Source organism: Massiliimalia timonensis (assembly GCF_900186585.1).
Classification (GTDB): Bacteria; Bacillota; Clostridia; order Oscillospirales; family Ruminococcaceae; genus Massiliimalia; species Massiliimalia timonensis.
This window is the reverse complement of record NZ_FYDD01000003.1, coordinates 921659-978553: the sequence shown is the minus strand read 5'-3', so window position 1 is coordinate 978553 and position 56895 is coordinate 921659. Positions and strand designations below refer to the sequence as shown.

63 protein-coding genes, 4 tRNA genes and 1 riboswitch (2 of these 68 only partly in view) are annotated in these 56895 nt (G+C 46.2%); of the genes, 51 read left to right on the top strand and 16 right to left on the bottom strand.

Going from position 1 to position 56895, the window contains the following annotated elements; all coding sequences use genetic code 11:
* From CIB36_RS06820 to CIB36_RS06795, 6 genes are all read right to left on the bottom strand, one after another.
* Positions 1–41 carry the beginning of a sensor histidine kinase gene (locus tag CIB36_RS06820; protein ID WP_093988763.1) on the bottom strand. The gene continues 979 nt to the left of window position 1, outside the view, so only the first 41 of its 1020 coding nucleotides appear in the window; the start codon lies at positions 39–41; its stop codon lies off the left edge, out of view.
* A complete protein-coding gene (locus CIB36_RS06815; RefSeq protein ID WP_187536533.1) occupies positions 38–700 on the bottom strand; it encodes a response regulator transcription factor in 663 nt (220 codons plus the stop codon). The genes CIB36_RS06820 and CIB36_RS06815 overlap by 4 nt, the downstream gene beginning before the upstream one ends.
* Before the next feature lie 194 nt (positions 701–894).
* Complete coding sequence (locus CIB36_RS06810; RefSeq protein WP_093988761.1) at positions 895–1395, bottom strand: NAD-dependent epimerase/dehydratase family protein; 501 nt, start codon at positions 1393–1395, stop codon at positions 895–897.
* 57 nt (positions 1396–1452) lie between these two features.
* The gene (locus tag CIB36_RS06805; RefSeq protein WP_267872660.1) at positions 1453–1806 is read right to left on the bottom strand and encodes a MerR family transcriptional regulator; all 354 of its coding nucleotides are present in this window, start codon (positions 1804–1806) and stop codon (positions 1453–1455) included.
* A 223-nt stretch (positions 1807–2029) separates the two neighbouring features.
* Positions 2030–2299: a DUF4097 family beta strand repeat-containing protein gene (locus CIB36_RS06800; protein ID WP_093988760.1), complete on the bottom strand. Its 270-nt coding sequence runs from the start codon at positions 2297–2299 to the stop codon at positions 2030–2032.
* 38 nt (positions 2300–2337) lie between these two features.
* Positions 2338–2685, bottom strand: a complete 348-nt coding sequence (locus CIB36_RS06795; RefSeq protein WP_093988759.1) for a hypothetical protein — start codon at positions 2683–2685, stop codon at positions 2338–2340.
* A gap of 99 nt (positions 2686–2784) precedes the next feature.
* Here CIB36_RS06795 and CIB36_RS13730 point away from each other — a divergent pair, with 99 nt between their 5' ends.
* The 3 genes from CIB36_RS13730 to CIB36_RS06785 are packed head-to-tail and all read left to right on the top strand — an operon-like array spanning position 2785 to position 3413.
* Complete coding sequence (locus CIB36_RS13730) at positions 2785–2907, top strand: MerR family transcriptional regulator (RefSeq protein WP_158662612.1); 123 nt, start codon at positions 2785–2787, stop codon at positions 2905–2907.
* On the top strand, positions 2879–3088 hold the full coding sequence (locus CIB36_RS13725; protein WP_093988758.1) for a MerR family transcriptional regulator: 210 nt from the start codon (positions 2879–2881) through the stop codon (positions 3086–3088). Before CIB36_RS13730 ends, CIB36_RS13725 begins: the two co-directional genes overlap by 29 nt.
* On the top strand, positions 3030–3413 hold the full coding sequence (locus tag CIB36_RS06785; protein WP_158662611.1) for a hypothetical protein: 384 nt from the start codon (positions 3030–3032) through the stop codon (positions 3411–3413). Before CIB36_RS13725 ends, CIB36_RS06785 begins: the two co-directional genes overlap by 59 nt.
* A 103-nt stretch (positions 3414–3516) precedes the next feature.
* On the opposite strand, the gene CIB36_RS06780 is transcribed toward CIB36_RS06785, so the two are convergent.
* Positions 3517–4275, bottom strand: a complete 759-nt coding sequence (locus tag CIB36_RS06780; RefSeq protein WP_158662610.1) for a helix-turn-helix transcriptional regulator — start codon at positions 4273–4275, stop codon at positions 3517–3519.
* Positions 4276–4422: 147 nt separating this feature from the next.
* Here CIB36_RS06780 and CIB36_RS06775 point away from each other — a divergent pair, with 147 nt between their 5' ends.
* The 24 genes from CIB36_RS06775 to CIB36_RS06665 all read left to right on the top strand — a co-directional run bounded on the left by CIB36_RS06775 (position 4423) and on the right by CIB36_RS06665 (position 25291).
* The gene (locus CIB36_RS06775) at positions 4423–5412 is read left to right on the top strand and encodes an alcohol dehydrogenase catalytic domain-containing protein (protein WP_093988755.1); all 990 of its coding nucleotides are present in this window, start codon (positions 4423–4425) and stop codon (positions 5410–5412) included.
* Between the two features lie 377 nt (positions 5413–5789).
* A complete protein-coding gene (gene putP, locus CIB36_RS06770; RefSeq protein WP_093988754.1) occupies positions 5790–7325 on the top strand; it encodes a sodium/proline symporter PutP in 1536 nt (511 codons plus the stop codon).
* A 147-nt stretch (positions 7326–7472) separates the two neighbouring features.
* The gene (locus CIB36_RS06765) at positions 7473–8156 is read left to right on the top strand and encodes a lysoplasmalogenase family protein (RefSeq protein WP_093988753.1); all 684 of its coding nucleotides are present in this window, start codon (positions 7473–7475) and stop codon (positions 8154–8156) included.
* Positions 8157–8169: 13 nt separating this feature from the next.
* Positions 8170–9528: an aldehyde dehydrogenase gene (locus CIB36_RS06760; protein ID WP_324612363.1), complete on the top strand. Its 1359-nt coding sequence runs from the start codon at positions 8170–8172 to the stop codon at positions 9526–9528.
* Between the two features lie 14 nt (positions 9529–9542).
* A complete protein-coding gene (locus CIB36_RS13260) occupies positions 9543–9710 on the top strand; it encodes a hypothetical protein (RefSeq protein WP_158662609.1) in 168 nt (55 codons plus the stop codon).
* Positions 9711–9995 (top strand): hypothetical protein, encoded by a 285-nt coding sequence (locus tag CIB36_RS06755; protein WP_093988752.1) that lies wholly within the window; start codon positions 9711–9713, stop codon positions 9993–9995.
* 15 nt (positions 9996–10010) lie between these two features.
* Positions 10011–10691 (top strand): HD domain-containing protein, encoded by a 681-nt coding sequence (locus tag CIB36_RS06750; protein ID WP_093988751.1) that lies wholly within the window; start codon positions 10011–10013, stop codon positions 10689–10691.
* A gap of 259 nt (positions 10692–10950) precedes the next feature.
* Positions 10951–11280 (top strand): hypothetical protein, encoded by a 330-nt coding sequence (locus tag CIB36_RS06745; RefSeq protein WP_093988750.1) that lies wholly within the window; start codon positions 10951–10953, stop codon positions 11278–11280.
* Between the two features lie 15 nt (positions 11281–11295).
* Positions 11296–12339, top strand: a complete 1044-nt coding sequence (locus tag CIB36_RS06740) for a V-type ATPase subunit (RefSeq protein ID WP_093988749.1) — start codon at positions 11296–11298, stop codon at positions 12337–12339.
* Between the two features lie 25 nt (positions 12340–12364).
* Complete coding sequence (locus CIB36_RS06735; protein WP_093988748.1) at positions 12365–14311, top strand: V-type ATP synthase subunit I; 1947 nt, start codon at positions 12365–12367, stop codon at positions 14309–14311.
* Positions 14312–14373: 62 nt separating this feature from the next.
* Complete coding sequence (locus CIB36_RS06730) at positions 14374–14802, top strand: ATP synthase subunit C (protein WP_093988747.1); 429 nt, start codon at positions 14374–14376, stop codon at positions 14800–14802.
* Between the two features lie 46 nt (positions 14803–14848).
* Positions 14849–15157, top strand: coding sequence for a V-type ATP synthase subunit F (locus CIB36_RS06725; RefSeq protein ID WP_093988746.1), 309 nt, complete (start codon positions 14849–14851; stop codon positions 15155–15157).
* A gap of 27 nt (positions 15158–15184) precedes the next feature.
* Positions 15185–15784: a V-type ATP synthase subunit E gene (locus CIB36_RS06720; protein ID WP_093988745.1), complete on the top strand. Its 600-nt coding sequence runs from the start codon at positions 15185–15187 to the stop codon at positions 15782–15784.
* 87 nt (positions 15785–15871) lie between these two features.
* Positions 15872–17581: a V-type ATP synthase subunit A gene (locus CIB36_RS06715; RefSeq protein WP_229408217.1), complete on the top strand. Its 1710-nt coding sequence runs from the start codon at positions 15872–15874 to the stop codon at positions 17579–17581.
* 20 nt (positions 17582–17601) lie between these two features.
* Positions 17602–19011, top strand: a complete 1410-nt coding sequence (locus CIB36_RS06710) for a V-type ATP synthase subunit B (RefSeq protein WP_093989019.1) — start codon at positions 17602–17604, stop codon at positions 19009–19011.
* Positions 19012–19033: 22 nt separating this feature from the next.
* On the top strand, positions 19034–19648 hold the full coding sequence (locus CIB36_RS06705; protein ID WP_093988743.1) for a V-type ATP synthase subunit D: 615 nt from the start codon (positions 19034–19036) through the stop codon (positions 19646–19648).
* Positions 19649–19827: 179 nt separating this feature from the next.
* Positions 19828–20148, top strand: coding sequence for a cell division protein SepF (locus CIB36_RS06700; protein WP_093988742.1), 321 nt, complete (start codon positions 19828–19830; stop codon positions 20146–20148).
* 151 nt (positions 20149–20299) lie between these two features.
* On the top strand, positions 20300–21781 hold the full coding sequence (locus tag CIB36_RS06695) for a polysaccharide deacetylase family protein (protein ID WP_158662608.1): 1482 nt from the start codon (positions 20300–20302) through the stop codon (positions 21779–21781).
* Positions 21782–22110: 329 nt separating this feature from the next.
* Positions 22111–23121 (top strand): SDR family oxidoreductase, encoded by a 1011-nt coding sequence (locus CIB36_RS06690; protein WP_093988740.1) that lies wholly within the window; start codon positions 22111–22113, stop codon positions 23119–23121.
* A gap of 15 nt (positions 23122–23136) precedes the next feature.
* Positions 23137–23373 (top strand): hypothetical protein, encoded by a 237-nt coding sequence (locus CIB36_RS06685; protein WP_093988739.1) that lies wholly within the window; start codon positions 23137–23139, stop codon positions 23371–23373.
* A gap of 154 nt (positions 23374–23527) precedes the next feature.
* Complete coding sequence (locus tag CIB36_RS06680; RefSeq protein WP_093988738.1) at positions 23528–23704, top strand: spore coat associated protein CotJA; 177 nt, start codon at positions 23528–23530, stop codon at positions 23702–23704.
* Positions 23697–23951, top strand: a complete 255-nt coding sequence (locus CIB36_RS06675; protein ID WP_158662607.1) for a spore coat protein CotJB — start codon at positions 23697–23699, stop codon at positions 23949–23951. Before CIB36_RS06680 ends, CIB36_RS06675 begins: the two co-directional genes overlap by 8 nt.
* A gap of 3 nt (positions 23952–23954) precedes the next feature.
* A complete protein-coding gene (locus tag CIB36_RS06670; RefSeq protein WP_093988736.1) occupies positions 23955–24572 on the top strand; it encodes a manganese catalase family protein in 618 nt (205 codons plus the stop codon).
* Between the two features lie 92 nt (positions 24573–24664).
* On the top strand, positions 24665–25291 hold the full coding sequence (locus CIB36_RS06665; RefSeq protein ID WP_093988735.1) for a lactate utilization protein: 627 nt from the start codon (positions 24665–24667) through the stop codon (positions 25289–25291).
* 159 nt (positions 25292–25450) lie between these two features.
* On the opposite strand, the gene CIB36_RS06660 is transcribed toward CIB36_RS06665, so the two are convergent.
* Both CIB36_RS06660 and CIB36_RS13435 read right to left on the bottom strand, forming a co-directional pair.
* Complete coding sequence (locus CIB36_RS06660) at positions 25451–25777, bottom strand: helix-turn-helix domain-containing protein (protein ID WP_093988734.1); 327 nt, start codon at positions 25775–25777, stop codon at positions 25451–25453.
* 393 nt (positions 25778–26170) lie between these two features.
* Positions 26171–26323: a hypothetical protein gene (locus tag CIB36_RS13435; RefSeq protein WP_178085808.1), complete on the bottom strand. Its 153-nt coding sequence runs from the start codon at positions 26321–26323 to the stop codon at positions 26171–26173.
* 440 nt (positions 26324–26763) lie between these two features.
* Between CIB36_RS13435 and CIB36_RS06655 the strand changes: the two genes are divergently transcribed.
* Both CIB36_RS06655 and spoIVA read left to right on the top strand, forming a co-directional pair.
* Positions 26764–28299, top strand: coding sequence for a DUF3794 and LysM peptidoglycan-binding domain-containing protein (locus CIB36_RS06655; RefSeq protein ID WP_093988733.1), 1536 nt, complete (start codon positions 26764–26766; stop codon positions 28297–28299).
* Between the two features lie 44 nt (positions 28300–28343).
* Positions 28344–29819, top strand: a complete 1476-nt coding sequence (gene spoIVA / locus CIB36_RS06650) for a stage IV sporulation protein A (RefSeq protein ID WP_093989018.1) — start codon at positions 28344–28346, stop codon at positions 29817–29819.
* Positions 29820–30026: 207 nt separating this feature from the next.
* Here spoIVA and CIB36_RS13505 read toward each other — a convergent pair whose 3' ends face one another.
* Complete coding sequence (locus CIB36_RS13505) at positions 30027–30344, bottom strand: sugar O-acetyltransferase (protein ID WP_229408208.1); 318 nt, start codon at positions 30342–30344, stop codon at positions 30027–30029.
* A 607-nt stretch (positions 30345–30951) separates the two neighbouring features.
* Here CIB36_RS13505 and CIB36_RS06640 point away from each other — a divergent pair.
* Both CIB36_RS06640 and CIB36_RS06635 read left to right on the top strand, forming a co-directional pair.
* Complete coding sequence (locus CIB36_RS06640; RefSeq protein WP_093988732.1) at positions 30952–34707, top strand: nSTAND3 domain-containing NTPase; 3756 nt, start codon at positions 30952–30954, stop codon at positions 34705–34707.
* Between the two features lie 217 nt (positions 34708–34924).
* Positions 34925–36070: an IS3 family transposase gene (locus CIB36_RS06635; protein WP_093988731.1), complete on the top strand. Its 1146-nt coding sequence runs from the start codon at positions 34925–34927 to the stop codon at positions 36068–36070.
* 193 nt (positions 36071–36263) lie between these two features.
* On the opposite strand, the gene CIB36_RS06630 is transcribed toward CIB36_RS06635, so the two are convergent.
* Together CIB36_RS06630 and CIB36_RS13605 are read right to left on the bottom strand one after the other, a co-directional pair.
* A tRNA-Leu gene (locus CIB36_RS06630) sits at positions 36264–36350 on the bottom strand.
* A 198-nt stretch (positions 36351–36548) separates the two neighbouring features.
* Positions 36549–36680, bottom strand: a complete 132-nt coding sequence (locus CIB36_RS13605) for a hypothetical protein (protein WP_267872656.1) — start codon at positions 36678–36680, stop codon at positions 36549–36551.
* Positions 36681–36890: 210 nt separating this feature from the next.
* On the opposite strand from CIB36_RS13605, the gene CIB36_RS06625 reads away from it, so the two are divergent.
* On the top strand, positions 36891–37760 hold the full coding sequence (locus tag CIB36_RS06625) for a CAP domain-containing protein (RefSeq protein ID WP_229408207.1): 870 nt from the start codon (positions 36891–36893) through the stop codon (positions 37758–37760).
* Between the two features lie 54 nt (positions 37761–37814).
* Here the strand turns inward: CIB36_RS06625 and CIB36_RS06620 are convergent, their stop codons facing one another.
* A complete protein-coding gene (locus CIB36_RS06620; protein WP_093988730.1) occupies positions 37815–38747 on the bottom strand; it encodes a S1 RNA-binding domain-containing protein in 933 nt (310 codons plus the stop codon).
* A gap of 103 nt (positions 38748–38850) precedes the next feature.
* Complete coding sequence (locus CIB36_RS06615) at positions 38851–39249, bottom strand: hypothetical protein (RefSeq protein WP_154825706.1); 399 nt, start codon at positions 39247–39249, stop codon at positions 38851–38853.
* Between the two features lie 216 nt (positions 39250–39465).
* On the opposite strand from CIB36_RS06615, the gene CIB36_RS06610 reads away from it, so the two are divergent.
* The 8 genes from CIB36_RS06610 (at position 39466) to CIB36_RS06575 (ending at position 48669) form a co-directional block, all read left to right on the top strand.
* Positions 39466–39663: a DUF951 domain-containing protein gene (locus tag CIB36_RS06610; RefSeq protein ID WP_093988728.1), complete on the top strand. Its 198-nt coding sequence runs from the start codon at positions 39466–39468 to the stop codon at positions 39661–39663.
* Between the two features lie 68 nt (positions 39664–39731).
* On the top strand, positions 39732–40805 hold the full coding sequence (gene prfA / locus CIB36_RS06605) for a peptide chain release factor 1 (RefSeq protein ID WP_093988727.1): 1074 nt from the start codon (positions 39732–39734) through the stop codon (positions 40803–40805).
* 31 nt (positions 40806–40836) lie between these two features.
* Positions 40837–42471, top strand: a complete 1635-nt coding sequence (locus CIB36_RS06600; RefSeq protein ID WP_093988726.1) for an L-threonylcarbamoyladenylate synthase — start codon at positions 40837–40839, stop codon at positions 42469–42471.
* Positions 42461–43021, top strand: coding sequence for a lytic transglycosylase domain-containing protein (locus CIB36_RS06595; RefSeq protein ID WP_093988725.1), 561 nt, complete (start codon positions 42461–42463; stop codon positions 43019–43021). The genes CIB36_RS06600 and CIB36_RS06595 overlap by 11 nt, the downstream gene beginning before the upstream one ends.
* A gap of 21 nt (positions 43022–43042) precedes the next feature.
* Positions 43043–44443 (top strand): aminopeptidase, encoded by a 1401-nt coding sequence (locus CIB36_RS06590; protein WP_093988724.1) that lies wholly within the window; start codon positions 43043–43045, stop codon positions 44441–44443.
* A gap of 112 nt (positions 44444–44555) precedes the next feature.
* Positions 44556–45668, top strand: coding sequence for a peptide chain release factor 2 (gene prfB, locus CIB36_RS06585; protein ID WP_093988723.1), 1113 nt, complete (start codon positions 44556–44558; stop codon positions 45666–45668).
* A gap of 132 nt (positions 45669–45800) precedes the next feature.
* The gene (locus CIB36_RS06580) at positions 45801–46505 is read left to right on the top strand and encodes a response regulator transcription factor (protein ID WP_093988722.1); all 705 of its coding nucleotides are present in this window, start codon (positions 45801–45803) and stop codon (positions 46503–46505) included.
* The gene (locus tag CIB36_RS06575) at positions 46480–48669 is read left to right on the top strand and encodes a sensor histidine kinase (protein ID WP_093988721.1); all 2190 of its coding nucleotides are present in this window, start codon (positions 46480–46482) and stop codon (positions 48667–48669) included. The genes CIB36_RS06580 and CIB36_RS06575 overlap by 26 nt, the downstream gene beginning before the upstream one ends.
* Before the next feature lie 46 nt (positions 48670–48715).
* Here CIB36_RS06575 and thiW read toward each other — a convergent pair whose 3' ends face one another.
* Positions 48716–49264 carry an energy coupling factor transporter S component ThiW gene (gene thiW / locus CIB36_RS06570; protein WP_093988720.1) on the bottom strand — a complete coding sequence of 183 codons (549 nt, stop codon included), beginning with the start codon at positions 49262–49264 and terminating at the stop codon, positions 48716–48718.
* Between the two features lie 24 nt (positions 49265–49288).
* Complete coding sequence (locus CIB36_RS06565) at positions 49289–49903, bottom strand: energy-coupled thiamine transporter ThiT (protein ID WP_158662606.1); 615 nt, start codon at positions 49901–49903, stop codon at positions 49289–49291.
* 139 nt (positions 49904–50042) lie between these two features.
* Positions 50043–50146: riboswitch (TPP riboswitch) on the bottom strand.
* A gap of 73 nt (positions 50147–50219) precedes the next feature.
* Here CIB36_RS06565 and CIB36_RS13255 point away from each other — a divergent pair.
* From CIB36_RS13255 to pstB, 11 genes are all read left to right on the top strand, one after another.
* A complete protein-coding gene (locus tag CIB36_RS13255) occupies positions 50220–50396 on the top strand; it encodes a hypothetical protein (protein WP_158662605.1) in 177 nt (58 codons plus the stop codon).
* Positions 50397–50562: 166 nt separating this feature from the next.
* The gene (nth, locus tag CIB36_RS06560; protein WP_093988718.1) at positions 50563–51213 is read left to right on the top strand and encodes an endonuclease III; all 651 of its coding nucleotides are present in this window, start codon (positions 50563–50565) and stop codon (positions 51211–51213) included.
* Positions 51214–51271: 58 nt separating this feature from the next.
* Positions 51272–51348 (top strand) — tRNA-Pro (locus CIB36_RS06555).
* A gap of 51 nt (positions 51349–51399) precedes the next feature.
* Positions 51400–51476, top strand: a tRNA-Val gene (locus CIB36_RS06550).
* An 11-nt stretch (positions 51477–51487) separates the two neighbouring features.
* Positions 51488–51564, top strand: a tRNA-Val gene (locus CIB36_RS06545).
* Positions 51565–51640: 76 nt separating this feature from the next.
* Positions 51641–52387, top strand: a complete 747-nt coding sequence (locus CIB36_RS06540; RefSeq protein ID WP_093988717.1) for a TraX family protein — start codon at positions 51641–51643, stop codon at positions 52385–52387.
* Positions 52388–52613: 226 nt separating this feature from the next.
* The gene (locus CIB36_RS06535; protein WP_093988716.1) at positions 52614–53528 is read left to right on the top strand and encodes a hypothetical protein; all 915 of its coding nucleotides are present in this window, start codon (positions 52614–52616) and stop codon (positions 53526–53528) included.
* A gap of 393 nt (positions 53529–53921) precedes the next feature.
* Entirely contained in the window at positions 53922–54806 is an 885-nt protein-coding gene (locus CIB36_RS06530) for a phosphate ABC transporter substrate-binding protein (RefSeq protein WP_093988715.1), read from the top strand.
* A 129-nt stretch (positions 54807–54935) separates the two neighbouring features.
* Positions 54936–55889, top strand: coding sequence for a phosphate ABC transporter permease subunit PstC (gene pstC, locus CIB36_RS06525; RefSeq protein WP_093988714.1), 954 nt, complete (start codon positions 54936–54938; stop codon positions 55887–55889).
* Positions 55879–56742 carry a phosphate ABC transporter permease PstA gene (gene pstA, locus CIB36_RS06520; protein WP_093988713.1) on the top strand — a complete coding sequence of 288 codons (864 nt, stop codon included), beginning with the start codon at positions 55879–55881 and terminating at the stop codon, positions 56740–56742. The genes pstC and pstA overlap by 11 nt, the downstream gene beginning before the upstream one ends.
* A 5-nt stretch (positions 56743–56747) precedes the next feature.
* A protein-coding gene (gene pstB / locus CIB36_RS06515) for a phosphate ABC transporter ATP-binding protein PstB (protein ID WP_178085657.1) crosses the window boundary here: on the top strand, positions 56748–56895 show its start. It continues 629 nt past the right edge of the window; 148 of the gene's 777 nt are visible here — the first part of the coding sequence; it begins with the start codon at positions 56748–56750; its stop codon lies beyond the right edge, outside the window.

Sequence of the window (56895 nt, the reverse complement as noted above, 5' to 3'; positions counted from 1 at the left end):
AGAAATAGCCATTTTTCTTTTAAGAATCCTCTGAAAGTCATAGGATGTAGCCCAGCCCTCGTTTTGTTGTAATCAATTCTGGCGCACCGATTTCTTTGATTCGTTTTCTCAGACGGTTTACGTTGACCGTGAGCGTATTATCATCTACAAATTCGTCGGATTGCCATAGTGCGTTCATTAAGTCGCTTCGTGAAACGATTCTTCCCGCATTGTTAATCAGGATCGTTAGAATTTTCATTTCATTTTTTGTTAGATCAGTTTCGTTTTCTTGATAAGAAATTTTGCTTTGTGAAGGATAAAGCGTAAGCCCTCTATATTCGACTTTTTCCGCAACGCTTTGACTGTTGCAGCGCTTCAAAACAGCCGAGATATGCGCAAGTAAAATCTGGGAATGATAGGGCTTGGTTATAAAATCATCTGCGCCGAGATTCATGCTCATCAATTCGTCCATATCGGTACTGCGGCTGGTAACAATAATGATCGGCACATCTGATTGCTTTCGAATTTCGCGACAGATATAATAACCGTCGAAAACAGGCAGGTTGACATCGAGCAGAATCAAATCCGGTTGCTTCTCAAGCGCAAGTGAAATGATATTTTCATAATCATCATCGAATGAACAGTCATATTTATATGCGGATAACAGCTTAACAAGCTCTGCTCTTAATTTTTTATCATCCTCGATAATATATATTTTCATAATGTTTTTCGATAGGAATATCTATTTTATGCTATCGTTCCCTTCTTATTTTGTTTAATATTTTATATTATATCAAAATCTTCTTATGGAATCAATTCCATCGTTGTTAAAACTATCATGATTCAAAAAAAGAGGAACTGCAAATGTGATATTCCTCTGGAAGTAGGGAACACCGCGTACTGCATATTCAGGTTTCAGCACATTCCCTGTTTATCCGCTGTCCGCAGAGTATGAAGCGGAACAAAAGGAACTGACAAAGTTTGTAAAGACAGCGCAAGCCGCCGTTTTTTGTAGTATCCGCTTCGTGCGATATGATAATAGGTCTTATCGACCAATTCCTCATCTTTGATGTATTGGCACCAATCCTTCCAGGGCAGGAAGCTGATCCGTTCTTCTTGGCCAAAACAACGGTACATTGCCTGTGCATCTCCCAGCAGAGTGATGGATTCATTCCCAACGGCGTGAAAGCTTTCTCCCAAGGCAGAACCGCGATGTGTGATTGCGTTCAGGAACACCTGTGCAACACCGTCGGCATGGACGTGGTGCAGCGTTTCCATTCCAAAATTGGAAAGGATCAATTCCTCCCCGCGGCGAATCTGGTCAAATACCCGATAATCTTGATTCCCTGTCCGCACCAGCTTGGGAACAAGGTAACTGCCAATATGTCCACAGCCGCCGATGACAATAATTTTCATTCTGTTTCCTCCTTATCTAATTTAATGATCATTTTAAGGGGTATTTCTTCCCCCTTTTTATCCGGTCCAAAATGGATCGCCTTGGTCACGGCTTTCAGAGCCTTCTGGGTAGTACCTGCATTTAGAGTCGATGCATTTGCGGTATTCCATAAGCTGTTTGATCTGCCGGTCGATCTCCTGCCTTTGTTTTTGAAATAGGTCATACCGTTTTTGTAGGGAGGCATCCCTTTCTTCCGCCCAGACAATGTAGTTTCGGATGTCATGGATCAGCATTCCGGTGTGCTTTAAACAGTTGATCACATGCAGGAAAGCAAGGTCTGATTCTTCAAAGACTCGCACGCCATTGGCAGTTCGCTTCACAAATGGAAGAAGCCTTTCCTCATCATAATAGCGTAGGGTAAAGGTCGAAATACCATCATTTTTGCCACTTGGCCAATCGTATATTCCATATCTGCCTCCGTTGTTTTTGAATTTAATTCCAGTATGACCCTTAGAGTTAACTATAAGTTAAGCATTTTATATTAAAAAAGTTTTTTCAGTATCCTCATTTAAAAAAGGCGATTCGATCAACAGATTGAAGTTTGCTTAAAGTAATCAAAAAAACCGGAAAGCGAAAGCGCTTTCCGGTTTTTTGTTATGGATGCTCTGCTTCAAAATCAATTTGAATGTCTCCGTTGTTAGTTTGGACAGACAATCTTTTTTCTCCGCCTTCTTTCAATTCGGGGAGATTATTTTCCCCTTTCTTGGCATGGCTGGACATCGCATAATCGTCATAACTGCCCACCACCGTGCCGGTAATATCGCCATTTTTTGCATCTAACTGTAACGAATCTTCTACAGCTAACCGTTCAAAGGAAAGGTCGCCGTTGTTGATGGAAACAGAGATGCTGCCTAAAACATTCAAGGAGGGGAGAGACAGGTCCTCATTAGTGGTAGACAGCATTAGGGAAGAGAGAAAGCTGTTCGGCATTTTAAAGGTGATGGTGCGGTGAACAGTCTCCGTTTTTCCGCCGATATAATCGGTTCATTCTTTTTGATTTTTTCTGTGATCACTAAATTACCGTCTGAAACAGAAATATCGTACCTTTCTTGCTCACTTTCATAATATTCAAACTCGATCTCCGGGTCTGATACCAGCTCGATTTCGATTTTTTTATCTCTCACGTCAACCTGTATGGACTGTACCTGCGAGGCATCTGCGTGGTAGGTTTTTGATTCAAATTGAGCAGTTTCTCCGGAGCATCCGGTGAAGAAAAAGAAACATAAAGCAATTGTAAAAATTTTTTTCATCATATGCTCCTGAAAATTTCAATCAATTTTTTGTGGCCAGACAAAACAGAAATCTGATTCCTTGCTGCATATCTGATACACTGGTTATAGTATAAACCTTTGTGTTACACAAAAGTCAAGGAGGGAGAAAACTATTATACCATTGGAGAAGTCGCTAAAATGGTTGAAATGACCCGTGAGCCCCTGCGTCACTATGACAGGATCAAGCTGGTTCAGCCATGAGTGGACCAGTTACCGGTATTATGCGAAAGATGAGATTATTCGTCTGCAGACCGTACAAGCTCTGCGCTATATGGATCTTTCGCTTGCACAGATTCAAAAAATCCTGATGCTGGATGATCTTGATGAAGTCGTCGAATATGTTGGAATACCCCACTTTAGAAAACCTTTGGAGTTATCTTAGCCATTTTTACGATCAGCTTGACGAAACAGAGCGGGATCAATTCATTTTTGAGGATCTGGCTGGGATTTATCAAAAAAACGGATGTTCCCAGTTGTTTGCAACCTGCCTCCAATATCCGGAACAGTCTGATTTGACAGTCTTGCCCGCTGGAATATATCTGTGTGTTGACTGTACCGGGCAGAATAAGGAGCAGGTTTTAAAAAGGGTGTTGGAAATTGCAAGGGAGGACTATGGAACAGAACCCCCTTTTGTAGTAGAATTGATTGTGATCTCTGGCATCCTGCATTGGAATTATCAGATCCAGGTTTTGGTGAAAGAGGACTAATGCTTTGTTATTGGAACAGGTGTTTTCTAGCTGGCTGAGATAGAACGGTATCAAAAATAAAAGCGCCTCCACTGTCAATAGAGGCGCTTTTTTATGAGCGATGTTATTTTACTTTATTGTTACCTGAAGGGCTGGCGGAAAATTCGGTAGGGGAAACGCCCTCTAGTTTTTTAAAGACACGGGAAAAGTAGCCCACATCATAAAAACCGGAAAGGTAAGCGATATGACTGATAGGATAACGAGGATGGGTGGCGTTCAGTAGCAGCTTTTTTGCCAGATTGATCTTCATTTGGTTCAGGTATTGGACCGGGGTAAGGCCGGTTTCCTTTTTAAAACACCGCCGCAGATAGTCGCCACAGTAATTCATTTGTTCCATCGCTTTCCCGATCTCAAAATCTGGATTGGTAAAATTTTGAGCGATCAGGTTTTCCAGCGATTCCACCCTTTCATCACTTTGGCCGGCGTTGTCCCATTCACTGATCAGCGCGCAGACCGCCTCGATTAAATTGCGGGATATGCGGTCGTTTTTATCCTGATGATAATGATGGTAAGCGATCTCCATAAGCTGCTGGATCTCCTTTTCCTGATTGTCTTCAAAATGATTTTGACGCAGGCCACTGAAATAATATGGATCGGAAAACAGAACAGATAGATCCACAAAACTACCGTTAGAAGCGATTTTATGGTGTACTGTTCCCGGTGGACAGAGCGTGATTGTTCCGGGGAAGAATTTGGTCGCTTCCCCTTCCAGATAATTATCTCCTTCGCCTTCGGTATTGATAATGATTTCCCAAAGATCATGCTTGTGCGGAGAAACTGCCGCGACCTGAGAATAAAAGATCTGCATTTGATGTATTTTCACAGTTAAGACCATCCTTTTAGGAGATCTTATCATAAAAAGTCGTTTTTGTCCAGATTTATTTCGTTTTTATGTTTTTCCTATCATGCCGTTTCCTGATATGATTAAAGAAAAAGCAGATGCTTCAGATAGATCTTAGGAGGAAACGAAATGAAACAAATCGTAATGACCGGTCCCAGAACCAGCAAGGTGATCGAAGTAGATATCCCAAAAATTGACGACGAACATATCTTAGTGAAAGTAACTTATACCGGGATGTGTCATTCTGAATGGTATCCTTGGTCCACCGCAAGACCGGGTGATATTTTTGGGCATGAAACGGTAGGCGTGGTTGCCGAGGTGGGACGAAACGTAACGGGTTTTTCCGTTGGGGACCGCGTTACCGGCTTGGGCGGCGGCGGGTATAAAGAATATATTGTTATGGAGCCGCACAAGGCTTGCCATGTGCCGGACAACCTAGACGACCTAGATGCGATCGCAGAGCCGCTTGCCTGCCTGCTCAGTGCCGGGCAGAAGATGTCCCCCGCCCTTTGCGGGGACCCGGTTGCCGTGATCGGGGCAGGGTATATGGGCTTGGGGATTATCTCCCTGTTTCGCGCCATGGGCTACGGGGACATTGTTGTGATCGACCCGCGGGAACAGGCGCGAGAAAACGCTTTAAAATTTGGCGCTACCACAGTTTATGCGCCGGAGGGGCTTCCGAAAGAGATGCTTTTGAATTGGGAAACGTGGGAAAAACCGGACTTGACCCGGGACGGCCACAAAGCGGATATTTTTAACTTAGGGTTCCATGACGTGATGGAATTTGCCGGTACGGAAAGCGCATTGCGCCTAGCCGGGGAAATGGTTTCTGCACATGGGAGGCTGGGGATCGGCGGATTCCACAATGACGGGGACCGTACGATCGACTATAAGCTTTGGAACATGAAAGCCATGCAGTCTATCAACTGCCATGAACGGCGGATCGAATATGAAGCAGGACTGTGCAAAAGGGCACTGGAGCTGATCTCCAAAGGGATTTGGAAGTTTCAAGGCGTGACCAACCATATCTATTCCATGGAGGAGTTCGACAAAGGAAATTACGATATGGAAAGCAAGGCGGGGAACTTTATCAAGGGTGCTGTCAGATGTAGCGATTAGTTAGCTGTTACCACCTTGAAACGGCAAGGCAGAATGGCCTTTTATTTTGCTTTGCCGGATCTCCTTAATATACTGTGTAGAAGCCGATGGGTGAGCACCATCGGCTTCTATGCTTCTGTTGACGGCTTTTTCAGGCATCCTGTAGTTTCCCGCAGCATTTCATCGCTGAGATGATAAGTAAGGGAGGAACCGCCGATATGCTGCGCTTTTTCGCTTTAGAAAAGGCAGTGCGGGACGGCTGCGGTTTACCATATGGAAAAAGAAGGGACAGATTTAGGCAAAAGCCTCCTTTTTTATTGCAGAGATCTTTCATTTATGATATACTGTATTCAATTATTGTTTTAGCAAAATAAAGGAAAAGAGAGGACAAACAAAGTATGACCACGTCACAAATTTGCATGTTGATCGCGATTGCGGTCTACTTGATTGGAATGCTGCTGATCGGCCTGTGGTGTTCCAAAAGGAATAATACGGTCGATGACTTTTATTTAGGGGGAAGGAAGCTGGGACCTTTAGTCACCGCGATGAGCGCAGAGGCTTCGGATATGAGCAGCTGGCTTTTAATGGGGTTGCCGGGGCTTGCTTATTTAAGCGGGATTGCTGACGCGGGCTGGACAGCGATCGGGCTGGCGGTCGGCACCTATGTCAACTGGCTGATCGTAGCAAAACGAATCCGCTGTTATTCCCATGTTGCGGGGAACGCGATCACGATCCCAGACTTTTTCTCAAACCGTTACCGCGATTCCAGCCGTCTTTTGATGTGCATTTCCGCGGCGCTTATTTTGATCTTTTTTATCCCATACACCGCTTCTGGATTTGCTGCGTGCGGAAAGCTGTTTGCCAGCCTGTTCGGAATTGATTATATGACGGCTATGATCGTCAGTGCGATCGTAATTGTAGGATATACCACAATGGGCGGTTTTTTGGCGGCCAGCACCACCGACTTTATTCAGAGCATTGTGATGACAGTGGCTTTGTTTATCGTGGTTGGATTTGGCGTGAGCGTTGCCGGTGGATTTGACGCTGTGGCAGAAAACGCGAAATCCCTGCCGGGTTACCTGAGCATGGTACAGACCCATGACCCGGAAACCGGAACGGCGGCTCCTTACGGTGCGATGAAGATCGCTTCTATGTTTGCGTGGGGGCTGGGATATTTCGGGATGCCGCATATTCTGCTTCGTTTCATGGCAATTGAAGATGAAAAGAAATTAAAGCTTTCCAGACGGATCGCATCCAGCTGGGTCGTGATTTCGCTGGCAGTTGCTGTAGGGATCGGTGTGATCGGTTTGGCGATGAGCAGCGTCGGCGCGGTGGATAAGCTGGCGGGTTCTGGTTCGGAAACGATCATCGTCCAGATTGCGAACCTGCTCAGCCAAAACGGCGTGCTGGCTGCCTTACTGGCAGGAGTTATCATTGCGGGGATTTTGGCATCTACCATGTCCACAGCAGATTCGCAGCTTTTGGCGGCCTCTTCCAGTATGTCCCAGAATATTTTGAAAGGCGTGTTTAAGATCAACATGTCCGGAAAAACTACCATGCTGATCGCAAGGCTCACGTTAGTGGCAATCGCAGTGATCGCGATCTTTATCGCTAAGGATCCGGACAGCTCTGTATTTGGGATCGTTTCCTTTGCCTGGGCAGGCTTTGGAGCTTCCTTTGGCCCGGTTGTGCTGTTCGCGTTGTTCTGGCGGCGTTCTAATCGTTGGGGCGCTTTGGCCGGGATGATCAGCGGGGGAGCCATGGTGTTTATCTGGAAGTATTTGATTGCGCCTATGGGTGGAATTTGGAATTTCTACGAATTGCTGCCGGCATTTCTTGTTGCATGTATTGCAATTGTGGTGGTCAGCCTGCTGACAGGCAAACCGTCTAAAGAAATTACCGATGAGTTTGACCAGGTAGCTGCGATGAAATAAAAGAAAAATCCGGAGGATTTATTCTCCGGATTTTTTCATTTCATCGCAAATTTCGTGGAAAAATACTTCCATCAAGCGATAAAATCATGTAGAATAGGAGAAAAAGGATTTTTCTTTAGACATAGCGCAGGGGAGGCGGAAGTACTAATGGCGTTTTTTTGGACGAAAGGAGTTATACTGGTATACTATTTGTGTTTGTTTATCATGCTGATTGTAAGCTGTTACCATTCTAAATGGAAGCGGTATCATGTACTGCTGAAGACGGGCACCAGTCTGGGTTTTCTGGCAATGGCGCTTTTGGCATGGGCAGAGCTTGGGTTTGTGTGGGAGACTGTATTGCCCGCTTTGATGCTGCCGGGTTTTTTATTCTGCTTTGCCGGAGATGTGGGGCTGGCGCTTTACGACCGGAAACCTGCCAATGGCAAGTTTTTAATCGGTTTGTCATTGTTTTTGCTGGGACATGTCCTTTTTTTGCTTTCTTTGTATCAATTTACCGCATTTTCTTGGACAGACCTGATCTTCCCGGTATTGATGACCGGGGCGGCGTTTGGGCTGACCAGGCTGAAACGAATGGATGTCCAGAAAATGGGCCCTTGTATTTTGGCATATGCCTTTTTTGTTTCCATGTTCTGTGGAAAAGGCGTTCAGACAGCGCTGCTTTTTTCCTCTCAGCAAGGGTTGTGGCTGGGAACGGGCGCGGTTTTATTTTTGCTGTCCGACCTGATTTTACTGTTTGTGTTTTTTTATCATCCATTCCGTCCAAGCGGGAAATTTTGGAACCTTTTGACCTATTATGGCGGAATGATGTGTTTGGCGCTGAGTTTATCATAAGGGGGAAACTTCGTTGAACCAGTTAGTTCAAAAACAACATGATTTTTTTATGACCAACTGCACAAAAGAGGAATCGTTCCGGCGAAAATCGCTGGAAAACCTGCTTCAGGCAATTGAGAAAAGAGAGCCCGAATTATATGAAGCGTTAAAGCAGGATTTGAATAAATCGGAATATGAGGGATATTTGACCGAAGTGCAGATCGTAAAGCAGGAGATCAAAACAGCACTGAAATCCCTGCACCGATGGTGTAAGCCGAAACGGGTAAAAACGCCCGTCACCCATTTTCCGGCTTCCAGCCGGGTATACCGGGAGCCATTTGGAGTAACACTGATCCTGTCGCCCTGGAACTACCCGTTTCAGCTTGCAATGGTACCTCTGGTAGGTGCGATCGCCGGGGGAAACTGCGCGGTATTGAAGTCCTCGAAAAGCAGTCCTGCGGTTTCCGGTGTCATTCGGCGCATGCTTGAAGATGCATTTCCGGAAGAATATATTTCCTGTGCGCCTGATGAGGCGAGTTATGACGAGATCCTTGCGCAGAAATACGATCTGATTTTTTTTACCGGCAGCGAACGGGTAGGGAAGATCGTAATGGAGGCGGCAAGCAAGCACTTAACGCCGGTCGTTTTAGAGCTGGGCGGCAAAAGTCCCTGTATTGTGGATAAGAGCGCTGCTATTGAACTAGCCGCCAAGCGGATCGCGTGGGGGAAATTTTTAAACGCAGGGCAGACCTGTGTGGCCCCTGATTATGTACTGGTAGACCAGTCAGTCAAAAAAGCGTTCGTGTCAGAATTGCAGTATCAAGTGAAAGAGCTTTACGGACATGCTCTGGAGAATCCTGATTATCCGAAGGTAGTCAATCGGCATCATTTTGACCGCTTGACCGGATATATCAAAGAACGGGACAATGTAATCGGCGGGGCAAGCGATGAAAAGACCAACCGGATCGAGCCGACTATTTTTTGCGACGCGTCTTGGGACGAGCCGGCGATGCAGGAGGAGATCTTTGGGCCGGTCCTGCCGGTGATCGCCTATGACGACCCACAGCAGATGATCGCGTCAATAAAGGCAAGGTCAAAGCCCTTGGCGCTTTACCTTTTTACCAAAGATCGTACTTTTGTGCAAAAAATAATGAAAGAGGTTTCTTTTGGCGGGGGATGCGTCAATGATGTGGTCATGCACCTTGCAAACCACCATCTGTCGTTCGGCGGTGTGGGAAACAGTGGAATGGGACAATACCACGGGGACTACAGTTTTGAAGCCTTTACCCATGTAAAGGGCGTTTTGTGGGCTAAAAGTTATTTGGATATGCCGTTTCGTTACCCGCCGTACCGGGAATCTATGTTCCGGTGGGTAAAACGGCTGACAAAATAAAGGGAGTTTTAAAGATGGATCTGGAAGTTAGAAAGATAGAAAAGGAACTGTCGGTGATAAACTGGTGGAAGATTTTTGTGGAGAAAAGTTATCCCAGCGATGCGATCGACAGGCTGATGACAGAATATTATGGCGCTGATTGGAAGAATTGTCTTCCGGAGCAGGAAGAGGCTGTGGAATAAATGGATGTAAATGGAATTTTAGAGCAGCTTTTGCAGCGCGCCAGAACAGACTGCCGCCTTCGTCAAGAGCTGCTTTCTACCAGGCACGCAGAGGAACCGATGACAGCCTTATGCGAAACAGCTTCAAGATATGGATTTCACCTTACACCGGGGGAGATGCTGGCTGCCGGAGAAGAATATTGCAGTAATCTGCATAAAAGCGTCAATGGTGGCGCGACCTATCCATTAGAGGGATGGGATGATTTATATGAATTATTTTTTGCCGCACTGGCGTTGATGGAATAAGGGAGCAGAGAAAATATGGAAGAAGAAAAACGCAGGCGCGTGACCTTTGAACAGGTGCGCCAGTCAGAGGAGATCAAGGTGTATATCCAGCAGGCGGACCAATCGCTGCGGGCGATCGGATATACCGAGCATTCTTTCGCGCATGTTATGAAATGCGCGGTAACAGCAAGCGGACTTCTGGAACAGCTGGGATATTCCGAGCGGGAGTGTGATCTGGTAAAGATCGCCGGGTACATGCATGACATCGGAAATGTGATCAACCGTACTGACCACGCCCAAAGCGGGGCAATGATGGCGTTCCGGATTTTAGACAAGATGGGGATGCCGGTAGAGGATATTGCCCAGGTCATTACAGCGATTGGGAACCACGATGAGGGGACGGCTTTTCCGGTAAACGCGGTGGCTGCGGCGCTGATTTTGGCGGACAAAACCGATGTGCGCCGCACCCGGGTACGGAACAGCGACCTTGCTACCTTTGATATTCACGACCGGGTAAACTTTGCAGTTGAGGAGTCGCAGACGATTTTAGACAAGGAAGCCAAAACCTTTTCTTTGCAGATCCAGATTGACACTTCGATCTGTGCAGTGATGGATTATTTTGAGATTTTCCTTAACCGGATGCTGCTGTGCCGGAAAGCAGCAAGTTTTTTTGGGCTTACTTTTAAGCTGGAAATCAATGGCTCTATTTTGTTATAGGATACAAATTTATTTAAAAAAATTATGAATTTTGTACGAAAAAAGAAAAAAATTCTCGTTCATGTTATATTCATGATTTTTTCATAAAATATGCAAAATTAGTGACTATAGTTTGATTAAGCCAAAAAGGACCGACAAAATACCCAAAGGCTGCAAAGGCAAATTTTACTGTGATTTTTATGGGAGGGTGGACCTATGGTTTGTTCTCCCGATGTTTTTTACAGTTTTTATGATTCAATCAGAAAGGAGATGGCGGTTCATGAAAGAACTATTCGATCAAATTATGTCGATCGATCACCGGGCGAACGAGCGCCTGAATGAAGCGGTCCGCCGGAAAGAAGAGGCTGTCCGGAAAGTGTTGGAGGAAAAGCAAAAGCTTTCCCAGCAAATGGAAGAATCAGCTCAGAATTACCTTTCTGATATGGAAGCCGCAGAGAAGTCTAACGCGCAGGAGCAGATGCAGTTATGCAAAGAACGTGCAGAGCAGGAAAAGGATCGGCTGGAGCAGGTGTATCGGGAAAAACGAGAAACATGGGTCGCACAGATCACCGATTCTGTGCTGGGCAGGCGCCCAAAAACCAATTCGTAAAGCGGGTGGAGCAACATGGCAAACAGCAATGCCTATAATGCAGTGCTGGCAAAAGCGCGGGCAATGTATGGAAAACATATTACGCCGGAACAGTATCAGGAGATGCTTCGCTGCCATTCTGTGCAGGAGGTCGCGGCATTTTTGAAAAACCAGACGCATTATGGCGAGATGCTTAGCAATGTGTCGGAGCACAATATTCACCGTGGACAACTGGAAAACCTGCTGCGAAAGGCTGCATTTGAACAGTGCGGTAAGTTATACCACTATCTTCCGCTGACAAGAAATGATTTGTTTCAGGTTGTGATCCGGCAGGAGGAGATCAGCGAACTGTTGCGCATGGTCCTCTTGATGAGGGCGGGAAATGCCAAAAGCTTTATATTGGAGCTGCCCGGATATTTGATCCAACGGGCCGAGATCGACTTGATGGCGGTAGCAAGGGCTACCAAGTTTGACGAATTGATCTACGCAGTGCGGGACAGCGAATACGCCGCGATTTTGAAGCGTTTTGCACCTAGCGACGAAAAAGGGCAGATCAATTATATTGGCTGTGAACATGCATTTTATGAGTATTTTTACCGAAAGACCTTTGCGATGATCAATAAAAATTACAAAGGTCAGGCGAAAACACAGCTCTTGGAGCTTGTTAAGGTAGACATTGAACTGAAAAACTTGGAACACGTTTTCCGCTGTAAGCGGTACCTAAATGCCTCGCCGGAGGATATCGTTCGCAGCCTGTACCCATATTATTACAAAATCCATGCCGAGCAGCTTCAGGAAATGGTGGAAGCAAAGGATGAACATACGCTGGATGATTTGTTTTCTAAAACAAAATACCACACGAAGTTTGAACAGACGCAGCTTCCGTTTATCGAGGACTATACGAAACGATATTATTATTCGCTTTGCAAGCGGTATCTGCACTTTTCTCCCTATGTTTCGGTCGTATTCTACGCGTATTTTCATCTGAATCAGGTAGAGTTGAATAATATTGTAAATGTGATCGAAGGGATCCGTTACGGATTGCCGGAGAATGAAATAAAAGAGTTACTTGTGATGTAACAGTTCACAAAAGGGCGGTGATGAAATGGCAATTGAAAAAATGAGCCTGGTGCACATAGTTGGTGCAATACAATCACTGGATACAACCTTGGTACGCTGCTGTAACAGCGGCGTGTTCCATGTTGAACTTCCGGGAAAAACAGCAGCTGGACGGGGCTTTGCTCCGATCAGGGAGGAAAACCCTTACGGGGATATCCTTCAAGCTGTTACAGACGTAATGAGCGAGCTCTCACTGGAGACGAAGTATTATGATTACACCAGCCTTTCTATGAAAAAGGAGGAAGTCCCTGTATATTTGGGACGGTTGAAAGAAGAGCTGCTGGGAATCAAACAGCACAAGACAGAATTAAAGGACCGGCTGACTGACCACAAGCAGGCATTAGCGCAGGTCAGGCACCTGGATGGGTTGAATATTCGCTTTACGGATCTTATTAACTCCCAGAACTCCACTACGCGTTTTGGAAAACTGCCGGTGGATAGTTACCTGAAGCTGGATTATTTTTCTAACAGGAGCTTTTTCTTTTTTGATTTTGACCACGATGAGGATTATTACTGGGGCTTTTATCTGGCGGCGAATACCGAGATCGAGGACATCGACCAGTTGTTTGCTTCCCTGTATTTTGAAACGATCGACATTTCTGAATATGCACATGAAACGCCTCAGCTTGCGATCGAAGCGTTACAGACGCAAATTCAGATTGAGGAAGAAGCGATCCGCCGTTGCGACGGGCAGGTGGATGCGATCCGGGAACGGGAAGCGAAAACGGTTGACGAGATCTATGCCAAAGCTAAGATGCTGCACGATACCTTTTCTTACCGCAGATACGCCACCTCTTCTGGGAATCGTTTTTATTTAGAGGGATTTGTTCCAACCAGAAAAGTGAAGGAATTCACAGCCTTGTTTGACGACTTGGATCATGTGCTGTGCGAGCAGGAGCAAGTCCGTCCGGAAATGAAAGTGGAGCCGCCGGTGCAGCTTCGTACCAACCGCTTTTTCAAGCCGTTCGAGATGTTTATTACCATGTATGGCCTGCCGGGATACTATGACTTCAACCCGACCAGCTTTGTGGGATTTATTTATGTGCTGCTGTTTGGCATGATGTTCGGCGACTTTGGACAGGGGATTTGTGTGATCCTGTTCGGGCTTTTGATTTGGAAGTGGAAAAAGATGGTGCTGGGGCAGGCGCTGATGCGCTGTGGGATTGCCAGCATGTTCTTTGGCTTGCTGTACGGGTCTTTCTTTGGAATAGAAGGATCGTTCAAGCCATTGTTTGAGGCGGTTGGGCTGGGAGATATTTTCCCGTTGGATGTGCTGGACTCCAATACCTCGACCATGCTTTTGATCATTTCCCTTGCGATCGGGGTAGTTATCGTTGTGGCGGCTATGCTTATCAACATCGTCACTGGGCTGCGGAAAAAGGACTATGGCAAGGCATTGTTTTCCAGTAACGGGATCGCGGGGCTTTTGTTTTACTGCGGGATTGTCGGCGCGGCGGCTTTGTTGGTGCTGTTCAAAGTCAATGTTTTCAACCCGGTGTTTATCCTATTGGTGATCGTACTGCCGTTGGTGCTGATCTTTTTCCATGAACCGTTGGGAGAAAAAGTGAAAAACCGCAGGCGCAAGAACGCTGAAAAAGAAAAATTCAGCGTGGTAGACGCGTCTTTTGAAATATTTGATGTCCTGCTGAGTTATTGCACGAACACCCTTTCTTTCCTGCGGGTGGGCGGCTTTGTGTTGAGCCATGCGGCACTGATGCTGGTAGTGATGACCTTTGCGCATATGGCGGGTTCGTTTGGAAGCCCGATCGTGATCGTGCTTGGAAACGCGTTCGTTATGGCGCTGGAGGGGCTGATCGTTGGGATCCAGGTATTGCGCCTTGTTTATTATGAAACCTTTAGCCGGTTCTATGAAAGTAAGGGGAAACCTTATCATCCGGTAAAAATCAATTATTCCAAAGAGGAAGAAAAATAGTTTTTGACAGGGGGAAACACATCCCCCTGACAGAATAAATACTTAAAAGAGGAGGCTTTTTTATGTTGTTATATCTGTTATTGCCTTTGGTTGCCATTGCGATGCTGATGGCTCCGCTGATTCCGGTGTATGCAGGAATTACGACTGGGAAAAAAGCAAAACATGCCATTTGGTTTAATTTATGTGCGTTTGGCGGGTTGATCCTGTTGATGCTGATCCTGCCGCTGGGCGGATTCGTTTCTGCTGCTGCGGCTGATGGCGTCGCCGGCGCGCTGTCCACCGGGGAAGGAATCAAATACCTGGGCGCGGCCTTGGCCACCGGGCTTTCCTGCATCGGTGCCGGCGTTGCAGTAGGAAATGCGGCCCCGGCTGCGATCGGTGCATGCAGCGAAGACCCGAAAGCATTTGGGAAAGCGATGATCTTCGTTGTTATGGGCGAAGGGATCGCGATTTATGGATTAGTTATCTCCTTTATGATCCTGTTCACCTGATAATGGGATGAAAGAACAGTCGGTCGTGGAAGAGCAGGAGGGGCATATGAAATTTTTCTGTATCAGCGATAATATCGACACGCAGATGGGGATGCGTTTGGCAGGCATTGAAGGCGTAGTGGTTCACGAAGCGGATGAAGTCCGTGAGGCGGTGGACAACGCGTTGAAGGATTCTGAGATCGGGATCATTTTGGTTTCAGAAAAGCTTGTAAAGCTGTGCTACCACGATATTTATGAGCTGAAACTCAATGTAAAGCAGCCGTTGATTGTGGAGATTCCAGACCGTCACGGCAACGCGAAAATCAGTGAAAACATTTCAAATTATGTGCGTGACGCGATCGGGATTGAGCTGTAATACAGCTTTGTAAAGGGGAATCAGAAAATGAGTTTTAATCAAGACAAGCTGTCTGCCTTTGCGCGTGCAGTCGACGAAGAGGCTGAACATAAAATTGAACAGTTGGAAAAGGAAGCGGATGAATACCGCGCCGCCCAACTGAAACAGGCCAAAGAAGAAGAATATAACCGGATGTTTGGCTATATGCAGGAACAGGTCCAGATGATCAAATCCAAGCACAAGCAGTCGGTGACAAAGTATGAGCTGGATCAAAAGCGCGGGCTGGTGCAGTTTCGCAACCAGTTGACAGACCGGGTGTTTGACGAAGTTAGAGAGCGCTTGGCCGCATTTTCCCAGACAGAGGCTTATGCTGAATATTTGGCGTCGCAGATCTCTGCCGCGGTCACCCAGTTCCCATACAAGCCAGTCTGTGTGCTTGTAAAAGAGGAAGACCTGCGTTTTTCTGAGACGTTACAGCGGATTCTTCCGGGCCAAGTGACGGTGGAGGCCGACCCGGAAAACCGTTTGGGCGGCTTTATACTGTTGAGCCGGGAACACGGAGTAATGGCTGATGAAACCTTTGCCGAGGTGCTGAAAGCGCAAAAAGAAAAATTTTACAGTACTTGTGGCCTGACGATTGAATATTAACGCTGGGTTTCTGGAACAGTAACCAACTGAATTGGGGTGAATGCATTGGCAAATACGATCTATTCGATCAATGGTCCTGTTGTTAAGATGAGGGGAACCAAGGACTTTTCCATGCTGGAGATGGTTTATGTCGGGCATCAGAAGATCATCGGCGAAATCATTTCCGTCAACGACGAGGAAACGACCATTCAGGTTTATGAAAGCACCACCGGGCTAAAGCCCGGGGAACCAGTATACTCTACCGGGTCGCCGTTATGCGCTACCTTAGGGCCTGGGATCTTATCCAACATCTTTGACGGGATCGAGCGCCCGCTGCGCAGCATGGCGGCGGGAGAGGGCGCCTTTATTGGAATTGGCTCTGATATTCCGGCGCTGGACCTTACAAATAAATATGATGTAACGATTACTGTAAAACCCGGGGACCGGCTTACGGGCGGCGATGTGTACGCCACATGTCCGGAAACCGCGCTGATCACTCACAAATGTATGCTTTCCCCGCTGTTGAGCGGTGAAGTGGTGCGGGTAGCGGAAAACGGGCCTTACACAGTGAACGATACGGTCGTGGTCATCCGTGACGGCCACGGTAAGGAGCATGAGCTGACCCTGTGCCAGAGATGGCCGATCCGGACCCCGCGGCCGGTAAAAAACCGTAAACCGATCAGCCGTCCGCTGATTACAGGGCAGCGCATCATCGACGCGATGTTCCCCATTGCAAAGGGCGGGACAGCGGCCATTCCGGGAGGATTCGGCACCGGGAAAACCATGACCCAGCATCAGCTGGCGAAATGGTGCGATGCGGATATTATCGTTTATATCGGCTGCGGAGAGCGCGGCAACGAAATGACCCAGGTTTTGGAGGAATTTTCCGAATTGGTGGATCCGCGTACCGGCAAGGCCTTGACCGACCGTACAACTTTGATTGCGAATACCTCCAACATGCCGGTGGCAGCCCGAGAGGCTTCTATTTACACAGGGATCACTCTGGCGGAATACTATCGGGATATGGGGTACCATGTTGCTATTATGGCGGATTCCACCTCCCGTTGGGCGGAGGCGCTGCGTGAGATTTCCGGCCGTTTGGAGGAAATGCCTGCGGAAGAAGGTTTCCCGGCTTACCTGCCGTCCCGGTTGTCCGCGTTTTATGAACGGGCCGGCTATATGGAAAACTTGAATGGGACGGAAGGCTCTGTCACCATTATAGGGGCGGTTTCCCCGCAGGGGGCGGACTTTTCGGAGCCGGTTACCCAGAACACCAAGCGGTTTGTCCGCTGTTTCTGGGCGCTGGATAAAACGCTTGCCTACGCGCGGCATTATCCGGCGATCAACTGGATGACCAGCTACAGCGAATATGACGATGATTTTATCGACTTTTATAAACAGGAGATCGGGCCGGACTTTATGCCGATGAAGCAGCGGATCACCGCACTGCTGGCAGAAGAGGCCAACCTGATGGAAATTGTAAAGCTGATCGGCGCAGATGTCCTGCCAGACGACCAAAAGCTTGTGATTGAGATCGCAAAGGTGATCCGCGTCGGCTTTTTGCAGCAGAACGCGTTCCATAAGGACGACACTTATGTACCGCTTGTCAAGCAGCATCATATGATGAAGGTGATTTTGTATCTTTATGACAAGGCTTCGGAGCTGGTAAGCAGGAGCATCCCGCTTTCTAACATTGTTTCCACAGGGATTTTCGACAAACTAAACCGTATGAAGTATGACATCCCGAATCAGGAACTGGAAAAATTCGACGAATACTACCGGGAAATTGATTCGGTGATCCAACAAAGCGATCGTTAAGGGGGCAGAGAAAAATGGCGATTTCCTTGCAATATAAAGGACTGAATGAAATCAACGGTTCTCTGGTCGTGCTGGACAATATTCCAGACGCTTCCTTTGACGAACTGGTAGAATTAAAGCTGGACAACGGCGCCACCCGCTTGGGGCGCGTTGTGGAAATCGAGGGGGAACGGGTAGTTGTCCAGATTTTTGAAGGGACCAATGAGCTTTCCCTAAACAACACGACTGCCCGTTTTACCGGAAAACCGATGGAATTGCCTTTGTCCAAGGAATTACTGGGCCGGATTTTTAACGGTGCCGGCAAACCGATCGACGGGCTGGGCGACATTTATCCGGACAGCTTTGCGGATATTAACGGTAAACCGATCAACCCAGTGTCACGAGTGTATCCGAGAAACTACATCCGGACGGGAATCTCTTCCATTGACGCGCTGATGACTCTGATCCGGGGGCAGAAGCTGCCGATCTTTTCCGATTCCGGTTTAAGCCACAACAAGCTGGCCGCCCAGCTGGTACGGCAGGCAAAAATTGCCGATGAGGCCGGGCAGGGATTTGGAATTGTATTTGCGGCAATGGGGGTCACCAATGACGTGGCGGATTACTTTAAGGCGCGTTTTGAGGAAAGTGGAGTACTGGAACGGGTCGTAATGTTTATGAACCTTTCTAATGACCCGATCATTGAGCGTATCCTGACGCCCCGCTGCGCGCTGACTGCTGCGGAGTATTTGGCGTTCCGGCACGATATGCATATTTTGGTGATCCTGACTGACATGACCTCTTACGCGGAAGCGGTGCGTGAGTTCTCCTCCTCCAAAGGGGAGATCCCGGGCAGAAAGGGGTATCCGGGGTACCTGTATTCCGATCTGGCCTCTTTGTACGAACGCGCGGGAGTCATTCAGGGAGCAAAGGGCTCGGTGACCCAGATCCCGATTTTGACCATGCCCAACGGCGACATCACCCATCCTATTCCCGATTTAACCGGGTACATTACCGAGGGGCAGATCGTTTTGGATAAAGCGCTTGCCCAGGCAGGTGTGTATCCGCCGGTTTCTGTACTGCCGTCGTTGTCCCGTCTGATGAAGGATGGCATTGGGGAAGGGTACACCCGGGCCGACCATCAATCGGTAGCGAACCAGTTGTTTGCCTGCTATGCAAAGGTGAGCGATGCCCGGGCGCTGGCTTCTGTTATTGGGGAGGAGGAACTTTCTCCAACAGATAAATCCTATCTGGAATTCGGGCGGCAGTTTGAACAGCACTTTATCAACCAAGGCGAAAACGAAGACCGTACCATTGACCAAACCTTGGATTTGGGATGGGATCTGCTTTGCTTGCTGCCGAAAGAAGAACTTGACCGGATCGATACGGAGCTTTTGTTCCAGTTCTATGATTCCAGCCGTTCTGAACGGTTCCGCAAACGGAAAAGATATTAAACCTTAGCAAGGAGGGCTTTGCATGGCAATGCCGGTATTCCCCACCAAGGGGAACCTGATCAATACCAAAAAGTCTTTGAGCTTGGCAAAGCTCGGCTATGACTTGATGGACCGGAAACGAAATATTTTGATCCGCGAGATGGTTTCCCTGGTGGATCAGGCAAAATCGATCCGCGGGGAGATCGAGGATACTTATGCCAAAGCTTACCGCGCTTTGCAGGCAGCCAATATCACTATGGGCGTAATTGATAACATCGCGGGCGGCATTGACGTGGAACATGGCGTGCATATCACCTACCGCAGTGTCATGGGGGTGGAAATCCCAAAAGTCACTTTGGAATCCACACTGCCTTCCAGAGCCTACGGCTTTATGGATACAAACTCCCAGTTTGACTTGGCGTACGCCAGCTTCCAGCGGGCAAAGGAACTAACGATCGTTTTGGCCGAGGTGGAAAACAGCGTATGCCGCCTTGCGAATGAGATCAAAAAGACACAGCGCCGTGCCAACGCGCTGCACAATATCATTATTCCGCAGTTTGAATCGACTATTAAAATGATCACGGATTCTTTGGAGGAAAAAGAACGCGAGGAGTTCAGCCGCTTAAAAGTGATCAAACGGCAAAAGGCAGGAAGATAAATGATGCAGGAAAGACAGGGGAAAAACCTGTCTTTTTTTGTTATATTGCGGGAATTTGAAAAGAAACTGTGAATAATGGCGAATTTTCTTGAATTTTTAGGATAAAAAGGTTAATATTAACATAGAATATATTATCTATGAATATCTAAAAATAAAGATTGCGGGAAGGGGAATGGCAGATGAGTTTAGCAAGAAAATACCAGTATGAAGAGATTGGGGAAATTAGGGAAGAACCGGTTACATTTCAAATGATGCTTTTAGAGCCGGAAGATTTGGTAGATGCAGTGAATATTGCTGAGCATCTGCGTAAGGGACGCTGTGTATTGATGAACACAGAAACAGTCAGCCCGGAGCTGGAACAGCGATTGCTTGATTTTTTGCGGGGCTTCGCTTATACCACGGGTAGTTCTATTGTCAGGGCTTCTTCAGAGATTATTTTTTTGGCGCCGTATGAAACCGGCTTAACTTATGAAGCTGAAAATAGTTTACGGGAAGGTTAAAACCAGTGACAATGTAATGAGAAAAAAATGACGTTTGTATTACAGTTTCCGAAAGAAGAATGACAATCCCGTTTTTTCATTGTAGTACCCATTTTCCTTTGGTATAATCAGAAGCATAAAAGAGAAACTTGTCGGAAAATGAGAGATGAAGATGATGAAAGTATTTGATTATCAAACGGACCGTGACCGGTTTTTGAGATACAACAGACGCCGGGAGATTATGGCTGTTGTGTGCGGTGTTATTTTAGCGGTGCTTTGTTTTGGGGTTTTGGTATTTGCATGGAAGTCTGGAATACATTTGGGAAAGACCCGTACCATCCAGCCCTTGAATGCGAAACCGGCAGTGCAGATCGCCAACTTCCGTTTTCAGGAGGAAAAAGTTCCTGAGGGGTATGGAATCGAATCGGTGATTAAATTTGAGAAAAATTATGTGCTTGGTATCCGATACCCGACTATGGAAGATGGGGATATGAAGACCCTGTTAAAGGAGGACACCGATCTTCTGGTATCTTCCATTCAGAAGGCTTTTCAGCAGGAGGACCGTGTAAAAACAACTGTTACGCTGGATTTTAATATTGTTCCCTGCGGCAGTCAATATATGACGGTGGTCTATCATATCATTCAAGAGTTTGAAGACGGCGCTCCGGCACAGGAACAGATCAGCACCTGTTTATATGATCTAAAGGCGAAAAAAAGTATTGATATCCAGGAAGTGTTTAAGGATTCTTATCCTAAATTTATGTCCCGGTTTGTCAGGGATTACTTTTCCAAACAAGAAGATTTGAAAGCTTTGACGGAAAATGAAGAATTTCAAGCTGCTTCAGACGCCGTTTGGAATGCTTACCAGAGAATCAGCTATGGGGAGGACAGTGTTACCGTATACTTTGACGCAGGCCAGTTGTTTGATGTTTCAAAAGGTGTTTTGCAGGTGTCAGTTCCCTATGAGGATTTGATCGGGTATATGAATTTGAATATTGCCGATTATCACAAGCCTTTTGTACCTGACCGGGAGATAGATAAAAAAAGGCCGATGGTTGCACTGACCTTTGATGACGGGCCTTATTCTCCGGTGGGGAACCGGATTTTAGACGCATTGGAAAAAGCCGACGGACGAGCCACCTTTTTCTATGTAGGGAACCGTATCAATGGGCAGACAGCCAAAGTGATTCAGCGCGCCTATGAAATGGGGTGCGAAATCTCCAGCCACACCTATGACCATCCAAATCTGACGAAACTGACGCCGGATCAGATTTCTGCCCAGTTGGATAGGACCGATGAAAGGCTGAAAAAATTTATTGGCGTGGGAGCTACCACAGTGCGTCCGCCGTTTGGCGCGGTGAACGACACAGTCAAACGATCGGTGGACAAGCCGATGGTAACTTGGTCTATTGATACACTGGACTGGAAAACCAAGAATAAGGACAGCATTGTCAAGGAGATCACCGATAAGGTAAAGGATGGAGATATTATCCTGATGCATGAACTTTATCCTACTACGGCTGAAGCATGTGAAGAAGTGATCCCACTGCTGCATGAACAGGGCTACCAGTTGGTGACGGTGCAGGAATTGATGTCTGCACGTGGGATTGAAATGAAGGATGGTTCTGTATATTACAGGGCTTCTAAAAAATGATAAAAAAGCTGTTTTGGCCGTCCGAGGCGATTGTGTTTCGGGCGGCCTTGTGTTATACTTAAAAAAAGTGTTCTTCGGAACTAATTCTCATTATTTTTTCAGGTGCGGGGGCCTTGAGCGGTCCGGTTTTTAGGAGTATCAGCAATATTTTGCAAAACTCGCCTTTGTTTCATAGCGGCATCCGGCTGCTCACCAATGATACCGCTTTAAGCGATCTATTGGGGAGGGCATGTCTCCTCTTTCATGGCGCCATGCTGTTGTTTACGGTACATGCGGGAAGCTTGATCGGGAGAAAAAGAGATAAAAGATTACGATAGGGAGGAAATGGTATGAAAGCGTTGTTTATTGGAGGAACCGGTACGATCAGTACTGAGGTGACAAAACTGTTTGTAAAACAGGGAGGAGAGCTTTGTGTCTTGAACCGGGGGACCCATAACGGGGATTTGCCTCAAGGAGTTCAGGTACTTATTGGTGACATCCATGATGAGGGAAGCATCCAAACGCTGTTGCAGGGACAGACGTTTGATGTGGTCGTTGATTTTATCGCTTTTACAGAGGAAGAGGTAGAGCGCGATTACCGGTTGTTTGCCGGAAAAACGAAACAGTATATTTTCATTAGCTCCGCATCGGCGTATCAAAAACCATGCCTGGGCACCCCTATTACAGAGAGTACCCCGTTATGCAATCCGTACTGGCAGTATTCCAGGGACAAGATCGCCTGTGAAGAATGCCTGATGAAGCATTACCGGGAGGATCATTTCCCGGTGACGATCGTCCGTCCCAGCCACACTTACGGAGAAAAATCATTGGTAGTAGAAAACTGGACAGTGATTGACCGTATGCGCAAAGGGAAGCCTGTCATTGTACAAGGGGATGGCACTACTTTTTGGACGTTGACACACAGCGCTGATTTTGCCAAAGGCTTTGTCGGGCTGATGGGGAACGTGCATACGGTCGGTCATGCAGTACATATTACATCGGATGAAGCGTTGACTTGGGATCAGATATACCAGATCATTGGAAATATCCTGCATGTAACACCTCAAATCGTCCATGTATCCAGTGATTTTTTGGCGGAAACATCCCCGAAATGGGACCTTCGCGGCGCGTTTGTGGGGGATAAGTCAAACAATATTATTTTGGATAACAGCAAAATAAAGGCGCTGGTTCCAGGTTTTTGCTGTACGATTCCTTTCTCGGAGGGCTATCGTGAGGTGGTGGCATATTATCTGGCGCATCCTGAAAAGCAGGTCGTTGATCCGGATTTTGACCGTTGGTGCGATCTTGTAATTGACGCACAGGAAAGGGCAAAACAGCAGGTAATTGCTGCGTTTCAGTAAGGTGGTAGGATATCAATGGTAATAGAAGTTCCCGGATATGAATATTTTGAAGCCCGTAATATTTTCAGCGGCAGTAAGGGTGATTTTAATTTTAAGATCCTTCCCGACGGAGAAGTGATGCGGGTGAAAACTTGGATGGGTCGTTTCTGCTTGGAAAAATCTGAAGTATGGCAGGAGCAGGAATTTCCGATTTCTAAAGATGGTTTTGAGTTGATGCGGAAATGGTTGGATACCGTCTATGCATCTATCTGAAAAAGTGCACTGGCAAAATTGCCAGTGCACTTTTTCATTTCTATATAGATAAAGAAAACGAAAAGAACGCTTTAAAAGACTCTTTCATAAGATAAGAAGGAAAGGAAAATTCCTTTTTCTCCCCTGCAATATTGAGTGAAAGGAAGAACGCGAGATGGATGAAAGGTTTAACAGAGAAAACTTCCAGCTCCAAAGCCTGCCTTTAGCGATGGCCTATGTACCATGGCAGAAATGGCAGGACATTTATTCCTCTGAGATCGGGTTACAGCGGGGCACAATTTTTGCACAGCTGGATAAGCCGTTCATTGGAGAGGAGGCTTGTGATGAATAGCCGGGCAATGCTTTTAAAGCGTTTACAGGTCTGTGATTTTGTGCTGACGGAGGTGGGGCTGTTTTTAGACACCCACCCAAATGATAAAGAGGCGCTGGCCTATTATCATAAGTACTTGGCTTTAAAACAGGAAACACAAACAGAGTTTACCCGAAGATTTGGCACGGTATCCAGATATGAACCAAAAAACAGCGACACATGGGACTGGGTAGATAATCCGTGGCCATGGGATAACAGTGAGGGCTAAGATATGTGGAGTTATGAGAAAAGGTTAGAATATCCGGTAGATATAAAAAATCCAAATCCGGCATTGGCAAAGGTGATCATTTCCCAGCTGGGAGGGCCGCACGGGGAATTAGGCGCTTCCATGAGATACCTACACCAACGCTATAGTATGCCTTACGGAGAGGTTCGCGGCACATTGACCGATGTTGGTACGGAAGAACTTGCACACATGGAAATAATTTCTGCAATTTTGTATCAACTTACTAAGGGAATGAGCATCAAAGAAATTAAAGACAGCGGTTTTGACACATATTTTGTGGATCATACGGCGGGGATCTACCCGCAATTCGCAAGCGGAACACCATTTTCAGCGGAAACATTTGCTTCTACCGGAGATGTCATAGCAGATTTATCGGAAGATCTGGCTGCGGAACAAAAGGCACGGCTTAGTTACGATAATATTTTAAGAATGGTGGACGATCCAGAAGTTCGCGACCCGATTAGGTTTTTGAGAGAGCGCGAAATCGTACACTTCCAGCGTTTTGGTGAAGCCTTGTCCCTTGTTAATGAAAAACTGGATTCGAAAAACTTTTATGCATTCAATCCGGCATTTGACTGCCAAAAGCCAAGACGGCGCCGTTAAAGAAAAGGGGAGCATCTTCCCCTTTTCTTTGCAGATCTACTGGAAAAGAGGGTATAAACGTGTTATAATGGACAAACAAGGGAGATGATAAAATGGAACGAAATGCATTGATTCAGACGACCATGGAAAATTTGCGCCGCAATAATATGACGGCGGTATATGTTGAAAACAAAGAAGAGCTAAAAAAGATATTGGCTGGGTACATAAATCAAGGCGATACAGTAACCTTTGGTGGTTCGATGACCTTGAAAGAAACCGGGACCTATGATTATCTGAAAGGGCTTGGGGAAAACGGGAAAATCGAATTTTTGGACCGCGATCTGGAAGGGGCGGATGTTCAGTGCATTTTCCGCCGCGCTTTTTGCAGTGACGTATATGTGACCAGCACCAATGCTTTAACTAAAAACGGTTGGCTTTATAATGTGGATGGAAACGGAAACCGCGTCGCGGCAATGATTTTTGGACCCAAAAGTGTTTTGGTGATCGTTGGAGTGAACAAAATCGTAGAAAGTAAAGAAGAAGCAGAAGAACGGGTCAAAAAGATCGCTGCTCCCAAAAATGCGCAGCGTCTTCATATGAATACTCCTTGTGCCAAGACAGGAGTATGTATGGAATGTATGTCGGAAGACCGGATTTGCTGTTCCTATACCTTTTTGGGAAAGCAGCGCGTAAAGGACCGCATTAAAGTTATTATTATCGGCGAGGAATATGGCTATTAAGGACCAAATATCCCCATCAAATTTTTGATGGGGATATTTGGTAAATAAAAAAAGTAATGCCTACAGTCCAACATCAGCAGTGTAAGAACAACTATAAACAAACGGAAAAGGCGATTCCTAAACAAGATCAAAAGCGTTTCATAAAGTGTAGAAAGAAAATTATTTTTTATCTTGAGAGTTCAGTAAAAGGTCGATATAGTCCATAGCCTTATTACGGTTTTCAGGGGTAAGTTGGTTCATTAACTTTTCTATTTTTTTCAAATCTTCGCTGGATTCATCAGCGGGGATATTTTTTTGTTTCTGGCCCAAGAGGTAATCTACAGAAACATGGAAATAATCAGCGATTTTTTGAAGCTTATCTGATTTTGGAGAACTCCTGCCTTTTTTCCAGTCAGTGAGCGTAGCAGTGGAGATACCAGTGTCTTTTGACACACGGTATGCGGTAATCCCTCGTTCCTTTAAAAGTTTTTCAAATATTTCGTACATTTTTTTACACCTCTTTTGTGCAAGGATACAAAATGATATTTATTTCGGAAAATCGAGATAAATCAATTAACTATTTTAAAAAATCATAATACAATGTATTCGTGGCTAGGAAAACCGATAGTTTCGTATTTTCACTGTAATAACTCGGTAATCTTAGTGTATCACAAACCCTTTGGAAATACAACGAAAAAGATAGGGTATTTTTTCCCAATGTACATGAAAAATAGCGGTATTCTGGGCTGAGAAATATTAGAATACGTGCAGAAATGGAAGGGGGAATATAATTGGGAATTATTAGAAATAGCTATTTTGTTCCAGAGTATAAGTATAGATGAGAAGAAAAAAGCAGGAGCTTTTTATCATTAGCGCCTGCTTTTTTCTGTCACTGAGGGGTTATTGATTTTCACCTTCATCTACGATCTTTTCCAAGACTTTGATCAGGTCAGTTAGAGAATTTAGGGTAACATCACGGGAAAGGATCTCCTGTTTTAGTTCTTCGGACAGGGATTCAAACTGTGATTTGATTTTTGGGCCGATAGTTGACATGGATTTACACCTCTTTTTTACCGTTAACATTCCCAAAATATAGAAAAATATCCCTAAACGCCTTTTATTTTACCTAAAATGATTCATTACACCGCAAGACTGAGATATAAGCTAGGCTATGATAATGAACCGTTTACCGGGTTTGTTTTCTGGAAAATTGCCTGATATTTGGAAAACTTGTATTTACAGTAAGGCCTTATCCTAAAAGAAACAAATAGGAAAGGCGTGATAGATTGTAAACTCATACAGGGAAAACAACAAGTTACGGTTTATAGAGCAAAAATCTATAATAGAATATCTGGATGCTATGAATAAAAAAACACCGACTGCTAAAGCAGGCGGTGCTTTTTAATGTGTTTTCCAGAGAGAAAAGCATAAACTTGGCTATCCGTGAATATAGATGAACTAAATCGTAATGGAAATGAAAGGGTTGGGGAAAAATGGATTATCAGATCAGTACCGAAGAAATGAAGATCAATGAACAGATCGCCAATATGATGGCAGAACAGAGTATTGAACTTGATTATATGCTTCCAGATTATTGTCCTGAGATATTTAAGGTTTTGCGTGCGCAGATGAAACCGAATATCATCTCGGAGCGGATCTCCGGGAATAAACTGGTGATCGACGGAGTAGCAGATATTACAGTGATTTACTTGGGCGGAGAGAATTATAGACTCAACCGTATTGAGCAGAAACAAACCTTTACCAAAACGGTGGAGCTAGGAGAAGACTGTGACGGCTGCTTTGTTTCGATCCGGGCAAACTGTGAAAATTTCAGCTGCCGGGCACAAAATTCGCGACGGTTGGAGATCAAAGGGAATATTGGGCTGGGGATCGTGATCTATCGTAACAAAACAGTTTGCGCAGTATGTGGATGCCCGCAGCTGCAAATCCACCATAAGCCGCTTCAGGTATGCGACAAAAAATTCTTTGTCAGCAAGGAATTTGCGATCCGGGAAGAGCTTCAAGTAGGATCCGGTAAGCCGCCGATCAAAGAGATCATTGATTACAATGCAGACGCATTTTTCCATGACTATAAATTATTGGCCAACAAGGTGATCTGCAAGGGAGAACTGCAGCTGCGTACCATTTATCTGAGCGAGCAGAGCTCTGCGCCGGAAATTTTGGAGCACAGCATTCCCTTAAGCCAGATCATGGACTGCGAAGGAGTTGATGAGGATTATATCTGCACCTGTCGGTTTGAGGTGGTAAAATATGATTTGGATTTACAGGTCGACCAAGAGGGCAACTGCGCCGCCTTTTCTGTAGAGATCGGCGTAAGGGTATACTGCGAAGCCGCAGTGAACCACGAAATGATGGCGGTTGACGACTGTTATTCTACATCTTATGAAGTGGAAACGGAATCGGATACTTGTACCGTTGAAATGCTGACAGGAGAACTCAAGCACAGGGAGATTTGGAAATACCCCTTTAAGATGAATCAGGGCGCTTTAAGTGTGATCTATGATATCCGCTGCCATGCGGCAAATATCAGCTATCAAACAGACCAGGGAAAGATCATGCTGATGTGCAATTTGCAGGTTGGGATTTTGGCGGCGGATCAGGAGAATATCCCGGTATGGACCGAACAGTTCCTGCCCTGTGAGATCGCTCTGGATGAAGCGGTTCCGGATGCGGCGCTGTCCTTTATCCCGCAGGTAACGGTACGGTCTGCCGATTACCATATGCTATCCGCCGAGGAGATCGAGCTGCGGGCTGAATTAGAGGTCACTGGTCTGTTATATACAAGGAAAACAGTACAGCTGATCACCTCTGTTACCCCGCAGGAGGATATGCCGAAAACAAGGGCTGACGACGCGGCTCTGCGGATCTATTTTGCAGATGCAGGGGAAAGCCTATGGGAGATCGCAAAGCGGTATAATACTTCCGTAGCAGCGATCCTGGAACAGAATGACATGGAGAAGGAAACCTTGAGTTCCTCTGAAATGGTCTTTATTCCAATTATTGACTAATCTAGAAAGGATTTCTGAATCAAGAGAAAAGTGGTGCGAGTATGATGGAAAGTACGATTTATCAGGATATTGCCCAACGGACGCAGGGGGATGTCTATTTAGCAGTAGTGGGCCCGGTCAGAAGCGGGAAATCGACCTTCATTAAAAAGTTTATGGAAACCCTGGTCATTCCCCATATTGACAGTGAATACCGCAGAGAACGCGCGATCGACGAGCTTCCTCAGTCAGCAGCGGGGAAGACGATCATGACGACTGAACCAAAATTTATTCCGGAAGAGGCTGTCAACATTGAGATCGATCAAAATGCGCGGATCAATGTCCGGCTGGTGGATTGTGTTGGCTATATTGTTCCAAGTTCTTTGGGATATATCGAAAATGAGATGCCGCGTATGGTAGTCACCCCGTGGTTCGAAGAAGAAGTGCCGTTTAATATGGCGGCTGAGGTTGGGACCCGCAAGGTGATCACAGAGCATTCTACCGTTGGAGTCGTTGTCACGACCGATGGAAGTATCAGTGATATTCCCCGTGATGAATACGCCGAGGTAGAAGAGCGGGTCATTTCGGAACTAAGGGAGCTGAACAAACCGTTTGTGGTTCTGCTCAACTGTATGAACCCGCAGTCGGCGAAATCCCAGGAACTGGCGCAGAGTATGCGTCAGCAATACGGTGTGCCAGTACTCCCAATGAGCTGTATTGATCTAACTGAAGCTGACATCAGGGATTTGATCCGTCAGATCCTGTTCCAATTCCCGGTCAAGGAGATCTCATTCTCCATGCCGAAATGGGTAAACACCTTAGCAAACGATCACTGGCTGAAAGCAGACCTGTTCCAGAATATCCGGGAAGCTGTCAAGCGTATTAAGACGATTGATGACATCAACGGGGTAGCTACACAGATCCAAAGCTGTGAATCGGTTACTGCATCGCGGGTAGAAGTGATTGATTTAGGAGTTGGCGCCGCAAATGTTTCGATTCGTTTAAAAGAATCGCTGTTCTACCGTGTTCTACAGGAGGAAACCGGGCTTGCAATCTCTGGGGAATCGGAATTGATGCCGATGCTGCGGGAACTTGCCTCGATCCGCCGGGAGTACGAAAAGTTTAAAGGCGCTTTGGAAGAGGTGGAAGCCACCGGCTATGGCATCGTTATGCCGACCATGGATCAGCTTTCGCTGGAAGAGCCGGAGATCATCAAGCAGGGCGGACGTTACGGCGTGCGGCTTAAGGCAAACGCACCGTCGATCCATTTAATGAAAGCGAATATCACCGCAGAAGTAAACCCTATCGTAGGGACCGAGAGCCAGTCTGAGGACCTAGTAAGCTACCTGTTACAGGAGTTTGAGGAAAGCCCGCAAAAGATCTGGGACTCCAATATCTTTGGGAAGTCGCTCCATGAACTGGTAAATGAGGGACTGCATACAAAACTGTACCGTATGCCGCCGGATGCGCGGCTGAAGATGCAGGAAACGATCGAGCGCATCATCAATGATGGATGCAGCGGTTTGATCTGTATTATTTTATAACCTCCAAATAAAACAGACATCTTCCCGGCCACACTCCGGGAAGATGTCTGTTTATTATCTAAGCCATATAAGAATGTATTATTTAGAAAGTACTGGCTACATTCAACACTACGTCAATTCTAGTTGAAATAGGGCGCACATTTCATGGAACAAAGTTGTTTCAAAACAATAGAACTAAAAATTTTTTAAGATTTTTGCCGGAAAGAATCATTTTTGAGATATGTTCCGAATCACTTTACACGGGTTTCCAACAGCCAAGCTGTTTTCAGGAATATCTTTGGTAACAACGCTACCCGCACCGATGGTAACTCCCGGCAGGATCAATGCGCCGGCACAAATCCATACATTGTCACCGATCGTGACCGGGCGGGCATATTCGAGCCCCTCTAAACGCTGCTTTACATCCATTGCATGTTCTTCTGTGATAATGCAGACATTCGGGGCGATAAACACGTGATCCCCGATCGTTATTTTTCCGCTGTCCAGGAGCTTGCAGTCAACGTTGAGAAAAAAATCCTCTCCCACAGAGATGTTGTACCCGTATGTACAAAAAATGGTTGTTTTATGATGCAGTTTTTCCCTGTTTTGCCCGATATTTCGCGCGTGGCACGCCGATATGCATCACAGTCTAACGGGTTCATTTGATTATATTGAAATAGTTTTTTGCTGTGACCTCACGATCTGCGACAAGCTCCGGATCTACGGGCTGATATAATAATTCAGCGTATGATTTTTCCCGTTCTGTCATAATGATCTGCCCTACCTTTTGGAGATAAATGCAAAAAGAGGATAACATAAAATGTTATCCTCTTTGGGTTTACGCTACAAAAAAGATACCCGCTGAAAATGAGAATTCCGGCTTCAGAAGAGATTCGTTTTCATTTTTACAGCATGATTTTCTGATTTTCCTTTTTGAATATCCCATTCTATAAGAGAAGGTAACGCCGAAAAGTTGGCTTGAAGCCTTGATTGCCAGCGTAGGGAAGAAACTAAATTTGGATGTCTCATGCTTGGATTCCAAATCTGTACCTATGTTTAGGATAATTAATTGCGCATAATGGAAATCAATGCTAAAATAAAGTTGAACTTTAAAAACCGATGGCTATGACCATTTTGCTTGTGGGGGATAACAATGTCAAAGCTAACAGACATCAAAAATCGAATTGATCAGATGGATGGCGGAGCTTTTCAAAATCTTTGCGATGCCTACTTGAGCTATAAAGGATATAAAAATATTTATTCATTGGGTATGCATACAGGAACAGATAAAACGGCAAAAGGGAATCCAGATACTTATTTTTTGACAGTGGAAAATAAGTATGTGTTTGTGATGTATACCACACAAAAAACGGATTTTTTAAAGAAAGCAATTGAAGATATTAACAAATGCTTTGATTCAAAAAAGACTGGTGTTTCTGCAGAAGATATTGTAGAGATCATATATTGCCATACATATGGCCGGTTAGGACCAGGCGATGATCGATACCTTAGACAGTACTGTGAGGAGCACGGTGTCGTACTGACCTTAATTGGCTTGGATCAATTGGGAAATGATATCTTCCATGAGTGTCCAGTTTTAGCTAAAGATTTCTTCGGAATTAGCATCGATTCAGGTCAAATTCTACCGCTGGATGTGTTTGTGGCAAGACATGATGCGAACAAAATATCGGCTCCGTTGGGGACAGAATTTCTTTTTCGAGAAAAGGAACTGGAAAAAGCAAAGTCTGCTCTACATGATAACGATGTCTTGCTGATTGCGGGGCCTGCCGGTGTTGGGAAAACCAGATTTGCATTGGAATTATGCCGGCAGTTGGCGGAAGAGATAGGCTACACTGTACTTGTCATAAAAAACAACAACTTGCAACTATATGAGGACCTTGTGTCTGCAATTGAAGAAGGAAAAGAGTATCTGGTACTTGTAGACGATGCAAATGAGCTTTCTGGACTGCACCATGTACTGGACTATCTTCCGAGAGCAGCAATCGGATCACGGCATATTTCAAAATTGATCCTGACCGTACGCGACTATGCTCGCAAACAAGTGATGCAGAGTGTTATGGATGTTATCAAACCGGAAATAATTAAGATTACCCCGTTTAATGATGACGACATCCGAAAACTTATGAAAACATGCTATGGAATCACAAATCGGATATATACAGACCGCATCGTTGCAATTGCGGAAGGAAATGCTCGCTTAGCTATGCTTGCCGGAAAACTTGTGGCAGATTCCGAAAGCATTACTGCAATTCGAGACGCTTCAGACCTCTATCATAACTATTATAGTAAACAGTTGGAGACTTTTGCTGAAAGTGAAACAAGTGTAAGTTCTGCTGGGATTATTGCATTTATTCAAGCAATCCATTTAGAACATCTCGAAAAACTTACGCCCATTTTTAAAGCGTTGAGAATAACCAACGATGATTTTACATCAGATTTGAAACTACTCCATAAAGCGGAAATTGTGGACTTGTGTAATGACAAGGCAGCAAAAATTTCAGATCAAAGTTTCAGTAACTTTTTGATCAAGTATGTATTTATCGAGGAAAAGGTTATTCCTCTCAGCACGATGATCGAGACTTGTTTTCAGATCAACAAAAGCAGAACTATTGAGGCATGCAATATCCTCTTAAATGTGTTCTCCGATCAGAATGTGAGAGAATATGTTGAAGCCCAAATTAACCTTGTGTGGGATAAGCTGGAAAGTAATGCAGATGCGTTTCCTCCGTTTTTTAAAGCGTTCCATATGGTGAGACCGACACAAACTCTTTTGTTGCTGCAGGAGTATATTGAACAAGAGTCATACCATCCATTTGATGTGAGAATATTGCCATTTAAAGATGACCGGCAGGGAAAGAGTGTTTCTGATGATATTCTCCAAATTCTTGGCAACTTTGGAGACCATCCTGAACTGCCAAGTGCGTTGGATCTGCTATTGCTGTATTATAAAAAACGCCCAGATTTGTTCGAACAATTTTACAGCATATATGCCCAACAGTTTGAAGTTAATTTGGACTCCCATCGCTTTGGATATTTTACGCAGAGGGCGGTAGTCAAAAACCTCTGCGAAGCGGTCAATGCGACTCCAGAGGATGTAAATCTATTAATCTTATTTGTTCGCGTTGCGGGCCATTTTTTGAATCTTGATGTTTCAAAAGCGGAGGGTGGCCGGCACAATACCGTGTCGATTTACACACTGACACTTTCTCCAGATCAGCCTGTTTTGGAATACCGAAAGATGCTTTTGTCGCAACTCTATCAGATTTATCAGCGCGGAAATGGGCAGGCTGAGATTGAGAAAATTCTATATAAGTACGGTATGCCTCATTATGGCGTTGCTACAGGTTTGGATGTGGTGAGGGCCGAGTTTGAAGAAGTATTAAAATTCTTTTCCCTATTCCATCCAGAAAACTTGTTCCACTGCGTAATCGCGGCACGCATTAAACAAGTTGCAAAGTACATTGATTATTGCGCACTGGATATACTGGCCCCGTTTCTTAACTCGGAAAAGTATAAGATATATTCTGCGCTTACGTCCCATCGTTCTGAAGACTATTCGGAGGGATATGAGAAAAGGGTACAGCGACATAAGGAAAGAGTTTGCAAACTGGTGGAGGGATATACACCTCAAGATATAGACTGTTTGATCCAAGTGTGTTTGGAGAGTTCCCAGACTTTCGATAAAGAAGAGAGAGAATTAGGTGCAGGACTTGGATATGTGTTTGAAGCACTTCAGGATCAGCAACAACTGTACCTATATTTGGCAGATGCCTACATGAGGGCAGACACTCCATATAAAATAAATGCGGAACAAATCTTAGATAAACTATTTGGGCTGATGTCAGCAGCAGAAGTCAAAAAATTTATCACAAAATATAAGTATGGACAGCAAAATGTGTGGTTGTGGTACTTTTATGCGTTGATACCGGAACAGCAGTTATCTGTGGCTTGGACGGCCGATTTGCTGAACTATTTGGAAACTCCTGATACAGGTTTAAAGGCATCGCCGTACCGGTGGTTGGACTCACTACGCAAATATAAAAGGATCGAATCTCAAATTATATACAAGGCGCTGCGTATCGTTTTAAAGCATTATGAAGAATCTCCTTTTATTTTTAGCCTATATGTTTTCGGAATTCTGAATCATAGCAATCAGCAGGAGGCAGATGAAACTTTAAGGGAGTTTTCAGATGAACTTCCCCTTCTGGAAAAAATCTATTTAAAAGGAATTTCTTATTCCAATCATGAAGATCCTGATGGATCGTTGTTGTCCGCAATTATTTCGGTTGACTCCTCATTCCTGTACAAATACCTTGACTGCTTGATTACCGCACAGGAAGATCACTTCAGTGCACATGACCATTATAATATTGCAAGACTCTTGAAAATATGGGATACAGAACAGTATATGGATTTGGCAGATGACGTGTTTGATTACTGCCATAGTAAACGAGAAAAATCGATGTATTGGTCACCAGTAAATATGATGCTACACAATGAAGCATCTCATCCAGATATCATTGTAAAGCAAGACCTTTGGATTAAACATGCGATTGAAAAATATGGTCATGATGGGGAGCAAATGTATCAACTATTTTCCGCAATAGAGGAATTATCTTGCGAAAGGCGGAAAAAGGCTGTAGAGAAGTTTTTATCGCTCAATGCCGATCCGGATATTTTTGAACGTTTGCCCTTGGAACCGTCCCACTGGGGTGGATGCGGCAGTATGATTCCTTATATGCAGGAACGAACTGACTATTTGCGTTCCCTTCTCTCCCTTGTATCTGGCATGAAGTATTTGAAACAAAAACAGCGCATTGAACGGGAGATAGCAGGCTGGAAAGAGAGAATCCGTTCCGAAGAGGTTCGTGAATTGTTAGAATCATAATTATTGGTAAAAACATTCCAATTCCCTATGTTTACAAAGTAAATTAAATCCAAAGTTGACCCGTTTTTCCAGAAAAAAGTCGGCACAGAGAGACACCGGCAGCGCCCAAGCTACCAGCATTTCTCTGTGCCTGCTTCTTAGTAAATAGCGAGTGATTTCAAATCCCTTCATTTCTCGTGTTACTATGTCCCTATAAAACACACGAGGAGGTAACCCCATGAAATTCACCAAAGAAGAGAAGATAGCCTTCGTTAAACGTTACCAGGACGGAGAAACCGTGATTTCAATTTGCAATGAGAACCAAATTCCCCGCAGCACCTTCTACCGCTGGATACAAGAATACCAACAAACTGTAACCGATACAGGCACAGTAGTTACTCCGCAGGAGTTCCTATACTTGAAAAGGAGGATCAGCAAATTAGAGGATATGATTCAGGTTTTAAAAACGGTCAATTGTACTGTTTCCTCGCCTTTGCAGGAAAAGCTCAAGGCTATGGAGTCGCTTTATGGGCAATTCAGCGTTCATACCCTGTGTGACGCACTGGAGGTCTCACGTGGCACTTTCTACAACCATATTTTCCGCAATAAGAAAGGCGACACACTTGCGGCTAAGCGGCGGGTAGAGTTAAAAACGCAGATTCAAAGCATTTATGACGATAGCGGACAAATCTATGGGGCGGGCAAGATCACCGCTGTCCTCCAAAATCAAGGGGTCAAAACCAGTAAAAAATATGTTTCTCAGCTTATGAAGGAGTTGGGAATCAGCAGTGTCAGCACTACGGCAAAGAAAGAATACAAAAAATGGGAAAAAGGACAGAATAGAAATTTCCTGCAGCAGCAGTTCCAAACCGAACGGCCGAATCAAGTCTGGGTCAGTGATATCACCGTTTTTAAATTCCATGATAAGTGTTATTGTCTCTGCGTCATCATAGACCTGTTTTCACGGAAGGTAATTTCCTATCGAATCTCGCACAAAAGCAGCATCCAACTAGTTACAAAGACTTTTAAACAGGCCTACGCAGATAGGCAACCAAAGGCAGAGCTCATGTTCCATAGTGATCGTGGAACGCAGTATATGTCCCATACGTTCGTTCACCTATTGGAGGATTTTGGGGTAGAACAGTCTTTTTCCCGGACAGCGTGCCCCCATGACAATGCAGTCTCCGAAGCGTTCTTCTCCATTTTCAAAAAAGAAGAACTATATCGCAGGCATTATACGTCGGAGACAGATATGATAAAGGGAATCGCCCGTTTTATTGCCTTCTATAATACCGAACGTCCTCATTCTACCCTGCAATATAAAACTCCGGAACAGGCAGAACAGGATTACTGGATAAAAGAAAAGGAATCCTCAAGCATATGAGAATTCCGGGTTCGGATTTGATCTTTTTTCATTTTTACATCGTGATTTTTCGAGTTTTACTTCTGGGTGTCCCGTTTTGGTAAAAGAGGACGATCCTGAAAAAACGGCTTAAATGCTGGATTTATGACATGAAAAAAGAGGCCAAATTTGGGTTGTCTCATTTTTGAGTTCCAAATTTCGACCTCTATTCACATGGTGCCGGTGGCCGGACTCGAACCGGCACGGTGTCGCCACCGGTGGATTTTGAGTCCACTACGTCTGCCAATTCCATCACACCGGCATTTCTGACGTCTGTTATATATTATAGCGAATTATTTCTCATTTTGCAAGTACTTTTTTGAAAATCACAAATTTGGATAATTTTTATTAAAAAAGGCGTATTATTTTATTTCAGATGAATAAAACGGTGTACGGAAATTATCCGCACACCGTTTTATCAGATACTAAATTCTTACTAGAGAGTTAATCTTTCAGACAATTAGCAGCCACAGCCGTTGTTGCAGCCACAGCCACAGCCGTTGTCGTTGTTAAATCCGCCGAAGCCACAGCCACCGCAGCATACCAACAGTAAGATGATGATAAGTACCCATGAACAATTGTTTCCACACATAGTGAAGAACCTCCTTAATTGAATTACACTGTATCCTATGTCAGTTTCTGTATTTGTGTTACAGCAGTTAAAAAAATTTTTTTGCCGGATCCAAAAACACCGGATAGCAGGACGTCTGTTTTCCAATCTCTGGCTTAGGTTATATCAGCAGTTTTTTCGTGAATCCTAGTAAATACAGAAAAAGTTCTGATTACAGGGAGGAGAAACGATTTGAAACGGCCTATTTTATTTTGGACATCAGCAGCAGTATTAGTGGGGATCGGTCTGGTCACCTTGGGAATCTCAAATTCCCCGGAAGGAAATTTTTGGGGCTCTATTCAGGAAAGTACTGTTGTGCTCAGCAGCGGGAGTTCCCGATCCTCTTTAGTATTAGAAGAAAAATCAAACACTGAAACAGCAGCGTCGGAGGCGCAGGCTTCCAGCAAAAGAACAGAAGCTAAAAACCAAGATAAAGAAAGCGCTGCGTCTTCTCGCGCTAACTCCGCTGCTAGCTCATATTCCTCCCGTCCGTCACAGCAAAAGGGGGAAACACCTTCTTCAAAACCAGCTTCGGAAAGCTCCCAGCCGGCAGAATCTATTTCCCGTCCTTCTACGTCTAAGCCTTCTGGCTCCTCTTCTTCCCGGCCGATATTTTCCCTTCCGAACAATATCACCCGGCCGGAAAGCTCCCAGCCGGAATCTTCTGATGCCGGCGGAAGCAGCAATCAGTCTTATGCGGAGCAGGTGGTCAAGCTGGTCAACCAAGAACGTGCTAAGGCGGGGCTACAGCCTCTGTCTATCAACCGTTCGGTAGAGGCGGACGCACTGGTACGGGCAAAGGAAACAGAGAAAAGCTTTTCACATACCCGGCCCGACGGACGGAATTTCAGCACTGCTTTGACAGAAAAAGGGGTAAGCTACCGAACCTCTGGGGAAAATATTGCATGGGGACAGCGCACCTCGGAACAGGTAATGAACGGTTGGATGAACAGCTCCGGGCATCGGGCGAATATTTTAAGCAGTAAATATACTTCGATCGGGGTGGGGTATTACCGGGCCTCCAGCGGAAAAACCTACTGGACGCAGATATTTATCGGGTGATTTGGAGATATAAAGAATAGAGAAAGCGAGCATGAATTTTCATGCTCGCTTTCTCTATTCTTCGTAAAATAAGGTTTCAATCTGCTTTTCCGCGCATTCCGGTGAGTATTTCCAGTAATCAATATGTGGGGAAGTGACATAATAATGGTAATCATGCCTTGGATAATCAGCGTCAAAATGATCTACAATGATCAGCTTGATTTTCATTTTTTCAGGAATCAGGCTTTTGATATAAACGCTGGCGTGCTGCCCGATTTTTACATTTTCTTTTAATTCGGCTAAGCCTGCGAGGTTTGGGGCGAGTTCCACAAAGATCCCGTAGTTTTCAATGGAACGGACGATGCCGGCAACGGTTTCACCGGGAGAGAACTGCTCGGCGTTTTCCTCCCAGGTACCCAAAAGCTCTTTGTGAGACAAGCAGATTTTTCCTTGCTCGTCAATAGATTTCACTACGGCTAAAATATCTTGCCCCACAGTAAAACGATCCCTTGGATGAGAAATTCGGGAAACGGAGATCGCATCGATCGGGATCAGGGAAATGATCCCGCAGCCAATGTCCACAAAGCAGCCGAACGGTTCCAGATGGGTCACTTTTCCGTGGATGATGTCCCCGGGGACAAGGGAATTTATGTATTCCTCCCGACAGTGTTCCTGCAATAACCGGCGGGAGAGGATCGCGTAAGGGGAGCCCTGCTGGTCCTGCTTTAAGTCTGTTACAAAAAAGCTGACCGGCTTGTTGACTTTAGAGATAATGGCGATGTCCCTGGTGCTTCCGTCGCGAATCCCGATCGCGCATTCTTCCCGGGGAATGATTCCTCGCATGGCCCCAAGGTCAACGATGAGATTATGCTCGCTGTCACAAACGATTGCGCGGGCTTCCAACGGGATTTTTTTGTTCATTGCTTCCTGAAGGGAAGAAAGGCTTTTCAGCGCCTCGGTGTTTTCTTGGTAATGGGATAAGATCCCTTCTGGGTAAAATGTTGCCATTTTCAAAACCTCCTACATTTTTGCGTTGCCTTGTCTTTAGGCGATTAGTTCCGTATTTTGCTTATAGGCAATTTATATGCAGGAGCGGCGGCTCTTAGACCGATCAGAAGATGTCAATTTCATATCCGCCCAAACAGCGCAGTTTACCGGCAATATCCTTGGCTACCTGGTCGTTGGCTTCAATAACGATCCGGCTTTCTGTGCTTCGTTCAATTTCCGGAACGTCCCGGCGGCTACGGTCTTCAAAGAGGTCTGCATCTGCTGGGAAGATGGGGGCTGGAACTGCAAAGGAAGTACTGTTATTGGCTGCGGCAAGCGCAAAGAAGGGCGGGGCAATGTCGTCCATGCGGTCGGCATCGGAATGATCATGCTCTGCTTCGGGAAAGTTTTTAAAACGGATTTTAATATTGGAAACATGGTGAAAATTATTGGTGATGCCACGGGCGGCTAGTTCTGCCATGTCTATGGTTTCAAATTTCGCGGTGATTGTTTTTTTGATCATAAATGAACAACTCCTTTCTATCTTATTTTTTCTGGACAGGCGAAAGTTAAACGTGGAAACTTCTTGATATTTGTCCGATTTTCCAGAAAATCCCCGAAAAAATTCATAAAATTTTTCATAGATTTCTAACAAAATATTTGCCTTTTACTGGTATTTAATGCTATAATAAAGTTTAAAAGCGTACTGCTGTCAGAACAAATTACGGAGGTGTTGGAAATGGATGTCCAGGTGGGCGATATTTTAAAAATGAAGAAAAAGCATCCATGTGGAGAATACTATTTTGATGTCCTTCGGGTCGGTATGGACTTTAAATTGAAATGCAAAACTTGCGGGCGGGAGGTTATGGTGCCGCGCGCAAAGATCGAAAAAAATATCAAAGAGATCATCCGTAAGGAAGATCAGGCCCCGACTTAGCCGGGAAATAGTAAAAATGATATAAAACAGATCTGCTGATCAAGATAAAAACGGAGATAGGAGAAACTATGTTTGACAAATTGGAATTAACAGAAAAACGATATGAAGAAATCAACCAAAAGCTGATGGACCCAGAGGTGGTCAGTGATCCAAACCAATACCGCGATCTGATGAAGGAACACAAATCCCTGACGCCGATCGTGGAAAAGTACCGCGAATACCGCGCCGCAAAAGACGGCATGGAAGAAGCGAAAGAAATGCTGGAAGAGGGCGGACTGGACAAGGAATTTAAAGAAGTGGTTCAGGAAGAATATGACGCCTGCAAGCAGAAGATCGCCGACTGCGGGGAAGAATTGAAGATCCTGCTTTTGCCCAAAGACCCGAACGACGACAAAAACGTTATCGTAGAGATCCGCGGCGGGGCCGGCGGGGAAGAAGCAGCCTTATTTGCCCATTCCCTGTACCGGATGTACTCTATGTACGCGGAACGCAAGGGCTGGAAATGCGAGGTGCTGAACCTGAATGAAACGGAATTGGGCGGCGTGAAAGAGATCAGCTTTTCCATTGAAGGGGAAGGGGCTTATTCCCGGCTGAAATTTGAAAGCGGGGTGCACCGCGTCCAGCGTGTTCCGGAAACAGAATCGGCAGGGCGCGTCCACACCTCTACCGTAACGGTAGCGGTTTTGCCGGAGGCTGAGGACGTTGATATTGAGATCAACCCAACTGACCTTCAGATCGACACCTTCCGTGCCAGTGGCGCGGGCGGGCAGCACATCAATAAAACGGAGAGTGCAATCCGTATCCTGCATATCCCGACCGGGGTCGTGGTAGAATGCCAGGATGAACGAAGCCAGTTTAAGAACAAAGACAAGGCGATGAAAGTACTGCGCTCCCGGTTATATGAAGCGGAACAACAAAAACAAATGGATAAAATTGCTTCCGAGCGGAAAGCTCAGGTTGGTACCGGCGACCGTTCCGAGCGGATCCGTACCTATAACTATCCGCAGGGAAGGCTGACCGACCACCGGATCGGCCTGACCTTATACCATTTGGAAGATAACCTGAACGGAAATCTGGATGAAGTGATCGACGCGTTGATCACAGCAGATCAGGCGCTAAAGCTGGCGGCGGAAGCCGAGTAAAAACGGCTTATGTGCGAAAAAGGTGATGAAAATGAAAGATACAAGAATTTTAAAAGCAACAAAAGAAAACTTTGAATTGGCGAAACAGGAGATTTTGCAGGGCGACGTGGTCGCGATCCCGACCGAAACAGTTTACGGACTGGCAGCAAACGCCTATGACGAAGCCGCTATTCAAAAGATCTTCAAGGCCAAGGGTCGGCCGCAGGATAACCCCTTGATCGTCCATATTGCCGATCTTCAGATGCTGCATGACGTAGTATCCGAAGTGCCGGAAACTGCCCTGAAACTGGCAAAAGCTTTTTGGGGCGGTCCTTTGACCATGATTCTGCCAAAGAATGACCGGATTCCGGACGCGGTGACTGCCGGGCTTGATACGGTCGGCGTCAGGATGCCGTCCCATCCGGCTGCCCGGGAATTTATCCGCACCTGCGGGGTGCCGCTTGCTGCGCCGAGCGCCAATGTTTCGGGCAAACCAAGCCCTACTACCGCAGAGCATGTTTACTACGATCTGCACGGAAAGATCAATACCATCATTGACGGCGGGACCTGCGAGGTTGGCGTGGAATCAACCGTGGTAAAGGTGGGGGATGACAGTGTGGAGATCCTCCGGCCGGGAAAAATTTCCATTAACGACTTTTTAAAGGTGGTTTCCACCGTTACCATTGATGACGGTGTGTTTACAAAATTGGATGACGACCGCCCGGTGGCTTCGCCGGGAATGAAATACCAGCACTATTCCCCGAACGCCAATGTGATCATGGTCGAGGGGAGCTTGAGTGATTTTTGCCGCTATGTTTCCAAGTCCGCAAATGAAAAAACTGCGGTGCTGGTGTTTGACGGGGAGGAATCCTTGTTTGACATCCCGTGCGTGACTTACGGTAGGCGCAACGACAGCGTGATGCAGGCGAACCGCTTGTTTGACGCCTTGCGCGAAATAGACCGCAGGGAAGACATTCAAACTGTGTTTGCCCGCGTGCCGAAGCAGGAGGGAGTCGGCCTTGCTGTGTATAACCGCCTGCTGCGCGCCTGCGGGTTTGAAATCGTCAGCATGGAAAAGGCTGTGATCGTAGGCCTGACCGGACAGACCGGGGCTGGGAAAACAACGGTTGGGGAGTTGTTCCGCAAGGACAGCGATTTCGGGATCGTAGACTGCGACATCGTATCCCGCACCGTGATCACCCAGCCGGATGTAAAAGCGCGCCTCGTCGAATATTTTGGGGAAGAAATGCTGTTAAAAGATGGTCAGATCGACCGGAAGGCACTGGGGAAACGAATCTTTGCGAATGAAGAGGACCGGATCTTTTTAAACAGTGTGATGTTCCCGCCTATCACCGTACAGATCAACAAGGAAGTGCAGCAGCTGCGCCAGAAAGGGTATCATCTGATCGTATTGGATGCCCCAACTTTGTTTGAAAGCGGCGCAAACATTATTTGCGATACGATTGTTTCTGTGTTGGCTCCGGCTGAAATTCGGCAGGAACGGATCATGTCACGTGATAATATGACAGCTCAGGATGCATTAAACCGGATGAACGCACAGAAAGATGATGAATTTTACCGCTCCCGTTCTGAATTCGTGATTGAAAATGCAGATTCTCCCGAGCAGCTGAACGCACAGGTAGAACGCATAATTGCTGTTTTAAAGGAGAAAATAAATGGTAATTAGGCTGAAAACACTCAGCAAAATTATCATTTGCCTGATTTTTCTAGGATGCATCGTGCTGTTGGTAAAAGGCGGCTTTGACTGGTATCAAAAGACCGCCTATCCAAGGGAGTACAGCCAGTATGTAGAAAAATATGCGCGGGAATACCAGGTCGATGAAGACCTGATTTATGCAGTAATCAAAACAGAAAGCGGATTTGACCCGAAAGCGGTTTCTGTAAACGATGCGAAGGGCCTGATGCAGATCACCAAAGATACCTTTGACTGGATCAGCGGAAAATTAGGATACAAGGATAAGCAGCATGACGATCTGTTCGATCCGGAAACGGGGATCGAGTACGGCACTTTCTTTTTGTCTTACCTGCTCAATGAGTTTCAGGAACCAGAGGTGGCGCTGGCCGCTTACCATGCGGGCAGAGGGATCACCAACAAGTGGCTGCAGGACCCAGAATATTCGCCGGATGGAAAGGTACTGGAAAAGATCCCGTACCAGGACACTGCGCATTATGTAAAAAAAGCCATGAAGCATTATGAGATATATCAAAAACAGTGAAGATAGGAATGAGGGATATTGATGGAAGAAAAATCATTGGGGAAACAATTACAGGAAGAACTGGCTATGAAGACCGAAAACCTTGGTATGACCATGACCGATGAGGAATTGGAAAAGGCGTTCCGTTTTTCCGAAGGATATAAGATCTTTTTAGATCAGGGAAAAACAGAGCGTGAAGTAGTTACCGAGATCGAGATCCTTGCAAAGCAAAAGGGCTTTACAGCCTTTGATTCTGCAAAAAAATATACTGCGGGCGATAAAGTGTACTATAACAACCGAGGCAAGGCGATGATCCTTGCGGTGATCGGGACACAGCCGCTGGAAAACGGCGTCCACATTGCGGCTTCTCATATCGACTCTCCGCGGCTGGACTTAAAACAGTGCCCGTTTTATGAAGATACGGAACTGGCGCTGTGGAAGACACATTACTATGGCGGTATCAAAAAATACCAGTGGGCGGCGATCCCGCTTTCCCTGCATGGGGTGGTGGTGCGCAAAGACGGAACTACCGTGGAAGTTCACATCGGGGAAGAACTGGATGACCCGGTATTCTGCGTGACCGATCTGCTGCCGCACTTGGCCGCCGACCAGATGAAGCGAACCCTTGCCGATGGGGTAAAAGGGGAAGAACTGAATATTCTGATCGGTTCCCTGCCGTTTCGGGAAGACGACCTCAGCGAGAGGGTAAAGCTGAATATCCTAAAAATCCTGTATGACAAGTATGGGGTGACAGAGCGCGACTTTGTTTCTGCGGAACTGGAAATGGTACCGGCATATCCTGCAAGGGATTTGGGGCTGGACCGCAGTATGATCGGGGCATACGGGCAGGATGACCGAGTTTGTGCTTATACCTCTTTGATGGCGGCGCTGGAGTGCGACAAACCGAAAACAACGCTGGTAACTGTGTTTGCGGATAAAGAAGAAACTGGTTCCGACGGAAACACAGGGCTGAAAGCGGCTTATCTGAAATATTTTATCGCAGATTTGGCGAAACCGTATGGGGTGGAGGGACGGACTGTGCTTTCCAACTCAACCTGTCTTTCCGCTGATGTGAATGCAGCGCTTGACCCGACTTTTTCCGACGTGCATGACCGCAGGAATGCCGCTTACCTAAACCGCGGCGTCGTGCTGACCAAGTATACCGGTGCGCGCGGGAAATCCGGTACTTCGGATGCCTCTGCGGAATTTGTAGCGCAGATCAACCGGATTTTTGACGCGGAGAACGTTGCATGGCAGACCGGCGAACTGGGAAAGGTCGACCACGGCGGCGGCGGAACGGTTGCGGCTTATATCGCAAATCTTGGCGTAGACGTCATCGACATGGGCGTGCCGGTACTTTCTATGCACGCGCCGTTTGAGGTGACCTCAAAACTGGACGTTTACATGACTTACCGCGGATTTGCGGCATTTGCAAACGCTTAATAAATGGGACCCGAAGCAGTTTTTCTGCTTCGGGTCCTTTCTTTGCTTTACAATTTCAAAGATTTCCTTTATAATAAGCAATGAAAATGATGCAGTTAAGGATGGGAATCACGTGTTACAATTTGAAGAATATAAATTGGCGATCAACGATTTAAAGCCGCAGTTGCAGGACTTGGGAGAAGCGCTGGGGCTGGAGCGTGCGAAAGAAGAAGTGAAACAGCTGGAAGAGCAGGCCGCGGCCGCCGGCTTTTGGGACGATGCGCAGAACTCGCAGAAGGTGCTGCGCCGTACCAGCGAGTTAAAGGCGATGATTGAAAAATATGAAAAGCTGTCCGCTTTGTATGACGATATTGCGACCTTGATCGAAATGGGAACAGAGGAAGAGGACGAGTCCCTGCTGCCGGAGATCAAGGATAACTTTGACCGCTTTGAACAGGAACTGGAAGCGCAGAAGCTGGCAACCCTGCTAAGCGGGGAATACGATGCGAACAACGCGATCCTTACCTTTCATGCCGGGGCAGGCGGGACCGAGGCGCAGGACTGGGTGGAGATGCTTTACCGGATGTACACCCGCTGGACAGAGCGCCACGGTTTTAAGTATAAGATTTTAGACTATCTGGACGGGGATGAAGCGGGGATCAAAAGCGCTTCTATTTTGATCGAGGGATTAAATGCATACGGGTTTTTAAAATCGGAAGCAGGGGTGCACCGTTTGGTGCGGGTATCTCCGTTTGACGCTTCCGGACGGAGGCACACCTCGTTCGCTTCTTTGGAAGTAATGCCGGAGATCGACGACACCATTGAGATAGAAATTTCGCCCGATGATCTGCGGGTGGATACGTACCGTTCCGGCGGCGCGGGAGGACAGCATATCAATAAAACCGATTCAGCGGTGCGGATCACCCATATCCCGACTGGAATTGTGGTAGCCTGCCAGAACGAGCGGAGCCAGCACCAAAACCGTGATGTGGCGATGAAGATGCTCAAATCCAAGCTGATTGAAATTAAGGAACGGGAACATCTGGAAAAGATCGAGGACATTAAGGGCGAACATAAAGAAATTGCATGGGGATCTCAGATACGTTCTTATGTATTCATGCCGTACACCTTGGTCAAAGACCACAGAACCGGCTTTGAAAACGGGAATGTCAACGCCGTGATGGACGGGGATCTGGACGGTTTTATCAACGCATATCTGAAAGCCAAAAGCTTAGGAGATCTATAAAAGAAAAAGGCGGCAGCTTTTTGCCGCCTTTTTAAACGGTTATTTAAGATTTCGTTAAGATTTTTCACGAAAAAATCTCGACACACGTTCTTTATAATAAAATCAAGGGAACAGTAAAGGGGAATTTCAAAAATGGATACACCATGTGTTTTGGTCGTGGATGACGACCGCGAGATCGTAAGGGCGATCGCTAAGCTGCTGGAGCTGGAGGGTTATCAAGTGCTGAAAGCATACAATGGGCTGGAGGCAATGGATCTCTTGATGACGCAAAGCGTGCAGCTGATCATTTTGGATGTGATGATGCCAAAAATGGATGGATTGTCCGCCACGATGAAGATCCGGGAAAGCAAGAATATCCCGATCATTATCCTGTCTGCCAAAACAGAGGATAGTGACAAGGTGATCGGCTTGTCAATGGGGGCTGACGATTATGTTACGAAACCGTTTAACTCCTCCGAGCTGATGGCGCGGGTAAAATCCCAGCTTCGCCGGTATATTCATCTGGGCGATATCGGCGGCGGTCAGAACAAGGCGCATATGGTATGCGTGGGCGGATTGTCGCTTAACAGTGACGCCAAGGAGCTGACTGTGGACGGGGAACCGGTCAGGCTGACGGCAACAGAATTTAAGATCCTGGAGCTTTTGATGAGCAATGCAGGGCGGGTGTTTTCTGCGGAAGAGATCTACCGCCGTGTGTGGAACGAGGACGCTTATTCTGTGGAAAACACTGTCATGGTGCATATCCGCCATATCCGTGAAAAAATTGAAATCAACCCAAAAGAACCCAAATATTTAAAGGTGGTGTGGGGAATTGGATACAAAGTGGAGAAGATTTAGCAGACACAGGGCAACAAAGATCGGTTGCTTTTTGCTGTTTATCATATCCATTGCGCTTTGTGTGGAATCGGTTTTATTGGTGGGCTTTTCATCGGGAATGAAATACGGCCTGGAACCGATTTTGTGCAAGGAATATGTGAACAGCGATGTGCAGATGACAAAAATCTTGGACGACATGGCTGGCGTCAGAAACAAGGTCTATTATCAGGAACGGGAAACAAACCAGCAGTATCAGGGATTTCTAAAGGAAAACGCCCTTGAGGATAGCGAGGAAAATTTCCGTTATTTTATTGAGGTCTATCTTCACGGAAATTATTTTTTAGAGGAAACAGAGGAAGTGGCGTTTAACTACTTAGCCACTTACCTGATCAATGGGAAAGAGAAAACGATCGGGAACATTACCGAAGAGGAATTTTCTACCCTTGCAAACAGTGGACTGACCTATTCTTATACTGGGGGAACACTTTCCAGCAACCGGAAAGGAGTTCCAACGCCGACTTTGGATACACCCGAGTTTGAAGGTGCGCCGGAATTTATCAGTATGAAGATCGTCTATCCACAGGATATGCTGACAGAAAACCAAAAGCTGTGGAACGCAGAACGGACGCGCCAGCTGGGTGCATCGTGGTGTTTGCTGACATGCGGAGTTATCATGCTTTTCTCCCTGATCTTTTTGCTTGCCGTTACCGGGAAAAAAGTGGGGGAAGAAAAAGCGCAGATCTGCTTCTTTGACCGGCTGTGGACCGAAGTTATCCTTTTGTTGGGGACCGGAGCGGTCATTTTGGATGGAACAATCATTTACGCACAGTACCAGGAATTTAGTTACATGCAGTATTATTATGGCGATATAAATGCTTCTAATTCCATGTTGCTGATGGCGATCCTTGCTGGGACCGGGATTGCGGCGGTGACCGCTGTGGTTCTGCTCTGCCTCCTGTCCCTGGCGCGGAAATTGAAAGTTCATATTTTCTGGAGATCGTCTGTGATCGGTAAATTCTGCCGCTGGGTTTGGAGAGGCTGCAAATATCTGAAACGGTCTTTTTCCGGGCTGTTCAACGGGGAACGGTGGAAAGATTATAAATTCCAGCGTAGCCTGTTTGTCCGTCAATTAGTGTTTGTCCTGGGGGAAATCCTGCTTTGGTTTATTACTGCCATGCTGATGGGAGAAGCTATGTATGGCTGGGGAGCCGGAGATGTTGCCTTTTTCTTCCTTTTCCTTTGTATGTTCCTAGCGTTGTTGCTGTTAGCGTGGTATGCCAACGGGTACGCCCGTGCCAACGAAGAGGTTGGGATGCTTTGCAGGCAAATCGATGACATGGCGGACGGACGGTTGGAGGGTCGCTTAATACTGGACGAAAAAGCCCTGCTAAAAGACACCGCGGAGCACTTAAACGATATTCAGGGCGGGATCCAAAAAAATATTGAAAGCCAGATCAAGAGCGAGCGCACCAAAATTGAACTAATCACCAATGTGTCCCACGATTTGAAGACGCCGTTGACCTCTATCATCAGCTATATCGACCTGCTGCAAAAGGAAGAGCTGAATGACGAGGCAAGGGATTATGTGAATATTTTGGCGCAAAAATCTGACCGCCTCAAAAATATGGTAGCAGATGTCTTTGACCTTGCCAAAACGACCAGCGGGGAAGCAAAGGTCGTGAAAGAACAACTGGAAGTCCGTAAGCTGCTGGAACAGACCATGGGGGACATGGAGGATAAGATCGAGCAGTCCAACCGTACCTTTAGGGTATTCCTCTTAGACGAACCCGTTTACATCGAGGGGGATGGGCAGAAGCTTTACCGGGTGTTCCAAAACCTGATCGACAATGCGTTAAAGTATTCCATGGAGGGCACTAGGATCTTCATTCAAATGACCCGGACGCCGGACGAGGTGACGGTGAGCGTGAAGAATACAGCGGCTTATGAAATGGAGTTTACTGAGGAAGAAATCCTGGAACGGTTTTCGCGCGGGGATAAATCCCGTACTACCGAGGGCAACGGGCTTGGGCTGTCTATTGCCAAAAGCTTTGCCGAGGTATGCGGCGGTGCCTTTGACATTAAGATCGACGGGGACCAGTTTAAGGCGATGGTTACTTTCCCGGTCGTGGAAAAACTACCGGACCCGCCGGAATCAGAAAACGAACCGCCGGAGGAATCTATATAAAAAAGAGCGGTGCCGCTTAGGCGGCACCGCTCTTTTTTATATAGCATTATGTTTTAGACTGCTGGGGCTTTTTCTTAGGGACAGTTACCGTGCCCAAGCTGTTTTGGATCATGCTCATAACGTGCGCTTTATCTAGGATTTTGATAAAAACAACAGATAAAATCGAACCGCCGATTGTGCTGATCAAAAACGGAACGACATAGGCAAAGACTGCCGCTTCCTGCCCCAGTAAAAAGGCGGCGACTGGATAGGCGGCCAAAGCGCCGAGGATCCCGGTGCCGATCACTTCGCCAAGGAACGCGCACCAAAGACGTTTTCCGTATTTAAAAGCAAGTCCGCACAACAATGCGCCGATCATGCTGCCGGGGAAAGCCAGCGCGCTTCCGGTCCCTGTCAGCAAACGGATCAAGGAAGTGACGAACGCCATGCCGCATCCGTATACCGGGCCTAAAAATACGCCGGCAATGACATTGATGGCATGCTGCGTAGGCAGGCACTTGGAAGCCCCGATCGGGATAGAAAATGAAGAGCAGACCACGCCCACTGCGATCAGCAATGCCGCAAAGGCGAGCTTTTTGATTCTTTGATTGGTCATTGTGAAAAGTCCTTTCTGCTTTGCTTAGAATTTTTTCTGGATTTCCGGAACTCTGGATAAAATAACAGCGACGATCACAGTAATGATAATTTCCGGGATCATGTAAGTAGCGTTGTAAATAGAAGAGTAAAGCGCATATAACGCCGGGCCGGAAAACGTATCCAACACCTTGGCGCCGAAGCCGGAAATCCCATCCTGGGTAAAGAACCATTCGGCATATTCCCCAAAGAAGATAAACCCGGAAATAAAGTGCATGATAAACCGCAGAAACAGCGCAAGGGCAGAGCCTAACGCCAATGCCGCCGTAGGGTTTTTGAACCGGTTGCGGAAGATCCCGCCAAGGCCCAGTACGGTAAAGGCCAGCAGGTAGTCGAACAAAATAACGCCGATCATCATCAGCGGAGTGTAGGCACGCAATGCGGAGACCCCCATTGCCATTTGCAGAATGCTGAAAACAAATCCGGAAAACAATCCCCATGGCACACCGTAACGATAGGAGATCAAAACGATGGGGAGCATGCTGCAAAGCGTGACCGATCCGCCATATGGGAGCGAGGGCAGGTGAATGAAGGACAGAATGACCGACATTGCGAAAAGCAGGCCGCATTCTACCAGTTTTTTTGTCTTGTTTTGGGTCATAAACATTACCTCTTTCAAATAAAAATTTTATTTGAAATCAGACCTTGGGGAAACGAAAACATATTTTGAAGCAATAAAAAAACGTATGAGAGAATCCCCTCATACGCACAATGCCCCGGTAAGGCCGGGTCAATCTAATTACTTCCTATTGTAATCTTCCTACGTTGGGATTATCCACTCAGGTACAAAGGGTTAAAAGCGTTTGCTTTTTCTCAGCCATGATCGGCACCCCTGATTTCGTTTTTTATTATAAAACGGGAGGGAAGCTTTGTCAAGCCTTTCATAGGTATCATTGCGAAAAAATGGGATTTGTGGTATGATAGCGTTAAACGGGTCGTTTAACGCCCGGAAAAACGGCTGCCAGAACGAGGTTCTTTCCCGCCTAGCGGCGCCGCCGTTTTTATCACGGAGGGCTTGCGGGCATCATAACTGGGAAACGGGTCGTTTAACGCCCGGAAAAACGGCTGTCAGAACGAGGTTCTTTCCCGCCTAACGGCGGCGCCGTTTTTATCACGGAGGGCTTGCGGGTATCATAACGGGGAAACGGGTCGTTTAACGCCCGGAAAAACGGCTGTCAGAACGAGGTTCTGTCCTGCCTAGCGGCGCCGCCGTTTGGGGATTAGCATATCAATTAACTTTTATTAACTGGGGGTTTTGTCATGACGAAAAAAGAACGGGCACTGCTGGCGATTGAGAAATTAAAGGAGATTTATCCGGAGGCTGTCTGTTCTCTGACCTACCGGCATCCGTATGAACTGCTGATCGCAACGCGCCTTTCCGCGCAGTGTACAGACGCTAGGGTAAATATTGTTACCGAGGTACTATTTGAAAAATACCCTACGCTGGAATCTTTGGCAAATGCTGAATTTGAACAGATCGAAGAGATCGTCCGTCCCTGTGGATTGGGAAAAACAAAGGCGAAGGATATTATTAAAATGACCAACCAGCTGATCGATGATTATCATGGTGTGGTGCCGGATTCGATTGAAGAGTTGACGAAATTATCCGGTGTGGGGCGCAAAACAGCAAATTTGATCGTAGGGGATGTATACGGAAAGCCTTCGATCGTGACGGATACCCACTGCATCCGTATCTGTGGCCGGCTGGGGCTGACAGACGGCTCCACAGTGCCCCTTTCTGTAGAAAAACAGCTGCAAAAAATTCTGCCGCCTAAAGAAAGCGGGGACTTTTGCCACCGCTTGGTCCATTTTGGCAGGGAATACTGCACGGCGCGTTCTCCAAAATGCGATGGCTGCCCGCTTTTTGAGATCTGCAAAAATAAAACGAAAAAAATCCCGAAAAAGGGTTGACAAGCCTTCTTAAAATCGGTATAATAATATGCGTGGTTCCGGTAAGGGACACGCAAATCGAGGTGTGGCTCAGTTTGGTAGAGCGCTGCGTTCGGGACGCAGAGGCCGTGGGTTCAAGTCCCGTCACCTCGACCAATAAAGCCTGTATATCCTACAAGGATAAAAGGATGTACAGGTTTTCTGTTTGGAGGCATAGCTCAGCTGGTTAGAGCGTTCGCTTCACATGCGAGAGGTCGTGGGTTCGAGTCCCTCTGCCTCTACCAAACGGATTTAAGAAGGCGTAGCTCAGCTGGTTAGAGTACCTGCTTGACATGCAGGGGGTCGGTGGTTCAAGTCCACTCGTCTTCACCAAAATACAAAGAATCGCCTTAAAATAGGCGGTTCTTTTCTTTTATCCCCGAAAAATGTTTAAGGCAGGTGAGTAAAGATGGAACAAACTGCTTCAGCCCGGGGAATCAGCCGGGACGCTGTAAAATACCTTGCAATGGGTGCGATGCTGCTAAACCATATCGCCAATATTTTTCTGATTCCAGGTGCCCTGCTTTATGAAGTATTTACAGATCTGGGCTATGTTACGGCTGTTACCATGTGTTTCTTTTTGGTGGAAGGGTATGGCTACACCCGATCCAAAAGAAATTATGCGCTCCGCCTGTTATTATTTGCATTTCTTTCAGAAATCCCCTACTGCCTAGCCCTGACAAAAGGGGCGGTGATCTCGTTTTATGGACTAAATATGATGTTTACCCTGTTTCTGTGTTTTTTAATGCTGTTGGCATTGGAGCAAATCAAAAACAGTGTCGTTAAGGTATTTGCAGTAATCCTGATCACTTTTTTGAGCACTTTCTGCGACTGGCCGCTACTGGCCCCTATGTTCACCCTGTTATTTTGGTGGGCGGGACAGTCTAAAAGAAAACAGAAGCTTGCCTTTTTGACAGCGGCCGTATTGTTTGGCCTTTTCAGCTTCAGCGGGCGGGTGGCACTGTTTTCTTTGCCGCTTAGCTTGTTGTATGCGTTGGGCAGTATGGCAGGGATCATTTTAGCCGGTGTGTGCATTGTCTACCTGTATAACGGAAAACGGGGAAAATGGGGCAGAAACTTTTCCAAATGGTTTTTTTATGGGTTTTATCCCGTGCACCTGCTTATTTTAGGATTGATCAGAATTTCTGCACTTTAAATGAAACTGATGCATGAAATCCGGCTGGAAAAAGGGGCCGTATGGGGTCTTTTTGGATTCATTACCGGAAAACTGAACGAAAAAACAAAAGGTTACCAGATAATGAAAATGCTGGATTTCATTTAAAATGTCCATACAAACGGTAGCGGCTTGTGTGGATTTTCCTTGAGCCCTATCGGAAAATATGCTATAGTAAGGCTGACAAAATTGTTAGGGGGATATAACGATGAAGAAGTTGGCTGCTTTTTTGGTTTCAGCTTTGATTGCCTGCCTTTGCTTTGCCGGGTGCGGGGAACCGAAGGTAACGGTGCAGTCTGTGATCGATCAATTAAAAGAGGCGGGATTGCCGATTGAATACAGTATTCTTTACACCGCTAAAAATGATCCGAATGGGGGAGATAAAAACGCTTACCTTCAAAAAGGAAATTTTGCAGATTCTACGATTGAATCAGAGTATTCCAAAGAACAGCCTTTAAGCGGGAGTATAGAGATATTTTCCTCAAAAGAAAAGGCGATAGAACGTGCGGAATATTTAGCAGAGTTCACCTTTCTTGATGATTTTGGCTATCGGGTCGTCGGTGATTGTGTTTTGTTAAGGCTGAACAGCCAATTTGACCATTCGGCCGTAGAAAAATATGCGCAGGCAATCGGCGGGGAAATTTACGGAGAACCGGAAAACGTTGTTGATCAATCGGGAGAAAACAAAAGTTCTCAAAATAGAGAAGGACAGCCTTGGGCAGAATCTGTTAAGGAAAATTTTCCGGACGCTGAAGTGGATCAGACAGACGATCAGAATATCATGATTCATGTTTCCCTGGGCGATGAAGATCCAGACCAATTTATGCTTAAATGTTCTTCGGTTTTCGCCACGTTAGAAAATTGTGAAAGCGGAACGCTGATCTCGATTTATATCGAAGAAAGCCCCGGGGATTTTATTGCCGGATTCCCGAATGAGGCTGGCCTGTTTGGGTTTGAATCCTCCGCATTTTTGTCCGAGGATAGCTCTTTACAAGCAAGCTATGATAAATTATTTGCGGCGAACGACCGCGACTTTTTAAAAGGAGAGCAGGAACTAAAAGATGAAATTGAAAAAACCGAGGATGAAATAGAAGATATTCTTGGCGAGGACATTTTTGAATAAAAGTTTTTATAAAATCTTTAACCACTATTGAAGAAATTCGATAGTGGTTTTTTGCCGTATAAAAAATTACGGAAATGAGCGGTGGAAGGAAAACAGGAACGCAGACTTAGGTTAATTCCAGCCGATGGTTGCTGCCCCAAAGGCAGAAAATTACTTTACACGGCTTTACAAATATCCTGAAAACAAAGCGAAAACAAGAAAAGAAATGTAAAATTCCGTTTAAATAAAGCCGTTAAATCCCATAGTAAAAGGTTTTTTGGTACTTTACATTCATTTAACATGGATTTATCACAAACATGCTTTCTGTCTTTTGCGGAAATCCTTATAATAATACTCGTAGCAAACAAGAAAAAGAAAAGAAAACATGAATCTTTGAAAGGTATGGGATTTACGATGAAATTAAGAAGAATAGGAATTTTTGCTTTAACAGCTGTATTATCATTAGGGCTGCTTGCCGGCTGCGGAGAAAAGAATGAGGACAATAATTCTGCTCCGGCTTCCGGTTCCAGCAACACGGCTTCCGGCGATAATGCCACCGATTTACAGGGTGCGAAGATCACAATGTCTGGTTCTACCTCTATGGAAAAATTCTGCTCCGCTTTGACAGAAGCATTCAACGCTGAATACAACGCTGCGGCGACTGCGGAATACACTGGTTCCGGCGCAGGGATCGAAGCGGTAACAGCTGGTACGGTTGACATTGGGAACTCTTCCAGAGCGTTAAGCGAAGAGGAAAAAGCAAACGGGGTTGCGGAAAACATCGTTGCAATCGACGGAATCGCAGTTGTAGTTGATAAAAACAACACCGTTGCGGACCTGACCAAAGAACAGCTGATCCAGATCTACAAGGGGGAAGTTACCAACTGGAAAGATTTAGGCGGTAGCGATCAGGCGATCGTTGTAATTGGACGGGAATCCGGTTCCGGTACCCGCGGCGCTTTTGAAGAGATCCTGGAACTGAAAGACGCCTGCAAATACGCGCAGGAAGTTGATTCTACCGGCGGTGTTATGGCAAAAGTAGCTTCTACCCCGGGTGCGATCGGATACGTTTCCCTAGACGTTATTGATGATACTGTCAATGCAGTTACTGTAAACGGTGTGGAAGCAAATGAAGCGAACATCAAATCCGGCGACTATATCCTCAGCCGTCCGTTCGTCATGGCTACGAAAGGCGAAATTTCGGAACAGAGCGAAGCCGTTCAGGCGCTGTTTGACTACATCAACTCCGATAAGGGCCAGGAGATCATTGCAAAGGTTGGCTTGATCTCTGCGAAATAAGAGAGCAAAACACTTTGACAAAAACATTCTGATACAATATCCTCAAGATTTGCTACTCTTGAGGATATTGTTATGAAACGGGAAAAGATACTGTTGGCGGTATAGGCCAAGAGGAGGAAGATCACTGCTATGAGCTTACACAGAAATGCGGATCAGCCGGTTTCCATCATTGGAAGCCATAAGACAAAATCTGCGATTGAGATCACAGCGAATATTATTTTTATTGTTTGTGCATTCGTGGCAATCGTTGCTGTACTGGCCATTACGATCTATATGATCTATTCCGGGGCGCCGGCACTTTTTAAGGTTGGGATTTTGGATATTTTGTTTGGAACGACCTGGGCCCCGACTGCCGAGGATCCGAGCTTTGGAATCTTATATATTATTTTGACCTCCATTATCGGTACGACGCTGGCTATTTTGATAGGGGTGCCGATCGCGTTAATGACCGCCATTTTCCTGTCGGAGGTGGCAAATTCCAAATTGGCGAACATAGTGCGTCCAGCTGTAGAGCTGCTGGCCGGAATCCCCTCTGTTATTTATGGACTGCTTGGCGTTTTGATGATCAATCCGGCCATCTACAAGCTGGAGCAGGCGATCTTTAAAGATGCCCCCAACCATCAGTTTACCGGCGGGGCGAACCTGCTTTCCGCAGTGCTGGTCTTAGCGATCATGATCCTGCCGACTGTTATCAATATCAGTGAAACCTCCCTGCGAGCAGTGCCGCAGCAGTACCGCAGTTCCTCTTTAGCGTTAGGGGCCAGCAAGATCCAGACGATCTTTAAAGTGACCGTTCCGGCGGCGAGATCTGGGATCATCACCGGGATCGTTTTGGGGATCGGCCGTGCGCTGGGGGAGGCGATGGCGATCGTATTCGTATGCGGAAACTCGGTAAACCTGCCGTATCCGTTCAACTCGGTCCGGACGCTGACAACGGCGATCGTTTCTGAAATGGGATATGCGGGCGGATTGCATCGGGAGGTATTATTCACGATCGGACTGGTGCTGTTTGCCTTTATTATGATCATCAACATCGTTTTGAGCACGATTTTAAAAAAGGGGGGCGCAAAGCATGACAAATAGTATTTATGTTAAGAAAAAGCGCCCGGGCGATATGGTGCTTTTGGTGCTGATCTATGCCTGCGCGTTTTTGGCGGTGCTGCTTTTGGTGGGCATTATCGGCTATGTCATTTACCGCGGGCTTCCAGTCATCAACTGGAATTTTATCTCCACGGCGCAGAGCGCTTTGGAAGGCACGTTTGGGATTTTGCCTAATATCATCAATACCCTTTATATCATTGTCATTACTCTGCTGATCGCCACCCCGATCGGGATCGGCTCGGCGATTTATCTGAATGAATATTCCAAGGGCGGTAGGCTGGTAAGGATGATCGAATTTACCACAGAAACCCTGTCAGGGATCCCGTCTATTATCTTCGGCTTGTTTGGAATGGTTTTCTTCGGGAATTTCTTAAAGCTTGGATATTCTATTCTCTGCGGCGCGCTGACCCTCACTATTATGATTCTGCCTATTATCACCCGCACCACGCAGGAAGCTTTAAAAACTGTGCCGGAAAGTTACCGCAGCGGTGCTTTAGGGATCGGGGCTACCAAATGGTATATGATCCGCACGATCATTCTGCCCAGCGCCATGCCCGGGATCGTGACCGGGGTGATCCTTTCGATCGGCAGAATCGTCGGGGAATCCGCAGCTCTTTTATTTACTGCCGGAAGCGCTTATTTGATGCCAACCAACTGGCTGACCCACCCGATGTCTTCGGGCGGGACGCTGACCATTCAGATGTATTTAAGCATGACCAAGGCGCAGTATGACAACGCGTTTGGAATTGCTTTTGTGTTGATCGTGATCGTGTTGGCGATCAATCTTTTGACCAAAGTTTTAAGCCGCAGGCTTGATGTAAATAAGAGGGACTAATTGAGATGGAGGAAAAAACTGTGAATCAGCAGACAAAAATTCATGTAGAGCATTTGAACCTGCATTATGGGACGAACCATGCGCTCAAAGATGTCAATATGGACATCTCAGAACATAAGATCACGGCGTTTATCGGGCCATCCGGCTGCGGAA

Bases quoted from the DNA above. Each gene is read 5' to 3' on its own strand.
- CIB36_RS06815 (WP_187536533.1), bottom strand. From the start codon at position 700: ATGAAAATATATATTATCGAGGATGATAAAAAATTAAGAGCAGAGCTT.
- CIB36_RS06785 (WP_158662611.1), top strand. From the start codon at position 3,030: ATGAAGTCGTCGAATATGTTGGAATACCCCACTTTAGAAAACCTTTGG.
- CIB36_RS06590 (WP_093988724.1), top strand. From the start codon at position 43,043: ATGGAAGAAAAATCATTGGGGAAACAATTACAGGAAGAACTGGCTATG.
- nth (WP_093988718.1), top strand. From the start codon at position 50,563: ATGACGAAAAAAGAACGGGCACTGCTGGCGATTGAGAAATTAAAGGAG.
- CIB36_RS06795 (WP_093988759.1), bottom strand. From the start codon at position 2,685: ATGAAAAAAATTTTTACAATTGCTTTATGTTTCTTTTTCTTCACCGGA.
- CIB36_RS06725 (WP_093988746.1), top strand. From the start codon at position 14,849: ATGAAATTTTTCTGTATCAGCGATAATATCGACACGCAGATGGGGATG.
- CIB36_RS06655 (WP_093988733.1), top strand. From the start codon at position 26,764: ATGGATTATCAGATCAGTACCGAAGAAATGAAGATCAATGAACAGATC.
- CIB36_RS13255 (WP_158662605.1), top strand. From the start codon at position 50,220: ATGATAGCGTTAAACGGGTCGTTTAACGCCCGGAAAAACGGCTGCCAG.
- CIB36_RS06735 (WP_093988748.1), top strand. From the start codon at position 12,365: ATGGCAATTGAAAAAATGAGCCTGGTGCACATAGTTGGTGCAATACAA.
- CIB36_RS06755 (WP_093988752.1), top strand. From the start codon at position 9,711: ATGGATGTAAATGGAATTTTAGAGCAGCTTTTGCAGCGCGCCAGAACA.
- CIB36_RS13435 (WP_178085808.1), bottom strand. From the start codon at position 26,323: ATGTCAACTATCGGCCCAAAAATCAAATCACAGTTTGAATCCCTGTCC.
- CIB36_RS06720 (WP_093988745.1), top strand. From the start codon at position 15,185: ATGAGTTTTAATCAAGACAAGCTGTCTGCCTTTGCGCGTGCAGTCGAC.
- CIB36_RS06715 (WP_229408217.1), top strand. From the start codon at position 15,872: ATGAGGGGAACCAAGGACTTTTCCATGCTGGAGATGGTTTATGTCGGG.
- CIB36_RS06675 (WP_158662607.1), top strand. From the start codon at position 23,697: ATGAATAGCCGGGCAATGCTTTTAAAGCGTTTACAGGTCTGTGATTTT.
- CIB36_RS06680 (WP_093988738.1), top strand. From the start codon at position 23,528: ATGGATGAAAGGTTTAACAGAGAAAACTTCCAGCTCCAAAGCCTGCCT.
- CIB36_RS06615 (WP_154825706.1), bottom strand. From the start codon at position 39,249: ATGATCAAAAAAACAATCACCGCGAAATTTGAAACCATAGACATGGCA.
- CIB36_RS06665 (WP_093988735.1), top strand. From the start codon at position 24,665: ATGGAACGAAATGCATTGATTCAGACGACCATGGAAAATTTGCGCCGC.
- CIB36_RS06600 (WP_093988726.1), top strand. From the start codon at position 40,837: ATGAAAGATACAAGAATTTTAAAAGCAACAAAAGAAAACTTTGAATTG.
- CIB36_RS06640 (WP_093988732.1), top strand. From the start codon at position 30,952: ATGTCAAAGCTAACAGACATCAAAAATCGAATTGATCAGATGGATGGC.
- CIB36_RS06635 (WP_093988731.1), top strand. From the start codon at position 34,925: ATGAAATTCACCAAAGAAGAGAAGATAGCCTTCGTTAAACGTTACCAG.
- thiW (WP_093988720.1), bottom strand. From the start codon at position 49,264: ATGACCAATCAAAGAATCAAAAAGCTCGCCTTTGCGGCATTGCTGATC.
- CIB36_RS06810 (WP_093988761.1), bottom strand. From the start codon at position 1,395: ATGAAAATTATTGTCATCGGCGGCTGTGGACATATTGGCAGTTACCTT.
- CIB36_RS06610 (WP_093988728.1), top strand. From the start codon at position 39,466: ATGGATGTCCAGGTGGGCGATATTTTAAAAATGAAGAAAAAGCATCCA.
- CIB36_RS06535 (WP_093988716.1), top strand. From the start codon at position 52,614: ATGAAGAAGTTGGCTGCTTTTTTGGTTTCAGCTTTGATTGCCTGCCTT.
- CIB36_RS13260 (WP_158662609.1), top strand. From the start codon at position 9,543: ATGGATCTGGAAGTTAGAAAGATAGAAAAGGAACTGTCGGTGATAAAC.
- CIB36_RS06565 (WP_158662606.1), bottom strand. From the start codon at position 49,903: ATGACCCAAAACAAGACAAAAAAACTGGTAGAATGCGGCCTGCTTTTC.
- CIB36_RS06765 (WP_093988753.1), top strand. From the start codon at position 7,473: ATGGCGTTTTTTTGGACGAAAGGAGTTATACTGGTATACTATTTGTGT.
- CIB36_RS06690 (WP_093988740.1), top strand. From the start codon at position 22,111: ATGAAAGCGTTGTTTATTGGAGGAACCGGTACGATCAGTACTGAGGTG.
- CIB36_RS06740 (WP_093988749.1), top strand. From the start codon at position 11,296: ATGGCAAACAGCAATGCCTATAATGCAGTGCTGGCAAAAGCGCGGGCA.
- pstA (WP_093988713.1), top strand. From the start codon at position 55,879: ATGACAAATAGTATTTATGTTAAGAAAAAGCGCCCGGGCGATATGGTG.
- CIB36_RS06540 (WP_093988717.1), top strand. From the start codon at position 51,641: ATGGAACAAACTGCTTCAGCCCGGGGAATCAGCCGGGACGCTGTAAAA.
- CIB36_RS06670 (WP_093988736.1), top strand. From the start codon at position 23,955: ATGTGGAGTTATGAGAAAAGGTTAGAATATCCGGTAGATATAAAAAAT.
- CIB36_RS06775 (WP_093988755.1), top strand. From the start codon at position 4,423: ATGAAACAAATCGTAATGACCGGTCCCAGAACCAGCAAGGTGATCGAA.
- CIB36_RS06695 (WP_158662608.1), top strand. From the start codon at position 20,300: ATGATGAAAGTATTTGATTATCAAACGGACCGTGACCGGTTTTTGAGA.
- CIB36_RS06700 (WP_093988742.1), top strand. From the start codon at position 19,828: ATGAGTTTAGCAAGAAAATACCAGTATGAAGAGATTGGGGAAATTAGG.
- CIB36_RS13605 (WP_267872656.1), bottom strand. From the start codon at position 36,680: ATGTGTGGAAACAATTGTTCATGGGTACTTATCATCATCTTACTGTTG.
- CIB36_RS13725 (WP_093988758.1), top strand. From the start codon at position 2,879: ATGACAGGATCAAGCTGGTTCAGCCATGAGTGGACCAGTTACCGGTAT.
- putP (WP_093988754.1), top strand. From the start codon at position 5,790: ATGACCACGTCACAAATTTGCATGTTGATCGCGATTGCGGTCTACTTG.
- CIB36_RS06730 (WP_093988747.1), top strand. From the start codon at position 14,374: ATGTTGTTATATCTGTTATTGCCTTTGGTTGCCATTGCGATGCTGATG.
- spoIVA (WP_093989018.1), top strand. From the start codon at position 28,344: ATGGAAAGTACGATTTATCAGGATATTGCCCAACGGACGCAGGGGGAT.
- CIB36_RS06750 (WP_093988751.1), top strand. From the start codon at position 10,011: ATGGAAGAAGAAAAACGCAGGCGCGTGACCTTTGAACAGGTGCGCCAG.
- prfA (WP_093988727.1), top strand. From the start codon at position 39,732: ATGTTTGACAAATTGGAATTAACAGAAAAACGATATGAAGAAATCAAC.
- pstC (WP_093988714.1), top strand. From the start codon at position 54,936: ATGAGCTTACACAGAAATGCGGATCAGCCGGTTTCCATCATTGGAAGC.
- CIB36_RS06580 (WP_093988722.1), top strand. From the start codon at position 45,801: ATGGATACACCATGTGTTTTGGTCGTGGATGACGACCGCGAGATCGTA.
- CIB36_RS06660 (WP_093988734.1), bottom strand. From the start codon at position 25,777: ATGTACGAAATATTTGAAAAACTTTTAAAGGAACGAGGGATTACCGCA.
- CIB36_RS06530 (WP_093988715.1), top strand. From the start codon at position 53,922: ATGAAATTAAGAAGAATAGGAATTTTTGCTTTAACAGCTGTATTATCA.
- CIB36_RS06745 (WP_093988750.1), top strand. From the start codon at position 10,951: ATGAAAGAACTATTCGATCAAATTATGTCGATCGATCACCGGGCGAAC.
- CIB36_RS06705 (WP_093988743.1), top strand. From the start codon at position 19,034: ATGGCAATGCCGGTATTCCCCACCAAGGGGAACCTGATCAATACCAAA.
- CIB36_RS06685 (WP_093988739.1), top strand. From the start codon at position 23,137: ATGGTAATAGAAGTTCCCGGATATGAATATTTTGAAGCCCGTAATATT.
- CIB36_RS06620 (WP_093988730.1), bottom strand. From the start codon at position 38,747: ATGGCAACATTTTACCCAGAAGGGATCTTATCCCATTACCAAGAAAAC.
- CIB36_RS06595 (WP_093988725.1), top strand. From the start codon at position 42,461: ATGGTAATTAGGCTGAAAACACTCAGCAAAATTATCATTTGCCTGATT.